The 57,671-nt window shown below is 38.0% G+C and carries 54 protein-coding genes and 1 pseudogene (2 of these 55 only partly in view); 29 read left to right on the plus strand and 26 right to left on the minus strand.

Going from position 1 to position 57,671, the window contains the following annotated elements; translation table 11 throughout:
- The 3 genes from FJR11_RS03350 to FJR11_RS03360 all read left to right on the plus strand — a co-directional run.
- On the plus strand, positions 1–1,042 hold the 3' portion of the coding sequence (locus FJR11_RS03350; protein WP_168502303.1) for an anhydro-N-acetylmuramic acid kinase. 110 nt of this gene lie to the left of the window's left edge; 1,042 of the gene's 1,152 nt are visible here — the last part of the coding sequence; its start codon lies off the left edge, out of view; the stop codon is at positions 1,040–1,042.
- A gap of 95 nt (positions 1,043–1,137) precedes the next feature.
- On the plus strand, positions 1,138–1,605 hold the full coding sequence (locus FJR11_RS03355) for a hypothetical protein (protein WP_168502304.1): 468 nt from the start codon (positions 1,138–1,140) through the stop codon (positions 1,603–1,605).
- Between the two features lie 318 nt (positions 1,606–1,923).
- Complete coding sequence (locus tag FJR11_RS03360; protein WP_168502305.1) at positions 1,924–3,552, plus strand: serine/threonine-protein kinase; 1,629 nt, start codon at positions 1,924–1,926, stop codon at positions 3,550–3,552.
- A 134-nt stretch (positions 3,553–3,686) separates the two neighbouring features.
- On the opposite strand, the gene FJR11_RS03365 is transcribed toward FJR11_RS03360, so the two are convergent.
- The 7 genes from FJR11_RS03365 to FJR11_RS03395 form a co-directional block, all read right to left on the minus strand.
- The gene (locus tag FJR11_RS03365; protein WP_168502306.1) at positions 3,687–3,884 is read right to left on the minus strand and encodes an NblA/ycf18 family protein; all 198 of its coding nucleotides are present in this window, start codon (positions 3,882–3,884) and stop codon (positions 3,687–3,689) included.
- 710 nt (positions 3,885–4,594) lie between these two features.
- Positions 4,595–5,323, minus strand: a complete 729-nt coding sequence (locus tag FJR11_RS03370; RefSeq protein ID WP_168502307.1) for a Stp1/IreP family PP2C-type Ser/Thr phosphatase — start codon at positions 5,321–5,323, stop codon at positions 4,595–4,597.
- Between the two features lie 297 nt (positions 5,324–5,620).
- The gene (locus FJR11_RS03375) at positions 5,621–7,306 is read right to left on the minus strand and encodes an AarF/ABC1/UbiB kinase family protein (RefSeq protein WP_168502378.1); all 1,686 of its coding nucleotides are present in this window, start codon (positions 7,304–7,306) and stop codon (positions 5,621–5,623) included.
- Between the two features lie 129 nt (positions 7,307–7,435).
- On the minus strand, positions 7,436–7,759 hold the full coding sequence (locus FJR11_RS03380) for a DUF6825 family protein (protein ID WP_168502308.1): 324 nt from the start codon (positions 7,757–7,759) through the stop codon (positions 7,436–7,438).
- A 129-nt stretch (positions 7,760–7,888) separates the two neighbouring features.
- Positions 7,889–9,613 carry an ABC transporter ATP-binding protein gene (locus tag FJR11_RS03385; RefSeq protein WP_168502309.1) on the minus strand — a complete coding sequence of 575 codons (1,725 nt, stop codon included), beginning with the start codon at positions 9,611–9,613 and terminating at the stop codon, positions 7,889–7,891.
- A 118-nt stretch (positions 9,614–9,731) separates the two neighbouring features.
- Positions 9,732–10,355: an exopolysaccharide biosynthesis protein gene (locus FJR11_RS03390; protein WP_168502310.1), complete on the minus strand. Its 624-nt coding sequence runs from the start codon at positions 10,353–10,355 to the stop codon at positions 9,732–9,734.
- Positions 10,356–10,447: 92 nt separating this feature from the next.
- Positions 10,448–11,050 carry a DedA family protein gene (locus tag FJR11_RS03395; RefSeq protein WP_168502311.1) on the minus strand — a complete coding sequence of 201 codons (603 nt, stop codon included), beginning with the start codon at positions 11,048–11,050 and terminating at the stop codon, positions 10,448–10,450.
- Between the two features lie 116 nt (positions 11,051–11,166).
- On the opposite strand from FJR11_RS03395, the gene FJR11_RS03400 reads away from it, so the two are divergent.
- Positions 11,167–11,949, plus strand: coding sequence for an ABC transporter permease (locus FJR11_RS03400; protein WP_168502312.1), 783 nt, complete (start codon positions 11,167–11,169; stop codon positions 11,947–11,949).
- Positions 11,950–12,119: 170 nt separating this feature from the next.
- Here the strand turns inward: FJR11_RS03400 and FJR11_RS03405 are convergent, their stop codons facing one another.
- Entirely contained in the window at positions 12,120–13,772 is a 1,653-nt protein-coding gene (locus FJR11_RS03405; protein WP_168502313.1) for a mechanosensitive ion channel family protein, read from the minus strand.
- A 434-nt stretch (positions 13,773–14,206) separates the two neighbouring features.
- Here FJR11_RS03405 and FJR11_RS03410 point away from each other — a divergent pair, with 434 nt between their 5' ends.
- From FJR11_RS03410 to FJR11_RS03425, 4 genes are all read left to right on the plus strand, one after another.
- On the plus strand, positions 14,207–14,923 hold the full coding sequence (locus tag FJR11_RS03410; RefSeq protein WP_168502314.1) for a pyridoxine 5'-phosphate synthase: 717 nt from the start codon (positions 14,207–14,209) through the stop codon (positions 14,921–14,923).
- Positions 14,924–15,051: 128 nt separating this feature from the next.
- Positions 15,052–15,771, plus strand: a complete 720-nt coding sequence (locus FJR11_RS03415) for an ester cyclase (protein WP_168502315.1) — start codon at positions 15,052–15,054, stop codon at positions 15,769–15,771.
- Between the two features lie 63 nt (positions 15,772–15,834).
- Positions 15,835–16,164 carry an MgPME-cyclase complex family protein gene (locus FJR11_RS03420; protein ID WP_168502316.1) on the plus strand — a complete coding sequence of 110 codons (330 nt, stop codon included), beginning with the start codon at positions 15,835–15,837 and terminating at the stop codon, positions 16,162–16,164.
- Between the two features lie 71 nt (positions 16,165–16,235).
- Positions 16,236–16,889: a hypothetical protein gene (locus FJR11_RS03425; RefSeq protein WP_168502317.1), complete on the plus strand. Its 654-nt coding sequence runs from the start codon at positions 16,236–16,238 to the stop codon at positions 16,887–16,889.
- A 39-nt stretch (positions 16,890–16,928) separates the two neighbouring features.
- Here FJR11_RS03425 and FJR11_RS03430 read toward each other — a convergent pair whose 3' ends face one another.
- The 3 genes from FJR11_RS03430 to folD all read right to left on the minus strand — a co-directional run bounded on the left by FJR11_RS03430 (position 16,929) and on the right by folD (position 19,418).
- Positions 16,929–17,384, minus strand: a complete 456-nt coding sequence (locus FJR11_RS03430; protein WP_168502318.1) for a divergent PAP2 family protein — start codon at positions 17,382–17,384, stop codon at positions 16,929–16,931.
- Positions 17,385–17,468: 84 nt separating this feature from the next.
- On the minus strand, positions 17,469–18,407 hold the full coding sequence (crtE, locus tag FJR11_RS03435; RefSeq protein ID WP_168502319.1) for a geranylgeranyl diphosphate synthase CrtE: 939 nt from the start codon (positions 18,405–18,407) through the stop codon (positions 17,469–17,471).
- Positions 18,408–18,539: 132 nt separating this feature from the next.
- Positions 18,540–19,418, minus strand: a complete 879-nt coding sequence (gene folD, locus FJR11_RS03440) for a bifunctional methylenetetrahydrofolate dehydrogenase/methenyltetrahydrofolate cyclohydrolase FolD (RefSeq protein WP_168502379.1) — start codon at positions 19,416–19,418, stop codon at positions 18,540–18,542.
- Between the two features lie 210 nt (positions 19,419–19,628).
- On the opposite strand from folD, the gene FJR11_RS03445 reads away from it, so the two are divergent.
- Positions 19,629–20,660, plus strand: a complete 1,032-nt coding sequence (locus FJR11_RS03445) for a hypothetical protein (protein ID WP_168502320.1) — start codon at positions 19,629–19,631, stop codon at positions 20,658–20,660.
- 64 nt (positions 20,661–20,724) lie between these two features.
- On the opposite strand, the gene FJR11_RS03450 is transcribed toward FJR11_RS03445, so the two are convergent.
- The 3 genes from FJR11_RS03450 to FJR11_RS03460 form a co-directional block, all read right to left on the minus strand.
- On the minus strand, positions 20,725–21,015 hold the full coding sequence (locus tag FJR11_RS03450; RefSeq protein WP_168502321.1) for a 4a-hydroxytetrahydrobiopterin dehydratase: 291 nt from the start codon (positions 21,013–21,015) through the stop codon (positions 20,725–20,727).
- 44 nt (positions 21,016–21,059) lie between these two features.
- Entirely contained in the window at positions 21,060–21,323 is a 264-nt protein-coding gene (locus FJR11_RS03455; protein ID WP_168502322.1) for a transporter suffix domain-containing protein, read from the minus strand.
- Between the two features lie 121 nt (positions 21,324–21,444).
- Positions 21,445–22,269 (minus strand): carbohydrate ABC transporter permease, encoded by an 825-nt coding sequence (locus tag FJR11_RS03460; RefSeq protein ID WP_168502323.1) that lies wholly within the window; start codon positions 22,267–22,269, stop codon positions 21,445–21,447.
- Positions 22,270–22,443: 174 nt separating this feature from the next.
- Here FJR11_RS03460 and FJR11_RS03465 point away from each other — a divergent pair, with 174 nt between their 5' ends.
- The 5 genes from FJR11_RS03465 to folE all read left to right on the plus strand — a co-directional run bounded on the left by FJR11_RS03465 (position 22,444) and on the right by folE (position 27,163).
- Positions 22,444–23,142, plus strand: coding sequence for an aldehyde oxygenase (deformylating) (locus tag FJR11_RS03465; RefSeq protein ID WP_168502324.1), 699 nt, complete (start codon positions 22,444–22,446; stop codon positions 23,140–23,142).
- A gap of 240 nt (positions 23,143–23,382) precedes the next feature.
- A complete protein-coding gene (locus FJR11_RS03470) occupies positions 23,383–24,402 on the plus strand; it encodes a long-chain acyl-[acyl-carrier-protein] reductase (RefSeq protein ID WP_015079154.1) in 1,020 nt (339 codons plus the stop codon).
- A 109-nt stretch (positions 24,403–24,511) separates the two neighbouring features.
- Positions 24,512–25,492: an acetyl-CoA carboxylase carboxyltransferase subunit alpha gene (locus tag FJR11_RS03475; RefSeq protein ID WP_015079153.1), complete on the plus strand. Its 981-nt coding sequence runs from the start codon at positions 24,512–24,514 to the stop codon at positions 25,490–25,492.
- 157 nt (positions 25,493–25,649) lie between these two features.
- A complete protein-coding gene (locus tag FJR11_RS03480) occupies positions 25,650–26,375 on the plus strand; it encodes an SDR family oxidoreductase (RefSeq protein WP_168502325.1) in 726 nt (241 codons plus the stop codon).
- 80 nt (positions 26,376–26,455) lie between these two features.
- Positions 26,456–27,163 carry a GTP cyclohydrolase I FolE gene (gene folE, locus FJR11_RS03485; RefSeq protein ID WP_168502326.1) on the plus strand — a complete coding sequence of 236 codons (708 nt, stop codon included), beginning with the start codon at positions 26,456–26,458 and terminating at the stop codon, positions 27,161–27,163.
- A gap of 89 nt (positions 27,164–27,252) precedes the next feature.
- Here folE and FJR11_RS03490 read toward each other — a convergent pair whose 3' ends face one another.
- On the minus strand, positions 27,253–27,882 hold the full coding sequence (locus FJR11_RS03490) for a phosphoribosylanthranilate isomerase (RefSeq protein ID WP_168502327.1): 630 nt from the start codon (positions 27,880–27,882) through the stop codon (positions 27,253–27,255).
- A 129-nt stretch (positions 27,883–28,011) separates the two neighbouring features.
- Here FJR11_RS03490 and FJR11_RS03495 point away from each other — a divergent pair, with 129 nt between their 5' ends.
- A complete protein-coding gene (locus FJR11_RS03495; RefSeq protein WP_168502328.1) occupies positions 28,012–28,260 on the plus strand; it encodes a photosystem I reaction center subunit PsaK in 249 nt (82 codons plus the stop codon).
- A 208-nt stretch (positions 28,261–28,468) separates the two neighbouring features.
- Positions 28,469–29,665 (plus strand): site-2 protease family protein, encoded by a 1,197-nt coding sequence (locus FJR11_RS03500; RefSeq protein WP_168502329.1) that lies wholly within the window; start codon positions 28,469–28,471, stop codon positions 29,663–29,665.
- Positions 29,666–29,934: 269 nt separating this feature from the next.
- Here the strand turns inward: FJR11_RS03500 and FJR11_RS03505 are convergent, their stop codons facing one another.
- From FJR11_RS03505 to FJR11_RS03515, 3 genes are all read right to left on the minus strand, one after another.
- The gene (locus tag FJR11_RS03505; RefSeq protein ID WP_168502330.1) at positions 29,935–30,207 is read right to left on the minus strand and encodes a GlsB/YeaQ/YmgE family stress response membrane protein; all 273 of its coding nucleotides are present in this window, start codon (positions 30,205–30,207) and stop codon (positions 29,935–29,937) included.
- A gap of 291 nt (positions 30,208–30,498) precedes the next feature.
- The gene (hemN, locus tag FJR11_RS03510) at positions 30,499–31,881 is read right to left on the minus strand and encodes an oxygen-independent coproporphyrinogen III oxidase (protein WP_168502331.1); all 1,383 of its coding nucleotides are present in this window, start codon (positions 31,879–31,881) and stop codon (positions 30,499–30,501) included.
- A 272-nt stretch (positions 31,882–32,153) separates the two neighbouring features.
- A complete protein-coding gene (locus FJR11_RS03515) occupies positions 32,154–32,828 on the minus strand; it encodes a heme oxygenase (biliverdin-producing) (RefSeq protein ID WP_168502332.1) in 675 nt (224 codons plus the stop codon).
- Between the two features lie 394 nt (positions 32,829–33,222).
- On the opposite strand from FJR11_RS03515, the gene acsF reads away from it, so the two are divergent.
- Complete coding sequence (acsF, locus tag FJR11_RS03520; protein ID WP_168502333.1) at positions 33,223–34,299, plus strand: magnesium-protoporphyrin IX monomethyl ester (oxidative) cyclase; 1,077 nt, start codon at positions 33,223–33,225, stop codon at positions 34,297–34,299.
- Positions 34,300–34,410: 111 nt separating this feature from the next.
- Here acsF and FJR11_RS03525 read toward each other — a convergent pair whose 3' ends face one another.
- A complete protein-coding gene (locus FJR11_RS03525; protein WP_254444677.1) occupies positions 34,411–35,328 on the minus strand; it encodes a metal ABC transporter substrate-binding protein in 918 nt (305 codons plus the stop codon).
- 246 nt (positions 35,329–35,574) lie between these two features.
- On the opposite strand from FJR11_RS03525, the gene FJR11_RS03530 reads away from it, so the two are divergent.
- From FJR11_RS03530 to FJR11_RS03540, 3 genes are all read left to right on the plus strand, one after another.
- Positions 35,575–36,402 carry a metal ABC transporter ATP-binding protein gene (locus tag FJR11_RS03530; protein WP_168502334.1) on the plus strand — a complete coding sequence of 276 codons (828 nt, stop codon included), beginning with the start codon at positions 35,575–35,577 and terminating at the stop codon, positions 36,400–36,402.
- Between the two features lie 61 nt (positions 36,403–36,463).
- The gene (locus FJR11_RS03535; protein WP_168502335.1) at positions 36,464–37,309 is read left to right on the plus strand and encodes a metal ABC transporter permease; all 846 of its coding nucleotides are present in this window, start codon (positions 36,464–36,466) and stop codon (positions 37,307–37,309) included.
- A gap of 157 nt (positions 37,310–37,466) precedes the next feature.
- Positions 37,467–38,252, plus strand: coding sequence for an HAD family hydrolase (locus FJR11_RS03540; protein ID WP_168502336.1), 786 nt, complete (start codon positions 37,467–37,469; stop codon positions 38,250–38,252).
- Between the two features lie 40 nt (positions 38,253–38,292).
- Here the strand turns inward: FJR11_RS03540 and FJR11_RS03545 are convergent, their stop codons facing one another.
- A complete protein-coding gene (locus FJR11_RS03545; protein WP_168502337.1) occupies positions 38,293–38,901 on the minus strand; it encodes a tetratricopeptide repeat protein in 609 nt (202 codons plus the stop codon).
- 202 nt (positions 38,902–39,103) lie between these two features.
- On the opposite strand from FJR11_RS03545, the gene FJR11_RS03550 reads away from it, so the two are divergent.
- The 3 genes from FJR11_RS03550 to FJR11_RS03560 all read left to right on the plus strand — a co-directional run bounded on the left by FJR11_RS03550 (position 39,104) and on the right by FJR11_RS03560 (position 42,978).
- The gene (locus FJR11_RS03550) at positions 39,104–40,279 is read left to right on the plus strand and encodes a DNA double-strand break repair nuclease NurA (protein ID WP_168502338.1); all 1,176 of its coding nucleotides are present in this window, start codon (positions 39,104–39,106) and stop codon (positions 40,277–40,279) included.
- Between the two features lie 111 nt (positions 40,280–40,390).
- Complete coding sequence (gene phnD / locus FJR11_RS03555) at positions 40,391–41,281, plus strand: phosphate/phosphite/phosphonate ABC transporter substrate-binding protein (protein ID WP_254444672.1); 891 nt, start codon at positions 40,391–40,393, stop codon at positions 41,279–41,281.
- Positions 41,278–42,978, plus strand: coding sequence for an ATP-binding protein (locus FJR11_RS03560; RefSeq protein ID WP_168502340.1), 1,701 nt, complete (start codon positions 41,278–41,280; stop codon positions 42,976–42,978). Before phnD ends, FJR11_RS03560 begins: the two co-directional genes overlap by 4 nt.
- 32 nt (positions 42,979–43,010) lie before the next feature.
- Here the strand turns inward: FJR11_RS03560 and dacB are convergent, their stop codons facing one another.
- The 6 genes and pseudogenes from dacB to FJR11_RS23470 form a co-directional block, all read right to left on the minus strand.
- Positions 43,011–44,474 (minus strand): D-alanyl-D-alanine carboxypeptidase/D-alanyl-D-alanine-endopeptidase, encoded by a 1,464-nt coding sequence (gene dacB, locus FJR11_RS03565; protein ID WP_371417446.1) that lies wholly within the window; start codon positions 44,472–44,474, stop codon positions 43,011–43,013.
- A 1-nt stretch (position 44,475) separates the two neighbouring features.
- Positions 44,476–47,322, minus strand: coding sequence for a replicative DNA helicase (gene dnaB, locus FJR11_RS03570; protein WP_168502342.1), 2,847 nt, complete (start codon positions 47,320–47,322; stop codon positions 44,476–44,478).
- Positions 47,323–47,594: 272 nt separating this feature from the next.
- Positions 47,595–48,053: a 50S ribosomal protein L9 gene (rplI, locus tag FJR11_RS03575; RefSeq protein ID WP_168502343.1), complete on the minus strand. Its 459-nt coding sequence runs from the start codon at positions 48,051–48,053 to the stop codon at positions 47,595–47,597.
- 217 nt (positions 48,054–48,270) lie between these two features.
- Positions 48,271–49,044: a hydroxyacylglutathione hydrolase gene (gene gloB, locus FJR11_RS03580; protein ID WP_168502344.1), complete on the minus strand. Its 774-nt coding sequence runs from the start codon at positions 49,042–49,044 to the stop codon at positions 48,271–48,273.
- A gap of 70 nt (positions 49,045–49,114) precedes the next feature.
- Complete coding sequence (locus FJR11_RS03585; protein WP_168502345.1) at positions 49,115–50,212, minus strand: glycosyltransferase family 2 protein; 1,098 nt, start codon at positions 50,210–50,212, stop codon at positions 49,115–49,117.
- A 379-nt stretch (positions 50,213–50,591) separates the two neighbouring features.
- Positions 50,592–50,870, minus strand: a pseudogene (locus FJR11_RS23470) (MBL fold metallo-hydrolase); the annotation flags it as partial.
- Positions 50,871–50,905: 35 nt separating this feature from the next.
- Here FJR11_RS23470 and FJR11_RS03595 point away from each other — a divergent pair.
- The 6 genes from FJR11_RS03595 to FJR11_RS03620 form a co-directional block, all read left to right on the plus strand.
- Positions 50,906–51,832, plus strand: a complete 927-nt coding sequence (locus tag FJR11_RS03595; RefSeq protein ID WP_168502347.1) for an alpha-1,2-fucosyltransferase — start codon at positions 50,906–50,908, stop codon at positions 51,830–51,832.
- Positions 51,833–51,866: 34 nt separating this feature from the next.
- On the plus strand, positions 51,867–52,706 hold the full coding sequence (locus FJR11_RS03600; protein ID WP_168502348.1) for a glycosyltransferase: 840 nt from the start codon (positions 51,867–51,869) through the stop codon (positions 52,704–52,706).
- Positions 52,707–52,726: 20 nt separating this feature from the next.
- Positions 52,727–53,914, plus strand: a complete 1,188-nt coding sequence (locus FJR11_RS03605; RefSeq protein WP_168502349.1) for a glycosyltransferase family 4 protein — start codon at positions 52,727–52,729, stop codon at positions 53,912–53,914.
- A 181-nt stretch (positions 53,915–54,095) separates the two neighbouring features.
- Positions 54,096–56,345, plus strand: a complete 2,250-nt coding sequence (locus tag FJR11_RS03610) for an ATP-binding cassette domain-containing protein (protein WP_168502350.1) — start codon at positions 54,096–54,098, stop codon at positions 56,343–56,345.
- 44 nt (positions 56,346–56,389) lie between these two features.
- Complete coding sequence (locus tag FJR11_RS03615) at positions 56,390–57,358, plus strand: glycosyltransferase family 10 domain-containing protein (protein ID WP_254444675.1); 969 nt, start codon at positions 56,390–56,392, stop codon at positions 57,356–57,358.
- 4 nt (positions 57,359–57,362) lie between these two features.
- A protein-coding gene (locus FJR11_RS03620) for an Npun_R2821/Npun_R2822 family protein (RefSeq protein WP_168502382.1) crosses the window boundary here: on the plus strand, positions 57,363–57,671 show its start. 699 nt of this gene lie beyond the right edge of the window; only the first 309 of its 1,008 coding nucleotides appear in the window; its start codon is at positions 57,363–57,365; the stop codon falls past the right edge of the window.

Raw genomic sequence — 57,671 nt, forward strand, 5'->3', positions numbered from 1 at the left:
CTCAGGGGAAACATACCCCTACACCCCTCAACTTAGAGAACAGATTCTCCAACTTGGGGCTGGTACTGCTGTATCAATGGCAGAGTTAGCAGCAGTAGATGATGCCATTGCCCGCGCTTTTGCCCAAGCTGCTCAAAATATTCAAGTTGGTCATCAAGCAGCTACTCTGATTGGTTCTCATGGTCAAACTGTTTATCATCGTCCACCCCAGGCAGTGGGGGAATTAGGTTATAGTTTCCAACTAGGCCGGGGGGCGTTGATTGCCTATCTAACTGGTATTACTACTGTCAGTAATTTCCGAACGGCGGATATTGCTGCTCATGGTCATGGTGCGCCCCTTGTTCCTAGGGTAGATGCTTATTTACTCAGTGATACCCAGGAAGAACGTTGTATTCAAAATATTGGTGGTATTGGTAATGTAACCTACCTCCCCGCCCGTAGTGATGATTGGTTGTCGCAAATTCGAGGTTGGGATACAGGTCCCGGCAATAGCCTACTGGATTTAGCCGTACAGCATTTTACCAATGGGGCTAAAAGCTATGATGAGAACGGCGACTGGGCAGCCAGTGGTACACCATGTTATCCGTTGGTAGCACAATGGCTCGGTCATGAATATTTCCATTTACCACCGCCTAAATCTACTGGACGTGAGTTATTTGGTGTTACTTATTTACACCAGTGTTTACAAGATAGCGCAGTCTACGAACTTAATCCCGCAGATTTTTTAGCAACCATAACAGAACTGACGGCAGCTTCTATTGTTCATAGTTATGACACTTTTCTACCAAGAATGCCACATAAGGTATTATTATGTGGTGGTGGTAGTCGTAATATTTACTTAAAAAATCGGCTAGAGTTATTGTTGGGGAAAGTGCCAGTTTCAACTACGGATGAATTTGGCTTGAGTGCCGCATTTAAAGAAGCGATCGCCTTTGCGGTTTTAGGATACTGGCGAAACTTATGTATTCCTGGTAACTTACCTACTGTCACAGGAGCGTCTCAAGAGGTGCTTTTAGGGGAAATTCATGGTAATTATGGCTAATTAAGGCAATATTCTCCTAATTTTCTCTTAAAAGACTATGGTAATACGTAATTCTAAAATTTTACTCTGCTGGCTTAAAACAAGGAATTTAGCAGGTGGGTCATACTTTTTTATTAGAACCAGGACGTTGGGTGATGCAAGGTAGTTGGTTGGAGCGTAATAGTCCACCAATTCCCTTGAAAGGTTTGACATTGGTAGTTTGGAATCGAGATAATTGGTTCTCTATGGCCACAAAATTAACATTTCCTAACAGTGATCGCGCAGAAATTTCTTTTCAGTACAAGGGACGACTACATGAAGGTGAACGCCAGTATACTTTTTTACTCCAGCATAATCTTTTAGGACAGGTAGAAGGAGAAGGGTGGATTTGTCCAGATACAATTGTGCAGCGTTATTGGGTATTAGGAGATAGCTCTGCTGACGTTCGGTTTCGTCAAAGACGTAGTGGTTTTGAAACCTTACATCGAATTAATGATGATCAATACTACTTAACAAGCGGTATCCTCTCTGGTCATTTTTTAGACAGTACAATGGAAGCTAATCTAGAACGTCAAATACATTAGTTACATTCATTAATAGATATATGAATCATCGTGATGATACTCCTATGGAATTTTTAATAGTTATGGGACTTAAGCTGTTGTGTCCTCGGTAATTAATTAGCAACCCATATTAGTAAAAGCGTACTAAATGCAAATTTACCAGTTTTACGTAAATATATGGGTAGAAATGATCAGTTTGCGTAAATCTACCCAAAATGCCAGATAATTATCCCATAAACCCTTGTTTAATCTGGTGTTTATGGCTGAATACGTCCGACTTGTATAAACAGAATCTACAATATTGCCCCTGAATTGTGAAACATTGGAGTCGAATTTTCTATGTCAGACCCCAACATTGGTCGCTTACTCGGAAACCGCTACCAACTACAAGAGCTAATTGGCTCTGGAGCAATGGGACGAGTTTATCGTGCTAAGGATACTTTGCTGGGAGGTGTCCCCGTTGCTGTCAAGTTTCTAGCTTTATCAGTCCAAAATGAAAAAATGCGCTTGCAAGACCGATTTGAGCGAGAAGCAAAAACTTGCGCTTTACTAGGTCAAAAAAGCATCCATATTGTCCGAGTGATGGACTATGGAGTAGATGAAGCATACTATGTGATGGAGTATCTACAAGGACAAAGCTTGAGTAATATCATTCGCAAGCAGCAGATGAATTTACCAAGATTTCTGAGTATGGCCAGGCAAATTGGTCTAGGTTTACAGTGCGCTCATGATGGTATTCCTGTGGATGGAGTAATTTGTCCCATCATCCATCGTGATATTAAACCAAGCAACATGATGGTGATTCAAGACCCCAGTTTTGGCGAATTAGTCAAAGTTCTGGACTTTGGTATTGCTAAGTTAATCATGTCTGATAGTGACCATACAAAGTTCTACTTAGGAACTTTAGCTTATTCTTCTCCTGAGCAAATTGAAGGTAAAGAACTAGATAGTCGTTCTGATATCTACAGTTTTGGCATCATGATGTTTGAAATGTTCACAGGGAAAATGCCTTTACAGCCACCAACCAACACTTTTGGAGCATGGTATAAAGCCCACACCTTTGAAAAACCTCGTTCATTGACGCAAACTTCTCCCAATTTGGCAGTACCAAAGCAGTTGGAAGATGTAATTATGAGTTGTTTAGCCAAAAAAGCTAGTGAACGTCCCCAAAGTATCAGGGAAATTGTTAATATTCTTGCTGCACTAGAACAGCGTCAGGATATACGCAACATCAACCAAGATACTCTTACCATTAGTAATACCGTTGCATATACAGATTCCGAAGAAACTATCAAAACTAATTTCCCTGTAGTTCCCGCAACGGAAGCGACAAGAAAACCGGGTGTGTGGACATCTCCAATTCCCTATAATAATACACAATCAGAACTACGGACATATTCAGTCAATGATGATGTAGCACAGCTTGTTTCCTGGCCACACAATAAACCAATTGCGGATATTGTTTTTATTCAACCCATTTATCACAAGAAAAATCTGTTACCAGCACTATGGGTGATGCTACCCCAAGAGGAAATTCAAAAACGTTTAGTTTGTACTCGCTACAATCAATTTTTATTTATTTCTTCTCCCCATCCAGTAGTGTTATGGATTACGGTTATTTATACTCGTCAAGATGGGGCTAAATGGTTGCCCTACTATTTGGATCTGAAGACAAGTTTTGGTCAAGAAATCACGCGGTTACTACAACATACTGGGCAATATCGCTTATTGTTCTTTGCCAAAGAAACTCCTAATCCCTGTACACATATATTACCGTCCAGTATTGCCACTGCTCAACGGGAACGACTACAAGAATGGCTGCAATCTAGTAATTTTTCCAGCTTATCAACGGACGCTCAGATTAGTAAAAAATTATTGAAAACAGAATATGAAAAGATTAAACCAAAAATATTAGCTAAGTTAGAAACAATTGACACTGATTCTCCATTTGATCTTTCTGGTTTATGAATTTATGTGATTAATTCATAAGGTGAAGCGCGACGGAAGAATCGAAGTTGACACCCCAGCATCCCCAGCTTTTTTCCTTTAGAGGAAACGAGCAAGAGAAGGAGGTCGTCCACTGCGACACAAGAATGGCTACTCTATGCCATTGTAGAGCCTGAGTCTAGACCCCACTGCTGTTTAAGCATTTCTTGATAAGTTGCTTCACGCACAACCATTTGTTCATAGAGCTTGACTAAAAAGTCTTGAGCTTGTTCGTGGCTCATGTGTTGAACTTGTGTCGCAAAGGAGCGAATGCTAAATTGCTGTTCCAAAGACAGTTCCATGGGTTGATTCATAATGAACTCCAAAACAAACAACGTGTAAAACCGAAATTGATCACGGGATTGAAGAGTTAGGAGTCAGATGTTAAAAGTAAAAGAGGCTTTTGCTTGTTACTTAGATTCTTAACTTCCTTTGTCTGCAATCTGCTTGATTACGTAAAAGTCCGAAGAACTAATTCTTGGGCTAGATTTTGCCTGAAATTTGTTTATCTATATTAAGAAAGATAACAAGTGTTTGACAATTTGCCCATCTTTTTGAATTTATTTTTTCTGATGTATATATTTGCACTGAGCTACTGATATAGCAATCCACTCCCCCAAAAGCAGGTTTATCCTGAATGGGGAGAGTTTAGTTTTGGTTAAGATTCTTTAAATATCAGTAGTTATGAATTTGCTTCTATTCAGAAGTTACAGGATCAGAAATCCAGAGGAAGACAAGTTTGATCCTGGGGTTTTTATCTAGATTATCTAGATTCTGTAAATTATTAACCTGCTATTTGCTGTTTATTTAAGACAGATTACACTTTGTCATCTGTCAGTTGTGGAAATTATAGAAATTTAAGCTCCTGTGGTAATTGATGGAGATTAAAAATATTTTTATCAATTTATTGATAGAAAAAATGCTCAAATTGAACAAATTGTTCAGTATATTTACTTTTTTTGTTTAGGCAAGAGGCAAGAGGTCAGAGGCAAGAGACAAGGGACTCCTGACTCGGTAACTCCTATTAAATTTCTACAGACACAAGGACAACTGTAATGTTATCGTGTCCTCCTTCCGTCTTAGCAGCTTCAATGAGGTCATGAGCAGCTTTTTCTAGAGAAGGTGTGTCCCTGATGTATCCAAGGATTTGCGGATCAATGAGTTCTTCTGTGAGTCCATCACTACATAAGAGAAGGTGATCGCCATTTTCTAGATCCAGAAGTTGAATATCAATCTGATTAAGGTCTTGTCTACCTAAACAACTGGATAAAACATGGCGATAAGGATGAACTCTGGCTTCATCACGAGTAATATCACCGATTTTCATGGCCTTGGCGATCCATGTATGATCTTGTGTAATTTGTTGTAGTTGTGATGCCCGCAGACGGTAGAGACGGGAATCGCCAACATGACCACATACAGGGGATTCAGATGGACGAATAACTACGACTACGGCTGTTGTTCCCATATCAGAACGTTCAGGATTATTTTGCTGATCCTGGATAATGGCTTTATTGGCAGTGGATAAAGCTTGTTCCAATAGTTTTGATGCGGGTTGGGGGGATTCCCAATTTTGCTCTAGATATGAACGAATTTCTTCAGTAGCGATGCGACTGGCTTCTTCTCCTCCAGCATGACCACCCATACCATCGGCGACTATAAAGAATCGCCCTGTGGGATCAATATAGTAGGAATCTTGATTATAAGCACGAATAAGTCCCGGATCTGTACAACCGGTAGAGTCAAGTTTCATAGATTTTTCGTGAACAATTCATTAATAGTTGCTAATTATACGGACAAATACCCAGACTAATTAGTTTAGAAGTTTTAGGGCGGAAATACCCAGACTCTATCTCATTTGCATAAGCATTTGGGATGGTTTTTTTGCACACCTTCCTAATTTGATTACCTCACTAATTTAGCACCTGCTGTTGAGATTAGGGGTCAATCTACAGGTAGATAGGCTTTTAGCTTTTTCTTGAATGAGGTCATTGGTTCTGGGAATTTGTCTATAATTTACCACAAATGGTTAGAGAATCAGCGAAGTTTTTTAATACATCCGATCATAACGGTCGAGACGTAAAAGTAACCGGATCAGAATGAATGAAACTGAGGCAGCAATTAAACCCATAAAAGCCGCTAACCATACGTAATGGCTAACTAGGAGAATTGTGGCGGCAATTGTAAAACCACTGATGATCAGAGCATAGCTCGTTCCCAGTTGAATATTACTCTGTCGCCGAAGTAGGCGTTCAGTTTCTACTGAGCGAACTCGCAGACGGATATCCCCACGTTCTATTTTATCTAGGGTATCTTCTAATCTCCGTGGTAATCCTAAAGCAGTGCTACTGACTTGGACTGCTTGACGACTTAATTCATTCAAGAAGCTATTCCCCTCTGAACTACTGTTATCTGTCATAAGCTGCATTGCATAAGGCTGGGCAACTTCCATAAAGTTAAATTCTGGATCTAGACCTTTACCAACTCCTTCGAGGGTGGAAAAGGCACGCATGACAAAGGTAAAAGTTGCTGGAAATCTAAATGGTTGATCATAAGCGAGTTCATATAGATCCTCACTGATGGCTGCCACCGATTGGTTTTCAAAAGGCTTATCCATGAAGTTGTCCAGCATAAACTGGACAGAACGACGGACAGGTCCCATGTCATCAACTGGGGCGATCGCGCCTAAATCAACTAAGGATTTTACCACGCGATTGCCATCTTTTTGAGCGATGCCAAACAAGGTTTCCATTAATCCTTCCCGGACATTGGATTTAATTGTTCCCATCATCCCGAAGTCGTAGAAAATCAAAGCCCCGTCGGGACTAACTGCCAGATTACCAGGGTGGGGATCAGCGTGGAAGAAGCCATTATTGAGAAGCTGATGTAAGTAAGCTTGAGCGCCATAACGAGCGATCGCTTTTCTATCTACACCCGCAGCATCTAAAGCATCATACTGACTAACTTTAATTCCAGGAACATATTCTAAAGTAATTACCCTAGAAGTCGCATAACGCCAATAAACTCTCGGTACTTTTACCCAGTCATAAGGGCGGAAATTGCGGCGGAAAGTGTCGGCATTGCGTCCTTCATTTAGATAATCAATTTCTTCCCAGAGAATGCGACAACATTCTTCATATATACCCATCCAATCTCTGCCTCGTCCCCATCTGGGATGGTTTTGAAAGTAGCGGGCAATACCTTTGAGAATGCCTAAATCAATCTCAAACAGCTTTTTGAGTCCAGGGCGTTGCACTTTCACAACTACTGATTCACCAGTATACAAAATAGCCTTGTGGACTTGACCCAAACTAGCAGCAGCCAGGGGAACAGGTTCAAAATCTTGGAACAGAACGGAAATTTCCTTACCTAATTCCTGCTCAATAATTCCTTCTACTTGTTCATAACTAAATGCTGGGACTCTATCTTGTAACTTAGATAACTCCTCTACATATTCAGCGGAGAAAATATCCGCACGAGTAGAGAACAATTGCCCCACTTTGATAAAAGTCGGACCCAAATCTAAGAACGTAGTTCTAATCCAGATTGCTTGGGCTTTGCGTCTAGCTGCTTGCTTGGCTTCTGTTACACCACCGGGGTAACTCCAAGCCTTGTTATAGCGCCAAATTTTGAACATCAAGGTCAAGACAAAAGACCAAATATCCACAAAGCGGCGTTTGCTAGAGTATTCTTCCCGATTCCAACGGTATGCTTTGTCTGAGTAACCTTGTTCCATATTTTTCTTATACCGTCGGCTTGTTACGGAGTCATCTGATTTGAGGTAGGTGACGGGGTGTAGGGGGCAGGGGAAGAGGGAATTACCCATTACCTCTTCCCCAATCACCCATTACCCATGACCTATTAACTATTTTGCAGTATTGCGATATTTCTGCAATTCACTTCTTAATAGGGCAATTTCTGCCCTTAATTCGTCAATTTCGGTTTGTATGTCTACCGAACCCCCACTAGATGAACTATTACCTGTGGTTGTTCCAGTTGCAGAAGATTCCGCAGCCCGATTAGCTCGTGCAATCACTTCTTCTGTAAACTGGCGTAGCTGCTCTTTAGCTTCAGCATCAAATTTGCCTAATTCACTTAAAGCATCAGTCAAGGCGACTTCTACGCGCTCATTAATCACTTCAGCTACTGCTCTACCTACGAAAAAGGCTTGCACAAGGGGATTACTCATAAATTTTTGTAAAGTTGCTCCGCAAAAGAATTATAACCTGCATTCAGGCTATGGTGTTCACTATGAGTTAGGAGTTTATCGGTACTTGGTAGACTGGGAAATTAGGGAAATCATTTTCGGTACTTTAAGTTAGGAAAACTGTTGAGCATAGTATCGTGCATACCGTCCGGCAATTCCTAATAATTCCTCATGATTTCCCGATTCGACAATTTGCCCTTTTTCCAAAACTAAAATCCGATCACACTTCCGTACTGTTGACAATCTATGGGCAATAATTAACACTGTGCGATTTGCCATCAATCTTTCCAAAGCCTCTTGTACTAAAGCTTCTGATTCTGAATCTAAGGCGGATGTAGCTTCATCGAGTATCAATATTTGCGGGTTGAGAAGCACTGCACGAGCGATCGCTATTCGTTGTCTTTGTCCTCCTGATAAATTTACACCTCGCTCTCCTACCCAAGTATGATAACCTTCCGGTAGTTGCTGAATAAATTGATGAGCGTTGGCAATTTTTGCCGCTGATTCTACTGCATTAATATCAAAATCATTTTGTCCAAAAGCGATATTTTGGGCAATAGTTCCCGAAAACATAATTGTTTCTTGGGGAACAATCCCAATTTGTTTTCTTAAACTATTTAAAGTCACATCTCGAATATTTACACCATCAATAAAGATGTCCCCAAATTCAGGATCATAGAATCGAGGTAACAGATTCACAAAAGTAGTTTTACCAGCACCAGAAGCACCAACAAGGGCAATGGCTTGACCTGGCATGACCAATAAACTAATATTATTTAATACAGGTTCTCCTGACTTATAGGCAAAAGTAATATGACAATATTCAACTTTGCCATTGACAGCAGGAAGAGTAATAGCATTAACTTTTTCTAACACCGTCGGTTGAATTGCTAATAACTCAAAAACCCGATCAACTGATGCCTCACCTTGTTTAAATTCATTATAGTTATTCGTAGTATGACCAATAGGATCAATTAACAAAGCTGCTGCTGTTAAATAACTAAAAAATTCACCTACAGTTAAATTGCGTTGAGATATTTGCCAAGTTCCTACCATTAACAAAGATAAAGCACTCACAGCTTCTAAAAATCCCACAATGGGAATTTGAATAGCTTTTAATCTTTCGACTGAATATTTAGCTTTAAAACTGCGTTCTGCTTCATGGCTAAATCGGTCTATTTCGTATTTTTCGGCTGCGAAGGCTTGAATTAACCGAATCCCGCTAAAAACTTCGGTTAAAATAGCCGATAAATCAGAAATACGACTTTGACTTTTGAGAGAATATTTTCGTAATCTTTCCCCAAACCAACCAATTAAAATTCCCATAATTGGGGCAACAATTACCGTCGCTAAGGTAAGTTGCCAATTCAAATAAATCATGTAAATGGGAATGGCAATTAACTGTAAAGCACAGGGAGTAAAATCATGAAAAAGTTTATTAATAACTTCTCCAACCCTGTCAACATCTTCCGTGAGACGGTAAGATAAATCTCCAGCTTTAGCAGTTTCAAAATAGCTGAGATTGAGTTTTTGTAAATGTGTATAAACCTGTTGCCGGAGATAAAAAGCCACCCTTAAAGCTGCCCTGGCCATGTATAAATCTTGCACAGACTGAAAAAAGCCCCGCACAAGAAATATTGCCGCACTGATTCCGGCTAATTGAGCGATCGCTAATACATTACCATTTCCGAAAGGAACTGCCAACTTCCCCGCGACATTAATCAGGGTTAAAGTTGCCAGTACATATCCCAAAATGCCCACAAAACCCTTAGCGATAATTTGCCACTGGGTGCGGACATAGGGTAAAAGTTGCCAATAATTAGAACGTGTTTTCAAGTCGTAACATCCACAAAAAATATTTTCCTTTGTTTGACGCTACCAGTTTTTGGTTTAATTTGGTAATTGGTAATGGGGTTATTAACTAACCTACCTATCTGTAACCTGTCACCTTATCCTACCTTCCTAACCAACCTTTGATCACATCAAGCAGACTAGAACCACCCCACATCAAAGCAAATAGAATTGAGGTAGTTAAAATCGCTCCCATCACACACATCACTAAACCGCCTAAACTGATAGCACCGTCATCCTCTGATAAACCAAAAGCTGTGACAAAAACACCCATTGCTGGTAACGTGTTAGTTCCAGGGATGGGAATCATCATGGAAATAGCCATCAGAGCGATCGCACTGCCAATGGTGATTCTACCTGGTAAGGTGGTACAAATATAAGATAGACGCGGCCGAGCGATAGCTTCAATTCTTCGCAACCAAGGCAGTCCCGCTTTTAAGAATCCCTGAACTGTAGATAGTTGAAGAGGATAATTAAGCATTTTGTCGGGTAGCCAAGGGGTTTTTTTACCCGCAATTAACTGTATCGCTAACAAAAAAATCAGCACACCAAAAGGAGTTGAGTACCCAGGTGCAGGAACTGGTAAAGCTGAAGGTAGAGACAAAATCACCAGCAAAAACCCAAAAATTCTTTCTTGAGCTAATAGCAAAATATCTGCTAAAGCCACTTTTTCAGGTCTTTCTTCTTCAAAAAAATAGCGTTGCAATTCATTAGACAGTTTAGCCATATATGATCAGAAATTATTACAATTTAGTTATGGTTATACATCAAAAAAACAGCTTACCCTAAAGCATAAACTTTAATTAGCCGATTTCATAATTATTTATTAGCTCTGTTTTCTAGAATTACATGAATAATTGACGGTAATAAAGAAACAACAATAATTAAACCAATTATTGGTAATAGATACTTATCTAATTGTTCTGCTGGTAGAGTTTTTCCCAAGAAAAATCCTAACAAAGTAATTCCAAATGTCCAAACAAAGCCACCCACCAAATTGTAAGACATAAAAGAGCGATAGTGCATAGCGCCAATTCCTGCGACAATCGGGGCAAAAGTTCTGACAATTGGCACAAATCTAGCTAAAACAATCGTCTTTTTACCATGCTTTTCATAAAAATCTTGAGTTTTCACAATATGTTTTTTACGAAATAACCAAGAATCATCTTGAGAGAATAATTTTCTCCCGAATTTATGCCCTGTAAAATATCCGACATTATCACCTAATACAGCACAAACAAATGCACCGAAAATCAAAACCCAAATATTCAACAAGTTTTGAGAAGCAACAAATCCTGCCGTAAATAGTAAACTATCACCAGGCAGAAAAAACCCAATCAATAAACCAGATTCAGCAAAGATAATTCCCCATACTCCAAAGTAACCCAGCGATTTAATTAATTCTGGTAAATTAAAGTGCATAAAATCCGATTTGCTTAAGAAGTTGCATTCAACATTTTAACGTTCATAAATTTATAAAAATACCAAATAATATTAAGTTTAGATAAAATTATTTTATATTGGGGTAAAGACCAAAAATGCAAAGATATCTAAAAGTGCTGAGATTATTTTGGAGTGCTGCCCTTGCAGCGGAAATGGAATACCGTATTAATTTTATCATTGCTGCTTTCAGTAGCTTAGGTAATTTAATAGGTAGTATCTTTAGCTTATTCCTATTTTACCGCACAGGCTACACTTTTACGGACTGGTCATGGGAAGCAGCTTTAGTAGTCTTAGGAATTTTTACCTTATTACAGGGCTTTTCTGCTACCTTCCTCGCTCCCAACTTAAATCGGATTGTTCGCCATGTTCAGGAAGGGACTTTAGACTTTGTATTATTAAAACCTATTCGCAGTCAGTTTTGGTTATCTATTCATACCCTTTCCCCCTGGGGAATACCAGATTTAATCTTCGGTGTACTCATCATTGGCTACGCTGGTACAAAACTTAACGTAAGTATTGATCAATATTTATTGACTATTTTTCCCTTGGGTTGCGGTTTAGTTATTCTTTATAGTCTGTGGTTTATACTAGGGGCAACCAGTATTTGGTTTGTGAAAATATACAACGTTACAGAAGTATTAAGAGGGTTGTTAGAAGCCGGAAGATACCCCATTAAGGCCTATCCGGCTGCTTATCGCTTGTTTTTTACCTTTGTAGTACCAGTAGCTTTTTTAACTACAGTTCCCGCTCAGTTTATGCTAGGACAAATTCAATTTACTTGGTTGATAGGTGGGGGACTTTTAGCTCTAATCTTATTTTTTATTTCTACTCAGTTTTGGCGATTTGCTCTCCGTTTTTACACTAGTGCTTCCAGTTAGTAACTAAATTTTTTTGTTAATCAATACCTTGTCTAAATTGAAAAAAAACCTTGATTTGTAGGTTGGATTGTTCGCGGAGCGTAGCGTATAAATTCGTTGGGTTGCGCTGTCACTTAACCCAACCTACAAAAAATGGCGAAGGTATTGTTTACCACTAAAATTTTGATTTCTTAACCAGTGTAAATATGAGCCAGTCTCAAGCGGCGAATCATCTCTCGACGCACTTCATTTTTAACTCGTTCACCACGTCTCCAATGTTCTAATTGAATATTATCAATGTAGAACCTTACAGAAAATTGCATACAAGAACCTTGAATATCTGTGATTTGAATTTGTGGTTCTTTCCAAGCAGTAGATGACTCTTTAAAGTTGGTTTCTATCCAATCTAAAAATTTGACTGCGTAGTCATCTAATCTAGTTTCATTAACACCGGGATTGGAAATTGTTTGAAACAATTTACTAAGTTTAATTTTTAAGAGTTCAATCTTTTGTTCCCATTCTTCAGGTAAGATGTTTTGATCTTCCAAAACTAAATCCGGATCTTCTAACCAAGCTTCATACCAAACTCTGACTAAGCTAATCAGATTTTGTTTGCCAGTGGATTCTTCTTCTAACCAGGAGCGTTGTCTTTTACCCTTACGTTCTGTAATCACAACCATTCCCATGAGGTCTAATATCTCTGTATAGTCCTTCATAAGACCTTTCAGTTCTTGTGCATCTAACCCACCCTTTTCTACAATTAAAATGTCTTCAATTAATTTCTCAAATGCAGTATTGATTTTTTTTAACTGAAGATTGATTTCTTTTTCAACTAATATCCGCTTCCGTCCAGCTTCTTTTTTAGAAAGCCCATCTTCTTGAGCTTCTTTTAACCCATAAAAACTGTCTAATGATTTAAGTTTGTCATCAAAATCAGCTAAGGTGTCTGGGTGTCCAGCGACAATTTCTTGTAGGATATTTGTTGCCATCGTTGCATCAGCATCAATCCTCACTGCCACAGGAATTGTATAAGCATAGTGAGTAGTGGGACGACTAAGGTTGGTGATACTATCATTTCCCAAGGTAGCATTGGGAATATACACCTCACAATGCTGTTCTATTAAGTACAACTTTGTGACTCGAATACCAATTTGTTTGATAATTGCTAGTGAACCATCAGAAGTAGAAATAACATCTCCGAACTTAAATGGTGTATCAACTAATAGAACCAACCCGCTGAAAAAGTTGCTTAAAATATCTTTGACTGCTAACCCTAAGACAACCGTGATACTACCTAGAGCTAATCCTATTCCCGATAAATCTACACCAAGGGAACTAAAAAATAGGGAAATACCAATAATATAAGTGATTACTGGTATAAAATTTTGCAAAAGAGGTATTAAAACATCATCCCAAACAGCCTCTGTTTGCCGAGCGTAGGCTTTCAAATAGGTAACGGCCGCTTCAGTAAACAACTGGGTAATCCAGTAAGTTAGCACTCCTATGAGGAGCGCCGTCATTCCTTTCTGAACCCATTTAATTATTTCTCCTGAACTACTTAAATTGAATAGGGCAATTTTAAGACTGAGCAGGATGAAAATTATAGTTAGAGGAGTTTGCGAAACACCGAGAATGAGAATTAATGTATCCTTTTCCCATTTGCGAACTAGCGGTCGGAGGACATAAAAAAGTCCTACATAAACTGCAAGAAAGATACCTACACATAAGCCCAAAGTCAATAAAAACGCACTAAATTGTGCCGCAGTTGGCATAACTATTAGTGATGTAGCTATAGGATTAGTCGTTGGAGGTGGTGATTCTGCTTGAGCAAGAATATAAATCATTGATGCCTATCTCAACTATTACAATTTTTAACGAATTCCCAAGAGGAATTATCTCCAGAATGTCAGGAAATAGAAATATGGATAGAGTCATAAATACATGATATTTTCTAGCAGTTTCTACTTTGTCTACCACTAGGTTTGACCATATTTGCTACCTAACTATCCAATCTCAAAATCAACCTCTTGATGTGATTGATATTTGATGTATCTCCTATTTATGTAGGTACAATTTCCAGATAATACTCTATTTTTACTCAACCTCACAAACTAAATTATGGTGGGTTTACTTAAAAAGCTTTTGTAGTTACAATACCTTGTTATCTATAATATTTATGCAAAAAAAAGTAAATTTATATTGCAATAATGACTGACTATATGCTTTTAATTTTCGCTAAAATCAACATCTGACAATTTTTAAACAGGAGAAATCAGGCGTGCCTACACTCGGTGTTAATATTGACCATATCGCTACCATTCGGCAAGCACGGCGGACAGTAGAACCAGATCCCATAGCAGCAGCAATACTAGCAGAACTAGCGGGTGCAGACGGAATTACTGCCCATTTACGCGAAGATAGAAGACATATTCAAGATCGAGACGTGCGGTTATTGCGGCAAACTGTGAGAACCCACTTAAACTTAGAAATGGCAGCAACCACAGAAATGTTAGCCATAGCCCTCGATATCAAACCCGATTATGTTACCTTAGTACCGGAAAAGCGGGAAGAAGTAACTACAGAAGGTGGTTTAAATATTTTCGGACAAATTGCTAGAATAGGAGAGATAGTTGATAAGTTGCAAAATGCTGGCATTCCCGTAAGTTTGTTTATTGATGCCGAACCACCACAAATTGAGGCATCTGTCAAGGTAAAAGCTAAATTTATTGAACTGCATACAGGGCAATATGCAGAAGCCAAAGACGAAACAACTCGGCAAAAAGAACTAGCTTTATTAGCCCAAGGTTGTGAACAAGCCATTAAAGCTGGGTTACGGGTGAATGCCGGTCATGGACTCACCTACTGGAATGTTTACCCCATTGCTGCGCTTCCAGGCATGGAAGAACTAAACATTGGTCACACTATCATTAGTCGGGCTGCTTTAGTAGGGATAGAAAGAGCCGTCCGAGAAATGAAAGAAGCCATGCGGGGGTGATTGGTAATTGGTAATTGGTAATTATAAAAACTATTCCCCAGTTCCCAGTCCCCAGTCCCCAGTCCCCAGTCCTAGAGGGGTGTTAGCTGCGAAATCCTCAAAAGTCACATTTGAAACTTCAAACTTCTATGACTTCTCAACAGTCTAACAACCTGCCCCTATGGGTACAAGATAGAGCTAAGGTAATTGCAGCCAGCACTGATGCTCAATGGCGTTATCAAAAAGCCCCTGACTATAGCCGTTCTCAGGAAAACCTAGCGAAAGAGAGTATCCACCACCATCTTGAAGGTACACTGGAAGCTATTGTCGAAAATCTGGTGAGAACCTTTGAAATGGAAGTGTCATGGAAAACTAACCCCCAACAGTGGTTATCTATCGTTAATGACAAATTCCGGGTTAGTAGCAATGGTGGTCAAGAATACACCGCTGCTGAATTAGGTAAATCAGGTACTTATAATTTATTTATGGCTGATTCTGAACATTACAAAGCTTCAGAAGAAAGTTTTGAATCATCCCATGATATCTTTCATAGTACCTTTCCTAAAGGATTTCCCTGGGAAGTATTAGCAGTTTATTCAGGTCCGCCTAATGTTACATTTAAATGGCGACACTGGGGACATTTTCAAGGTAAGTATAAAGGTTATGCACCTACAGGGAAAACAGTAGAAATTATCGGTATGAGTATTGCTCAAGTTACCGACGATTTAAAAATTGTTTCCTTAGAACACTATTTTGATAATGCCCTATTCTTGGAAAGCCTGACAGCAGGTGGCAAACTAGAAAATAGTGAAAATAAGAGCGGTGGTTGTCCTTTTAGTTCTTGGTTTCAGGGATTGAAGAAAAGTTAACTTCTTAGGGTACAGATTCGACACTGTACCCTAAAATTATAGATTAGTCAGCAAACAAAGAAAATGCAAACATACTATTACATTTTGGCCAGTCAACACTTCCTTATGGAAGAAGAACCGATAGACGAAGTTCTCAAAGAACGGACTCGTAACTATCATGAACAAGAAAAAGAAATTGATTTTTGGTTAGTTAAGCAACCCGCTTTTTTAGAAACACCGAAAATGGCTGATATTAAAAAGAAATGCCCCCAACCTGCGGCAGCCATTATTTCCACCAATGCCCAATTTATTACCTGGTTAAAATTGCGGTTAGAGTATGTAATTACTGGACAATTCTCCGCCCCTACCGATACCATACCGAATCCATTAGCATCCCTTACCACAGCTTCTTAATAGGGAAGAGGGGACTGGGGACTGGGGACTGGGGACTGGGGAAGAGTTTTACCAATTACCAATTACCATTTATGCAAATATTAAAAACGTTGCCAAGTATTTTGTTATTAACAGTTGCCCCTTTGGTTAGCAGTATTAATCCTGTTATTGCCCAACAAACTATGGCTAATTGTCAAGCACCAAAGGCAGGAGAATACCTATTATTAGTAATTAGTCCCACAACCGAAAATCAAAAGCAGTTGCGTAGTGCATTACCGACTGAATTAAAAACAGTTATTTGCAAATATAATAATCAAACAGTAACCCGAATTGGTGGTTTCAAAAAGATTGATGATGCCAATCGCTGGGCTAGGTATATTCAGAATATAGTGGGTTTATCTGCCGTTATCACCACTCGTGCCACAGAACAAGCACCGCAACAATTGCCACAAACAACAGCAAAAGTACCAACTTCAAAAATCAGCTATAACCCCAAAATATTAGGAGAAGGTTATGCAATTCTGGTAGATTATTTTAACCGTCCAGAAATGGTTAGTAGTCTGCAAAAAGCTGTAGGAGGTGATGTGGGTTTTGTGTCCTACGGACAACGCCCTTATTTACTGGCAGTTTATACTACCAATCAAAAAGAAGCATATAGTACACTACAAAAACTTAGCGAAAGCGGATTTGTAGCCATCTTAGCTGATGGTCGGAAAGTAGTTTTACTCCGCTCAACAGTCCGTTAAAAGTTAGTTAACAACTGACAACTGACAACGAACAACTGACTAATATGCAGCCCTAGCTAACCAAGAAATAGCTACACCTAAAACTGAACCAGCGATAACTTGAACTGGTGTATGTCCTAATAATTCCTTGAGACGGTCTTGGAAAAAGTCCGGTTTCTCATGAAATAATTCATCAATCATTTGATTGAGTATTTTTGCTTGCTTACCAGCAGCTTGACGGACTCCAGCGGCATCGTACATAACGATAATAGCAAAAACCGTAGCTAGAGCAAATTCTGGAGATGCCCAACCTAAAGTTTGGCCAACACCGTCTGCTAGGGCTGTTACTAGGGCTGAATGGGCGCTGGGCATACCTCCAGTAGTCACTAAAACACGCACGTTTAATTTGCGATGTTTGACTAACTCAACGATAAGCTTTAATCCTTGAGCCACAAAACAAGCTACAAGCGCAACCAGCAGCACCCGGTTGTTGATAATTTCGCCTATGTCCTGCATGGTATTTTGGTGAGGTTAGTAAGTGTGAGTAGTGGTTGTGTGGAGGAAAAACGTGAGTACAAGCCTTGCAATCCCAAATGGAGCTTAGTAATTGCGGCTGGTGATAAAGTGAGCGAGGGCTTGGAGAGGTACGGCTTTTTCTCCATAGGATTCTAATTCAGCACAAGCCTCAGCAACGAGTTGTTGGGCTTTAGCGCGAGATTCTTCAATTCCCCACAGACTAGGATAGGTGACTTTCTTGGCTGTGAGATCCTTCCCAGCGGTTTTACCTAACTGCTCTTGGGTAGCAGTGATATCTAGAATATCATCAATGATTTGGAAAGCCAGACCGATATTTTGAGAATAACGAGTTAATTTTTGCACATCTTCAGCAGATGCACCAGCAATAATTCCCCCACAAACTACACAAGCTTCTAATAAAGCTGCGGTTTTATGATTATGAATAAAATTCAGGGTTTCTAAGGAAATATCTGATTTACCTTCCGATTCCAAATCTACCACTTGGCCACCGACTAAGCCAGCCGCGCCCAAGGCTTTACCAAGGCGAATGATGACTTGTAAAACTCTGTCCCTAGGTACATTGTCAGGAGTTTGGGCGGCTACGTGTTCAAAGGCTAAAGCCAATAAACCATCTCCTGCCAAAATAGCAACATCTTCACCATAAACTTTATGATTTGTGAGTTTACCGCGACGATAATCATCATTATCCATGGCGGGTAAATCATCATGAATCAATGACATAGTGTGGATCATTTCTACCGCACAAGCTGTAGGCATGGCCATTTCTATTGTGCCACCAATCATGTCAGCAGTGGCAAGGCAGAGAATAGGACGGACGCGTTTACCTCCAGCTAGTAAAGAGTAGCGCATGGCTTCATAAATTTTTTCTGGATAAACGACGGTAATAGAATTATCCAAAGCTTGTTCGCAAAGCTGTTGTCGTTCTTTGAGATAGGTAGCGAGGTTAAAACTAGCCGACTCTGATTTTTTGGGGGTTTCCAATCTTTTATCCGTTGCTACCATGCTTTGTATTCCTCTTGACTATTCAAAATATTGGGCTGTTGTTGGTGATCTGTGTACCAATTTTAAGGGGGTTTGGGGCGGAAACACTCACAGTTTTGGTGAGTAATCATGAATATTCATAAAAATTATTTCTCAGTTGCCTGTGGTTTGTAAATAGCTAGAAACAGTATTTTGCAATAACATAGCTACTGTCATTGGACCGATACCACCAGGAACAGGGGTAATATATTCTGCCACATTAGCGATCGCTTCAAATTGAATATCACCAACTAGCCGACTTTTGCCATTGCTATCTGTAACCCGGTTTATTCCCACATCTACCACAACTGCGCCCGGTTTTACCATCTGGGCATTAATCATTCCCGGAATCCCGGTGGCAGCAATGAGAATATCCGCATCTTTGGTAATATCTTGTAAATCCTGGGATTTGGAATGGGCAATTGTGACTGTTGCATTAGCTTCTAGTAGCATCAAAGCCATGGGTTTCCCTACTAAAATACTCCGTCCTACGACTACGGCTTTTTTCCCCTGTAAAGGAATTTTATATTCTGCTAACAACCGCATCACACCGGCAGGAGTACAACTGCGTAAACCTGTTTCACCCCGCACCAGTCGCCCTAGGTTCACAGGATGCAGTCCATCCGCGTCTTTATCCGGTGCAATTTGATGTAATAGACTCACAGCATCTAAATGATGGGGGAGGGGTAACTGGACTAAAATCCCATCTACTCTTTCATCTTCGTTGAGTTGGGCAATTACTGCTTCTAATTCAGTTTGGCTGGTTTGGGTGGGAAAATGTTTACCAAAAGAGGTAATTCCGACTTTGGCACAGGATTTTTCTTTGTTGCGAACATAAGCGGCTGAGGCTGGGTTATCACCAACCATTAATACTGCTAACCCAGGCGATCGCCCAATTTTACCTTGTAATTTGGTAATTGTCTCACTAAGTTCTTGCTGAATTTTCTCAGCTAATGCTTTACCATCGAGGATTTTGGCAGTTTGTATATTCATAAACAAGGGAACGGGGAACAGGGAACGGGGAACAGGGAAGAGTTTTTTATTTTCATCTTTCATCTGCATCCCGGTCTTTTGTTTCTCCATTTTCTCATTTTCCCAGTCCCCTAAAATTTAATTTTTAAAGTACAATACTTACTCACCAATTTTCATGATACAAATTGTGTGAACATAAGCTAAATCGCATACCCCAACCAGCTATCCATCGTGCAAGATACCGACTCCATGAATGACATTGCTGCTGCACTCCAACAGCCAGCAGATTTAGACTTTGCATTACCTGATCCAGAAGACGAACAAATTCCTGAGTCTGATTTTTTACAACAGCTTGATGTAGCATGGCAGGTATGCGATCGCTTTGACTTGCAAACGGAAATTTGGCGAGGACGGATTTTACGCTCTATCCGTGACCGAGAGAAAAAAGGCGGAGATGGACGCGGTACTGGTTTTCTTAAATGGCTCAAAGAACGCGAAATCAGTAAAACCCAAGCTTATAGTTGGATTCAATTAGCCAATAGTGCTGATACCCTGATTTCCGATGGCAAACTGAACCCAAATACAGTTAATAACTTTAGTAAACGGGCATTTGTAGAAACCGCTAAAGCTTCACCAGAAGTGCAACAGATGGTGAGTGAAGCCGCAGAAAAAGGCGATCGCATTACCCGCAGAGAAGTCCGTCAACTCAGCGACGAATGGACAGCTATGTCCTCAGATTTATTACCAGAAGAAGTCAGGGAAAAAGCCGCAGATAACAGCCTGCCACCGCGCTACATTGCCCCTTTGGTCAAGGAAATGGAAAAACTGCCGGAATTGCACCAAAAGGCATTACAAAGGGATATAGCCGCCAATCCTGACGTTGATACTGTCAAACAAGCCACCTCAGAAGCTCGGCAATTAGGCAAATATCTCAAATCTGCTGCCCAAGTGCAAGCCTTAATAGCGGAAGATGTAGATATTGAAACCGCATTAGAAGAAGCCCAGAGAGTCGGTTGTTTAAGTATTGCGGCTGACTTGGTAAATCAAGCCTCCCAAATTGAACAAACCATTGCCAAGTTGTATATGACTTGGAAAAAAATTAGTAGTTTGGCGGATAGGTTATATGTAGATACTGGTGCAAGTACACCCAATTTGCGATCGCTCCTCACCTGCATAGAACCACTAGGAGGGGAAATCATGGAACTGCAATTAAGCGGTGCAACAGAACACACAATTAGATTACAGATTCAAGAAACGAGTTAGACCTTGTAGGGGTAGCGCCCCCGTGCCTACCCCTGTATTTCGGGCAACCACGGGGGGTTTGCCCCTACCTATAAATTTCCTCCATTTTCTTCGCTAATTCCAAATCTAAATTGCTGATAGCATTACCTGTATCGTGAGTAATAAGGTTGACCTTAACAGTATTGTAAACATTAAACCATTCCGGGTGATGTCCCATTTTCTCTGCATGAACACCCACACTAACCATCCAACCTAACGCAGTTGCAAAAGAATTAAATTTGTATTCTTTGTATAATTTGCCTTCTTGGATTTGCCATCCTGGTAAACTATTGAGGGCTAATGTTAGTTCTGCTTCGCTCAATTTTTGTGCTGCCATTTTCCTTACCTACACAGATATTTATAAGTATGTACTTTATCTAATTACCATCTTTTTCGGTTTTTCCGCTTCCATCTTTTGACGAGTATATTGAGATAACGGAAATTCAAATAACGGCGATACTTTTGCACTACTTCTTTTCCTACCAGTAGCGCACCCAACCAAAACAGAACTTCAGCCAAAACTAATAAAGCTGGTACTAATAAAGCTTTTTGGGCGAGAGAGATTGGTAAAAATGGTAATATTACAGCAATGATCAGCCACGGTAAAAATGAGATAATAATTAACCCTAAACCCAGCTTTTGCATAATTCCTGTTGGTGAAGAAATCTGAGTTTAGTGTTTTTATCTGTTTGGCTGGAGTGGTTTAACTTACATCTTGTACAAGATCAATAATTTTTCCCTGGAATCACTCACAACTAAACAATCACTAATTCTTAATACCCGTTGTGGCAATACCCTGAATAAATTGGCGTTGACCAATTAAAAATAACACCATTACGGGTAAAGTAGCAATTGTCACTGCTGCCATCATCAACGGCCAATTATTGGTAAACTGCTCTTGAAATTCTGCCAAAGCTAATTGCACCGTTCTTAATTCCGGTCTAGTTGTAAATACCAAAGGCTTAAATAAATCATTCCATTCACCAATAAAGGTAAACAAAAACAAAGTTACTAAAGCTGGACGTGCTAAAGGTAACATGATGCGCCATAAAATTTGTAATCGGTTTGCACCATCAATAGCGGCTGCTTCCTCCAATTCTACGGGAATTGTCTGGAAATATTGACGTAACAGAAAAATTCCAAAGCCGTTGACAGCGGTGGGTAAAATCAAAGCCCAGTAGGTATTAATCATATGTCCCCACTTCAGCACCAAAAAGATGGGAATCACTAATAACTGAAAGGGAATTACCAAAGTTGCCAATACCACTAAAAGCAACGCTTGTCTACCCCGAAATTTTAGCCGTGCGAGGGCATAACCCGCTAAAGCCGAAGTGAAAATTTGAAAAGCCGTAACTGCGATCGCTACTAAGGTAGAATTAGCAAATGCCAGTAAAAATTTCCCTCGTTCCCATGCTTCCCGGTAATTGGCTAAAGTCCAATTATTTTGAGAAACCCCTGTTGTTGTTCCCGCACCCCCAAAAGAGGTGAGGAAAACCACAATTAGCGGTAGTAAAACGATAAATGCACCTGTCAGTGCTACTAACAGGCTCAACAAATTGGCATTTTTTAGATTCCAGTTTAGCTTGGACATTGGCTATGACTCCATACATTTGTTTTTCTGGTAGTAGAACCATCAGTAAAAACTAATTTAATAACTATAGTTTCTTGTTAAGTTAAATTAAATCACAGTGATAATTACCCGAAATTTATCGGGTAAGTTAAATTTTTTGATCAAATGAGCAGGGTTAACGGAGTAATACAGACTATGCAGCAGATTGTAGACCAAGTTGAAACAATTGATTTCCAAAGTGAAATATATAAAGATGCTTATAGCCGCATCAATGCCATTGTAATTGAAGGTGAACAAGAAGCCCACGAAAATTACATTACATTAGCTCAACTACTGCCAGCACAGGAAAAGGAACTAATTGCCCTCTCGAAAATGGAAAGTCGCCACAAAAAAGGTTTTGAAGCCTGTGGACGGAATTTAAAAGTGACTCCAGATTTAGTATTCGCTAAAAAGTTTTTCTTGGGACTGCATGACAATTTCCAAACCGCAGCCAAAGAAGGTAAAGTCGTTACTTGCCTTTTGATTCAATCATTAATTATCGAATGTTTTGCGATCGCTGCCTATAACATCTACATTCCCGTAGCTGATGATTTTGCCCGTAAAATCACAGAAGGAGTTGTAAAAGAAGAATACAGCCATCTCAACTTTGGTGAAGTGTGGTTGCAAGAAAACTTTACAGAATCCAAAGCTGAATTAGAAGCAGCAAACCGCCAAAACTTGCCCCTTGTTTGGAAAATGCTCAACCAAGTAGCAGATGATGCCAAAGTCTTAGCAATGGAAAAAGACGCTTTAGTAGAAGACTTTATGATTCAATACGGTGAAGCCCTAAGTAACATTGGCTTTACCACCCGTGACATCATGCGTCTTTCTGCCTACGGACTTGTAGCCGCTTAAGAATGACCTTGGGGTGACGACTTTGTTACCCCAGGGAAATCGGTGACAGAGTGTAATTACTAATTACGAATTATCTGGACACCTTATGTAGTATTTTTAATAGTTAGGTATTATCTTTAATCCCACCTTGGCATAGTATAGTTTGCGATTTCTCCAAAATCCAAAACCTCAAATCCAAAGTTGGTATTGCTCACTAATTCCACAGTTTTGCACGACAGCACACGCCTAATATATCACTCCATGTTTGGTTTAATTGGACATCTGACTAGTTTAGAACACGCTCAATCCGTAGCTCAAGAATTGGGATATCCAGAATATGCCGATCAAGGGCTAGACTTTTGGTGTAGCGCCCCGCCGCAGATAGTTGATCATATCACTGTCACCAGTATCACTGGACAAAAAATAGAAGGAAAGTATGTAGAGTCTTGCTTTTTGCCAGAAATGTTGGCCAATCGTCGTATTAAAGCCGCCACGCGCAAAATCCTCAACGCTATGGCTCATGCTCAAAAGCATGGCATTGATATTACAGCTTTGGGAGGATTTTCCTCAATTATTTTTGAGAACTTTAATTTAGAGCAGTTCAAACAAGTCCGCAATATTAACCTAGATTTTGAACGCTTCACCACAGGCAATACTCATACAGCCTACATTATTTGTCGGCAAGTAGAAGAAGCCTCTAAACAACTAGGGATTGAATTGTCCAAAGCAACTGTAGCTGTGTGCGGTGCAACGGGAGATATTGGTAGCGCAGTCACCCGCTGGCTAGATAAAAAAACAGATGTCCAAGAATTACTATTAATTGCTAGAAATCAAGAACGTCTCCAAGAACTGCAAGCAGAACTAGGACGGGGGAAAATTATGGGATTACAGGAAGCATTACCCCAAGCGGATATTGTCGTTTGGGTGGCGAGTATGCCCAAAGGCGTAGAAATTGACCCGACAACATTAAAACAACCCTGTCTATTGATTGATGGTGGCTATCCTAAAAACTTAGGCACAAAAATTCAGCACCCAGGGGTGTATGTGTTAAATGGTGGCATTGTGGAGCATTCCCTAGATATTGACTGGAAAATTATGAAAATTGTCAATATGGATGTGCCAGGGCGGCAATTATTTGCTTGTTTTGCAGAATCAATGCTGCTGGAGTTTGAGAAGTTATATACAAACTTTTCTTGGGGGCGTAATCAGATTACCGTAGACAAAATGGAGCAAATTGGTCGTGTGTCCATTAAACACGGTTTTAGACCATTGCTAGTTTAGTCATTAGTCAGTGGTCAGTGGTCAGTGGCAAAGAAAAGACAACTAACAACTGACAACGGACGACTGACAACTGACAACCAACAACTGACAACTGACAACTAACATAACTATGGCAACCACTGAGCGCAAACCGCTACTGTTAGATTTTGAAAAGCCTTTAGCAGAACTGGCCACTCGCATTGACCAAATTCGCCAACTGGCTGAAGAAAATGGTGTTGATGTTTCTGGGCAAATTCGCCAATTAGAGACACGGGCGACGCAATTGCGCGAGGAGATTTTTAGTAGTCTGACACCATCTCAACGATTGCAGGTAGCCCGTCATCCTCGTCGCCCTAGCACTTTAGATTATATCCAGTCCATTAGCGATGAATGGATGGAGTTGCATGGCGATCGCTGTGGCGGAGATGATCCGGCTTTAGTGGGTGGTGTCGGCCGCATAGCTGGACAACCTGTGATGATGTTGGGACATCAGAAAGGCCGGGATACTAAAGATAACGTTGCTCGGAACTTTGGCATGGCTGCTCCTGGTGGCTACCGTAAGGCTCTACGCCTCATGGAACACGCCAATAAGTTTAGTATGCCAATTTTGACATTTATTGATACTCCTGGGGCTTGGGCGGGCATAGAAGCCGAACACCAAGGACAAGGAGAAGCGATCGCCTATAACCTGCGGGAAATGTTCAGCTTTGACGTACCCATCATTTGCACAGTTATTGGTGAAGGTGGTTCTGGTGGGGCTTTGGGTATTGGTGTAGGCGATCGCCTCTTGATGTTTGAACACTCAGTTTATACCGTTGCTACCCCCGAAGCTTGTGCCGCAATTTTGTGGAAAGATGCCAGTAAATCTCACCTGGCCGCCGTAGCCTTAAAAATTATCTCCCACGACCTCAAAAACTTGGGCATTATTGACCAAATTCTCCCTGAACCCTTGGGTGGCGCACACTCAGATCCCTTAACAGCGGCTACCAATTTAAAACAAGCCTTGTTAGAAAACTTAGACGAACTGAACCGTCTGACACCTGCCGAACGCCGCCAACTCCGTTATGATAAATTCCGTAATATCGGCGTTTTCACAGAACTTGCTCACTAAAAATACTCAAGAAAATGGCATAGAATCACAGCAATGCTATAATTGCCTATGGCTGCTTAAAGATTTTTAACAATCTTCTCAGCTATAGGCATTTGTATTTACTTGATTTTATCAGTAGCTGTTGGCTGACTGCATTGCCAAAAAGTTGGAAAATATTATGAGTGTTGAGCAAAAAAGACGTGCCTTAATTACTGGTGCTAGTAGCGGAATTGGCAAAGCAACAGCTTTGGCATTTGCAAAGGCTGGGATAGATGTGGCCTTAGTTAGTCGTTCTCAGGATAAATTAGAGTCCGTAGCCAAAGCTGCAAAAGATTTGGGAGTAGAAGCCAAAGCCTTTAGTGTAGATTTAGCTGACGTTTCTCAAGTTAAAGCTAAAATTCAGGCAATAGCTAATGAATTTGGCAACATAGATATTCTCATCAATAACGCTGGTATTGCATATACAGGCAACCTGAGTGAAACACCTTTAGAAGACTGGCAACAAGTAATTAACTTGAACCTTACCAGTGTCTTTCAGTGCATGATGGGAATTTTGCCAGGAATGCGCCAACAAGGCCAAGGCACAATTATTAATATTGCTTCTATAGCTGGCAAACAAGCTTTTCCGGGTTGGGGCGCTTACTGCGTCAGCAAAGCAGGACTTCTTTTCCTATCCCAAACCCTCGCACAAGAAGAACGTGCTAACGGCATTCGCGTCACTGCCATCTGTCCTGGTTCTGTCAATACGGAAATTTGGGATACACCCACAGTCCAGGCTAACTTTGACCGTTCCCAAATGTTAACTCCAGAAATTGTGGCGGCAACAATTCTGCACACTGTCTTATTACCACAACAAGCAGTAATTCCAGAATTGACCATCATGTCCAATGCTGGTGTTCTCTAATTGGTAATTTTTTCATTTATCTTTTTAAATGATTAATTACCACTGACAACTGACTACTGATCAACTACTAAAATTCAATCATGACTATCGCTGGTTCAAACGGTTCTAATCGCGCTCAATCACCCCTAATTCCCGACTTAGCAGAAGCTATCAATGTCCGCCCAGACCGCAATACTCATGATGGCAAAGAACCAGAAATACATCCACCATCTGAGGAAACAATGGACGAGATGATGGCAGCGGTGCGAACAATGCTAGTGGGAGTAGGAGAAGATCCAGAACGAGAAGGACTCCTGAAAACACCCAAACGCGTAGCCAAGGCGATGAAGTTCCTCACCAGTGGCTACAATCAATCTTTAGAAGACCTCATCAATGGTGCTATTTTTGATGAAGGACATGATGAAATGGTGTTAGTTAGAGATATTAACTTCTTTAGCTTATGTGAACATCATATGTTGCCATTTATGGGTAGAGCGCACGTGGCTTATATTCCCAATCAAAAGGTTGTGGGATTAAGTAAACTAGCACGGATTGTGGAAATGTATTCTCGCCGTTTGCAAGTCCAAGAAAGACTAACTCGACAAATTGCTGAAGCACTGCAAACCGTTCTCGAACCTAAAGGTGTTGCGGTAGTCATGGAAGCTAGTCATATGTGCATGGTGATGCGTGGAGTACAAAAACCTGGTTCTTGGACTGTCACCAGTTCAATGGTAGGCGTATTTCAAGAAGAACACAAAACCCGTGAAGAATTCTTCAACTTGATTCGTCATCAACCGTCATTCTTTTAATGAGGGAACAGGGAAGAGGCAGGGGGCAGGGAGTAGGGAGTAGGGGGCAGGGAGTAGGGGGCAGATTTTTTCAACTGACAACTGACCAATTACCTATTCCCTAGCTGTTGAAATAATAGGGCTACTTTGTCTAAATTTTTGTTACCTGGTGAGTGTTCAACACCACTGGATAAATCAATCCCATTGGGGTTAATTTGACTTAAAGCAGTCAAAATATTATCTGGGGTGAGTCCTCCGGCTAAGAACCAAGGAAGAGAGGGGCTAAATCTTTGTAACATTTGCCAATCTAAGGTTTGCCCTGTTCCTCCTAGCTGTTGGGGATGGTAAGCATCAAGTAGTAGGGTATCTACATAATCAGTGTAATGTGTGGTGGTTTGTAGATGCTCTAAACTGCGGACTCGCAAGGCTTTGATAATTTCTACTTGGGGTAGGGATTGACGTAATTGGTGGCAAAATTCTGGTGTTTCCTCTCCATGTAACTGCACACCAGTTAAACCAGACTCTTTAACTATTTGAATAATTTCCGAAATAGTAGTGTTTGCAAAAACGCCAATTTTGTCAATATTTGGGGAAAGTGGGGCGATAGCCGCCTGAATTTGAGCTATGGTAACGTAGCGAGGGGAACTGGGAACACAGATAAATCCTAATGCTGTTGCACCCAGGGAGGCTATAGCTAGAGACTGCTGTGGTTGAGTAATACCGCAAATTTTAACCCGCATTTCTATCTGAAAAGTTACAAATAATCACAAAAGTATCTTAATTCAAGTTAAAAACTTTTGCTTTGTCCTCGGTAATTTTATAATTCAGTAGGATTATATTCATTTTTTCATTCAGGAGAACACACCTTCATGTCATCAATCTTATTAGCCGCAGCATCTATTCCCGTTACACCGGTGTGGAGTCCTACAGTAGGTATGATTATCAGTGCCAGCAGCGCAGTTGTACTTTTATTCACTTTTGCCCTGAAATCTGCTAAAGTCGGACCCGCAATGCCTATATTACCTGTAAGCGTACCAGGATTCATTGGGGCAATGGCTTTTGGTCATGTGATTGGTATTGGTATTGTTTTAGGACTGACTAACATTGGTCGTTTGTAAGTTGGATTAATATTTTTTGCCAACAGCGATAGGTGATTAATTTGCCTATCGCTTTTTTTTGGCAAATTTCAACAAAACAAAATCCCATATTTCTTGAAGAAGTGCGGGATTTGCGGCTTTCTCTTTCGTGATCAAATTTGGGAAATTGTCTATCCTAGAGTTATACGTACATTTCTGACTATAAAAGAATTTCTGGAAATATCTAATAATGCAAACAAATTGGCAAATAGGTTCTTTATTTGGCATTCCTTTATTTTTAGACCCCTTATGGTTTGTCATTTTGGGGTTAACTACTCTAAATTTTGGGTTAGCTTACCAACAATGGGGGACTGTCGCAGGTTGGAGTGCTGGTTTGATTATGGCACTGTTGTTATTTGCTTCGGTGCTGCTGCATGAGTTGGGACATAGTTTGGTAGCACAATCCCAGGGAATTAAGGTGAATTCTATTACTTTGTTTTTATTTGGGGGAGTTGCGGCAATCGAGGAGGAATCAAAAACCCCTGGTAAGGCTTTTCAGGTAGCGATCGCTGGTCCTGCGGTAAGTGTTATTCTATTTTTTTTACTGCGTCTAGTAGCGAGTGTGATTCCTGATAGTAACCCCTTGAGTGAGATGACAGGAGATTTATCGAGAATTAATTTAGTTGTGGCTTTATTTAATTTAATTCCTGGTTTGCCGTTGGATGGGGGACAGGTGTTAAAAGCTGCGTTATGGAAAATTACAGGCGATCGCTTTAAAGCTGTACACTGGGCAGCAAGAGCCGGACAAATTTTAGGTTATACTGCGATCGCTTTGGGATTTGCGATTGATTTCTTGACTAGAGAATTTATCACGGGTTTATGGATTGTATTGATCGGTTGGTTTGCAGTTCGTAATGCTAACAGTTATGACCGTGTCACCACATTACAAGAAACTTTACTCAAGCTAGTAGCATCTGATGGTATGACTCGTAATTTTCGGGTAGTTGATGCTAATCAAACATTACGAGAATTCGCTGATGCTTATCTTTTGGAAACCACTGCAACACAAGTTTATTTTGCCGCTGCTGATGGTCGTTATCGGGGTTTAGTTAATATTAATGATTTGCGAACAACCGAAAGAAGTGAATGGGAAACTCAAACTTTACAAACTATTGTTCATTCCCTAAATACAATTCCTACTGTTGTTGAATCTACTTCTTTAGCAGAGGTAATTAAAAAATTAGAAACTGAACAATTACCTCAAATTACTGTTCTTTCTCCTGCGGATGCTGTTGCTGGTGTCATTGATAGAGGGGATATTGTCCAAGCATTAGCACAAAGGTTAAATTTGCCAATTACTGCTGCGGAAATTAAACGCATCAAGGAAGAAGGGAGTTTTCCTCCAGGTTTACAATTAGGGGTAATAGCGAAGTCTGTAGAAAAATGAAAATGTCTGAATCAGGATACTCAGGATTAATAAATAGAATAATGTCTGAATCAGGATATTCAGGATTAATGAATAGAATAATGTCTGAATCAGGATATTCAGGATTAATGAATAGAACATCCTGTTAATCTTTAAATCCTCTAAATCCTGATTCTGACAATTAAATTTATAATCACAATAATGTTGGGTTTCCTTGCGTCAACCCAACCTACGTAACTTAATGAAGATGACTTTAATTAATGCTATATCAATAGCTAACTATTAGTAAGTTATGCCCTGCTGCCTCTTTGGAATAATCCCCACAAATAAATGGCAAGAATTGCCCCAAAAACTGCCACTATTACCCCAGGAATACTTAAAGATGCCGATGTCAGTTGTAAAGTCCCTGTGCGGAGAAGAGTAAATAAAGTACCACCGATAAAAGCACCAACAATACCTAAGATCATGGTGGATATCATCCCCCCACCTTGATAACCAGGATAGATTGATTTGGCAATGACACCAGCTAATAGTCCTAAAATTATCCAAGTAATAATATTCATTGATTGCCTCAAAAATTGACTTAAGTTAAGTCAAATTTATCAAAGCTTAATATTATTTATTTCTACCTAATGACATAAACTGTATAAATCAAAAGGTATGTAGTTTTGTTCTCTTGATCAATCATCACTACATACCAATTCAATGCAGATCGGTTAATAAAATGTAGGTTGGGTTGAGCGACAGCAAAACCCAACAAAATCCTTGATAATGTTGGGTTTCCTTGCGTCAACCCAACCTACTATATAACGATTTTTTAGTCTTAACCGAGTAGTATTGCATAGCAATTCTCATTAAATAGAACGAGAGAATTTTGTCTCTCTAGTTCTTGTATGAGTATCGAAAACAACCGCAATATTTCTGACTAGCAATCTACCAATATCAGTAATGTGGATTTCGTCTGCTAATACATTTACTAATCCATCCGCTTGTAGTGGTGCTAATTCTTGGAGTTCATAGCCAAAATATTTATCAAAATTGATATGATATTTCTGCTCAATCTCTGACTTATTCAATTGAAAGTGAGACATTATTGACATAATTACATCCCGTCTAATCATGTCATCTTGAGTGAGTTTAATGCCTTTGCTGGTAGGAATCACACCTGCTGCAACTGCTTTGTAATAATCCTTTAATTCTTTGTGATTTTGAGCATAGGCATCTTCTAACATACTAATAGATGTGGCACCGAAACCAAACAATTCCGTTTCCGCGTGGGTAGTATAACCTTGGAAATTACGTTTTAGTGTACCATGACGTTGGGCGATCGCTAATTCATTGTTATTTTTAGCAAAATGATCCATCCCAATAAACAAATACTCATTATTTGTTAATTCCTCAATTGTCATTTTGAGAATATCTAATTTTTCTTCTGCTCCCGGTAATGCGGCTTGGGGAATCATTTTTTGTACAGGTTTAATCCAGGGTACATAGGCAAAATTAAACACAACAATTCTATCAGCATCTAACGCCATTGTCTTGTGTAATGTTTCTCTAAAAGTATCAAGAGTTTGATAGGGTAAACCATAAATTAAGTCTACATTCACACTATCAAATTCAGCCTCCTTAATCCAACCCATGACATCAAAAAGTAGTGCTTCTGGTTGAATGCGATTCACTGCTTTTTGTACTTCTGGGTTAAAATCTTGAATCCCAAAACTAATCCGATTAAAGCCAATATCCCGCAAAAATAAGATATAGTCTCTATTTACATAGCGGGGATTGATTTCAATAGATACTTCGGCATCTGAAGCAATTTGGAAATTACGGTTGATATTTTTCCATAGAAATTCTACTTGATCAAGTTCTAAATAATTTGGTGTACCTCCACCCCAATGAATCTGAAGAACTTTTCTATCTTTGTCAATTAAAGCTGAGGTATTTTTGATTTCCTGTTCCAAATGTTCCAGATAGGGAATAGCCATTTTCTTATTATTGGTAATCACGGTATTGCAACCGCAGAAATAACAAGCACTTTGGCAAAAAGGAATATGGAAATACAAAGATAGAGGAGTTTTTCGTTGATTAGAAGCGGTAATTGCTGCTTGGAAATCTGTTGCAGTAAAAGTTTCAGTTAATTCTGTTGCTGGAGGATAACTCGTGTATCTAGGAGCGCGAGTATCATACTTTTGAATTAGATCAAAATCAAACTTAACATTAGGTAATAGAAAAACCATTACAGCCTCCAATAAATGTGAGTATATTTCTGTGTAGTTGGGAAACTATTAATTTTCCCAATTTAATGTTGTAATTTAGGATTTAGCAAATAGAATAAATATATTCTATTTGTTTGTAGTTGGCATTATTGTTTTAACGAACCACTTCAGACGCAGAGAGCGCAGAGGAAGAGAATGAATAGGTGTTTACGTCTTGTTTGGGATTTTTATATAATTCATCATTGCCAAGGTTAATTGGGTGATGAATTATATTTTGTAAGTTATGCAGAGACTTAAGTTAAATCATTGTAAGTAGCTCTCCCAAGAGCTTCGATTAAAATACTTTCTAACTCTTGAAGTATCTGCATATTTAGCTTGAAAGCATGGTTAGCTTCTGCCACAATTTTGTCAGTGGTTTTATCGTCAATAGAGATTTTATCTAATGCTTGACGATACTTTTCTTTGAAAGCCTGTTTGTCTGGAATTTGCTGAAAGTTGTAAAAGGATGTTCCTTCATATCCAGACAATTTTAAGGCTGACTGAGCAATTTTTTGTAGCATTTGCCCACCAGAAAGATCACCCAAATAACGAGTATAGGAATGAGCTAACAATAGTGCAGGTTCATGAGCGGAAATTTGTTGGATACGCGCAATATAAGCCTGAGCAGCGGGTGAAGGGGTGATGCGTTTGTGCCACTGACTCCCATAATAAAATAACATATCTTGTTCTAGGGAAGATTGGCGATTTAGTTCAGGAAAATAAATCAAATTAATGACAGGATGCTGTTTATGTTTTTCAATTGCTGCTTCTAGTTCACTGTAAACAAAATAGAAATTTCTCAACAACTGAATAAAACAATCTCTATCTACAACTCCTTTGACAAAACATTTCATGAAGCCGAGATTTTCTGAATCTGTATGGGCTTGTTGAGTTCCTACACGCAGTTTCATTGCCAAATCATTACTCATTCTTCGTTCCTTCTTGTTTACGTGTCAGGGTTTCCAAATTTCAACGACTTGTTTATCAGTTCACCGTCGTTATCATCACAGAAAAATTGTTATTTTAGGTGCATAGGGTTTCTGCATAATTTTTCCAGCACAAATTACTACCGATGCAGATTCCGGCTATTTTTACTGCTCCCAAAATTATTTAACTATTATTCTTGGTATAACTATAAGAGTATTCATATTTATTTATGGTTTCATAGATACATTTAGTTATTAAATAGGTATTTAAACTATGCGAGAATTAAAGATAATTCAGTATTTTTGTAAGAATTAGTTTCAATAATTTAACTGATGACTAATAACAAATATTTATGCTTATATAATTTTAAGGCAGATAATGGTAAAGGGACTACTTATGGTTAAATCGTTCGATAAACCCCCACTTGATTTATCGAAATCAGGTGTAAAAGCACCAGTTCAAGAAACATTATTAACACCCCGTTTTTATACCACTGATTTTGATACAGTGGCAAAAATGGATATTTCTGGGTATGAACCGGAATTAAGGGCAATAATTGACGAACTCAAGGCTGATTATAACCGTCATCACTTTGTGAGAGACGATGAATTTAAGCAAGGTTGGGATCACATTGTTGGTGAAAAACGACTGGCCTTTATTGACTTTTTAGAACGTTCTTGTACTTCGGAATTTTCCGGGTTTTTACTATTTAAAGAATTATCTCGTCGTCTTAAAGATAGCAATCCTCTACTATCCGAAGCATTTGGTTATTTAGCACGAGATGAAGCCCGTCATGCGGGATTTCTGAATAAGTCAATGGCAGATTTTAACCTTTCCCTTGACTTAAGTTATCTAACTAAAAATCGCACCTATACATTCTTCCCAATCGAGTGGGTTATTTACACAGTTTACCTATCAGAAAAAATCGGGTATTGGCGTTATATTTTAGTATTTCGTCACATGGAAAAAAATCCAGAATACCAGTTTTATCCCCTATTTCGGAAGTTTGAAAGCTGGTGTCAGGATGAGAATAGACACGGTGATTTTTTCAAAGCCTTGTTACGTTCCCAACCCCAATTATGGAATAATTGGAGATCTCGATTATGGGTGCGGTTTTTCTTGATTACTGTGTTTGCAACTCATACTATGACAGTCTTTGAAAGAGGAAATTTCTATGAGATATTAGGGATTCATCCTCGTCAATACAATACTCAAGTAGTTGAAGAAACTAACAAAACCGCAGCCAAAGCATTTCCAATTATTTTAAATACCAATCATCCCTATTTTTTCTGGTATTTGGAACAATGTGCTGTCTATAATCAGAAAATAATTGATCTCAATCAAATTAGTGATTGGGCAATTGCAAAATTTATCCAAAAAATTCCCTTAACTCTAATGATTTTTTGGTATATGTTCAAGCTGTTTCTGATTAAACCCATAGACACGGAAGCAACTCGTAAACAAGTTTGTTAATTAGGTGACAGGTGACAGGTGACAGGTGACAGTTAAGAGAGAATAGGTAATAGGGAATAATTATTTACCAATTACCAATCACCAATCACCAATCACCAATCACCAATCACCTTATTTTTTACTCTTTAATTGAAATGGCGTATATTTTCCCCCCAATGCTTCAACAATAGCGCGGGTATTTGCTGCCATCATTTTTATATAAGTATCGCCATTACTACCCTTTGCCCCAATAGAATCAGAAAAAAGTGGAGTTGGTGCTAATTTTACTCCTGCTTCTTCCGCGACTGTTTTAATTAAAGCTGGGTTAATTGTCGTTTCCGCAAATATGGAGGGAACACCTATTCTTTTAACTGACTCAACTAACTTTTTCACAGTTTGGGCGCTTGGTTGTTCCTCCGTACTAATCCCGATTAAAGTTCCAGCAATTGCTATTTTATAAGCGTTTCCGTAATATTGAAAAGCATCATGGGTAGTGATAAGTTTCCGTTTATCTGGGGGAATAGTTTGAATTTCTTGAATAATCCAAAGATGTAATTGCTGTAATTCATCAATTAGCTTTTCGGCATTTTGAGTAAATTTATTTTTATCCTCTGGTGACAACTCAATTAAACTATCTCGAATTGCTTTTACCATAGATATAACATTTTCTGCACTGCCCCAAACGTGAGGATCTGGGACAATTTGCCCTTTACCTTTATCTAATTTTAAAGATTTAACAACTTCCCCTACAGCGATTTTTTTCGCTTTCCCTCCAGTCGCATTCATTAACTTAATAATTCCCGGTTCTAAATTGTAACCGTTATACAAAATCAAGTTAGCTTTTTCCAAAACCCGACTATCTGCGGGTACAGGTTCATACGTATGAGGGTCCGCACCTGGTTTGAGGATTCCCGTAATTTGTACTTCTTCTCCACTAATTTCTTCAGCCAAATCAGCAATAATGGTACTTGTTGCTACAACCTGTGGCTTAGTATTTCCCTGGGGTTGGGAGTTGGGAGTACAACCCATTAAAGCCAAAGATAAGAACATTCCTAGACAAAGGGGATTAAGTAAAGAAAACCTAACCCCCAACCCCTTCCCTGCGAGGGAAGGGGAGTAAGAATAAAAGCCTCTCTCCTCACAGGGGAGAGGTTTGGAGAGGGGTTTCAGTAATAAGTCATACATTGTATTAAGCATTAGTTTCATTTATCTCAGTGATTACTTCTAATTATAGATATTCTCATATTTCTCTCATTTTTATGATAAGCTCAAAAAATAAGTATTTTAACTAGGGTTATGCAAAACGTTTCTTTTTACCAAAAATTTAGTTTATCTCCCAGAAATCAAGTAGATATACCTACACAAGTTATCAAAACCATTGACATGAATTCCTCAACAGCAATTAACATCACTCATATAGGCGTACACTACCGCACACAAGAAGCACTTCGGGATGTTAACTGCATAATTAAACCAGGAAAAATCACAGGCATTTTTGGACCGAATGGGGCAGGTAAAAGTACATTGATGAAAGCCATTTTGGGATTAGTTCCCATGAGTAGCGGTCAAGTTTTATATAAAAATCAGCCCTTAATGCAGCAACTAGAAAAAGTTGCCTATGTACCACAACGTAGTCAAATTGACTGGAATTACCCCGCAACCGTGTGGGATGTCGTCATGATGGGGCGTGTAAAAAAAACAGGATGGTTACGTAGTTTCTCCACAGTTAGCCGCCAAATCGCTAAACAAGCATTAGAACGAGTAGGAATAGGAGAATTAAAAAATCGTCCCATTGGTGAACTTTCAGGAGGACAACAACAACGGGTATTTTTAGCTAGGGCTTTAACTCAAGAAGCAGAAATTTTCTGTTTTGATGAACCCTTTGTAGGAATAGATCAAAAAACCCAAGCTATCATATTTGAAGTCTTTCAAGAACTAGCAAAAAATAATAAAATCGTCTTAGTAGTTAATCATGATTTAGGGGAATCAATCACCCATTTTGATGATTTAATCTTACTTAATTGTGAACTTATTGCCACAGGTTCACGCCAACAAGTTTTAACAGAAGAAAACTTATATCGGGCTTATAGCGGCAAAGTCATGTACTTTTCTGACGCAGCATAATAACATCTTCTCTTCCTCTCTCCCTTCGCGTACTTCGCTCCTTCGTGGTTGATTTTCATCTATGCTTCAAGCACTAATAGAACCGTTGCAATATGGCTTCATGCAGCGTTCCTTAATCATTGCCATATTAGTAGGATTATTGTGTGCCATTGTTGGTAGTTATTTAATGGTACAACGGCTTGCATTACTGGGTGATGCTATTAGCCATTCAGTCTTACCAGGACTGGCGATCGCCTTTATGATCGGTGCTAATATCTTTGTAGGGGCGTTTATTGCTGGTGTTTTAAGTACAATGGCCATAGCTGTCATTAAAACCCGATCTCCCATCAAAGAAGATGCCGCTATGGGCATAGTTTTTTCCGCTTTTTTTGCCCTTGGTGTCACCTTAATTACAGTCATTCAAAAAGATAATAAAATTGATTTGAATCATTTTCTTTTTGGCAACATTTTGGGCGTAACTGCGGACGAAGTTAGAGATACAGCTATTATTGCAGCTATTGTTTTAATAGTAGTTTTCCTATTATATAAAGAACTGTTATTTTACACTTTTGATCCTTTAGGCGCACAAGCTGCGGGTTTACCAGTTAATCGCTTAAACTTTGGTTTAATGTTGTTAATTGCTTTAACAATTGTTGCCAGTATGAAAGCTGTGGGCGTAATCTTAGTATTATCACTTTTAATTACACCCGGTGCAACTGCTTATTTGTTAGTGAAACGGTTACATGAAGTCATGATTTTAGGGGCGGTAATTGGGGTGATTTCTAGTATTAGCGGAATGTATCTCAGCTACTTTTATAATTTACCTTCTGGTCCGGCGATTGTGTTAGTAGTTTCAGGTTTATTTACCTTGGCTTTGTTGTTTAGTCCTCGACATGGGATTTTGATTCCTAGTGGGAATAGGAAATAAGCATTTTGCAGTATCTGTGTGAACAGTCAGAATCAGGATAACCAGGATTAAAGGATTTACAGGATAAAGAATATTTCGGTTTTCTGTTTTAGTGCTGATACAGAAAAATAATTTATAGTGCGGTAAGCTAACAAAAGCAGTTTTTAACCTCAGAACAATGACAGCAAATAGTCCCACGATTTTGGCTTTAGACTTTGATGGAGTGGTTTGCGATGGACTAATTGAGTATTTTGAGGTAGCGTGGCGTACCTACTGTCAAATTTGGTCGCCGGCTAAGGACACACCACCAGATGATTTAGCTTTGAGATTTTATCGCTTACGTCCTGTAATTGAAACTGGTTGGGAAATGCCTGTTTTAATTAAAGCCTTAATTGAAGGTTTTTCTGATGATCAAATTCTGCAATCATGGACAAGTATTACTCCCCAAATTTTGGCAGTAGATAACCTAGAAGCAAAAGCAGTTTCGACAAAATTGGATCATCTGCGAGATGAATGGATTCAGACAGATTTAAATGGTTGGTTAAGTCTACATAAATTCTATCCGGGTGTGATAGAAAGACTCAAAATAACTCTTGAAAGTGAAGTTCAGTTATATATTGTTACTACCAAAGAAGGGCGATTTGTCAAGCAATTGTTACAGCAAGAAGGAGTTAATTTACCACCAGAAAATATTTTTGGGAAGGAAGTAAAACGCCCAAAATATGAAACTTTGCATGAATTAATTGAGAAAGCAAATACCCAAACTGTGAGTTTGTGGTTTGTGGAAGATAGACTAAAAACATTACAATTAGTCCAACAGCAATCAGACTTAAATCATGTCAAACTTTTCTTAGCTGATTGGGGTTATAATACTCAACCAGAAAGGGAAGCAGGAAAAAATGATCCACGCATTCAGCTAATATCACTTTCTCATTTTGCTCACGATTTTTCCACTTGGTTATAATCTAGAAAAATATAAATCGTAGGTGAGAATTAAATTGAAATTACCTACGATTTATTTTCTCAATCAGATCAATTACTTCTTGGTAATTAGAGATTCTTTTTTGTTCTTGAAATAAGTTAGCTGCTGTTGTCAAATCATTAATTGCTCCCTGTTTATCACCTAAGGTATTGCGAGTAATACCTCGATTCTGGTAAGCTTCAGGAAATTTAGGATTAAGACTTAATGCTTTGTTAAAATCTGCAATAGCACCTTTTAAATCTCCCAAATCATGGCGAGTAAATCCTCGATGATTGTAGATACCAGGATAGTTAGAATTAAGACTGATTGCTTGGTTATAATCTGAAATTGCTCCTTTCAAGTCTCCCAATTTATGGCGAGATATCCCTCTTTTATAGTAAACTTCAGGAAAATTAGGATGTAACTGCAAGGCTTGATTATATTCTTCAATTGCTCCTTTTGTATCTCCCGATGTATGGCGGTTAATTCCTCGATGGAAATATACTATAGCCTCTTTCAGATCAGATTGTGCTAACAGTGCTGATTTTGTTCTCAAATCGGAAATATTTGCCAAATTGTTAGCACCCACTGACGGACTATATAATATAGTTCCTAATATGAGAGTTGTAATTGTTAATTTCCATTTTTTCATGACGCTATTTTTCCAATTATTAGCATACAGTTATTAATTATATAGGAATCATAAATGATATTGGAAAAATTTTAAGTAGTGTAGGGTGGGCAATGCCCAGCGTAGGGGGGTTTTGGTGGGCATTGCCCACCCTAGGTATATTTCAAGAATCAAATATTAGTCCTATATAGTATTTACATCTATTTGCACAACTACAAACACTATGCTTGATTTAACAAAAATATCAGGACAAATGCAAGGTTTCAGTCAACATTTAACTTCAGAAGTGGCTGCAAGTCATCAGCGGTTAGAGTTAGCACAACAATATTTAAAAAAGGCGTTTGAGTGTCAACAGGAGTTAGTTAAACGTCAAGAAGAATGGCGAAATCGCATTATTTTTGCTAATGCTACTCCCATTGAACCTCTGGAAACCTGCATGACTATTCCTGTTCCCCCCAAAGTTCATACTGTCATTTCTACAGATGGTTCACAAATCTCCCCCAATCATCACGAAATTGCGTATTGTTACTTACTAAATATCGGCAGAGTTGTTTTACACTATGGTCAAAATCTTCACCCTATTCTCGATAGTTTACCGGAGGTATTTTATCGCCCTGAAGATTTATATATCTCTCGTCAATGGGGCATTAGAACGGAAGAATGGATGGGTTATCGGCGTACAGCTTCCGAGGCTACAGTATTAGCCGAACTGGCTTGTAGTACCAAGACAGAAGCCCCAACTTTAGCGATGACAGATGGTTCGTTAATATACTGGTTTTTAGATCAATTACCGATGGATGCACGGGATCTCATTTTACCTCCCGTTTTAGAAGCTTGGCAAAAACTCCAGCAAGCCCAAATCCCCCTCATGGGTTATCTTAGTGCCTCTCGTAGCACCGAAGCCACTAACTTTTTACGCTTTTTAGCTTGTCCTCACCCTGTCCCCGATTGTATCACCCATTGTCCTAACCAATTAGAATACGTACCTTGTAAAAAATTTGATACTTTGCGAGATACAACCCTATGGACAAGCCAACTTCAACCTGGACAACGCGGACCACTATGGCGGAGTAATGCCCGAATTTTAGAATTATATGACGAGCAAATTATTTATTTTTGTTACGTTCATGTCGGTACAGAAATTGCCCGCATTGAAGTTCCCGCTTGGGTTGCTGAAAATTCCACTATGTTTGATCAAGCACTAGGATTAATGCTGGCACAGGTACAAAAAGGATATGGTTATCCTGTGGCTATTGCGGAAGCTCATAATCAGGCTGTAGTCAGAGGTGCGGATAGAAGCCGTTTTTTTGCCCTTTTAGAACGACAAATGATTAAAGCCGGGATCAAAAATGTGGGAATTTCCAACAAAGAAGCCAGAAAAAGAGGAAGCATTGCTTAATTATCCTAGGAATTTTTAACCAATTATTCGGCTATCTTCACCATGAAAAAATTTGTTTATTTGTCTCATAATCAGTTTATTAAAAATCACTTATTTAGCCAAAGCATAATTATGTTTTTAGCTGTAGTGATGATGCTACTAAATACAGGCTGTAGTCAAAAAGTATTTCATCCTTCTCCACCTGCTGTAAATAAAATCCGAAAAAACTTACCTTCTTTGAAAATTGGCATATTACCATTACAAAATTTTCAAAATCAACAACGCATGATTAAGCAATTTGATAGCTACCTAGAGAAATTCTTAGGACGAACCGTTGATATTCAACTGGCTAAAAATTACGACGAAGCTGTTAACTGGTTAGTAGAAGAAAAGGTTGATATCGCTTATTTGGGACCATTAACTTATTTAGAAGCTTTGGACAGAGGTGCAAAAATTGAACCTCTAGTTGCTTCCATAGATAAAAATACAGGACAACCTTGGTATCGAGCTTGTATTATCATCAAATCAGATAGCTCTATCCACAGCTTAAGCGACCTCAAAGGTAGGCGGGTTGCCTTTATAGATAAATTATCAACTGCTGGCTATTTGATGCCATTAGCAGCTTTCAAGAAACTCAATATTGATCCCAATCAGGATTTTAAAAAATTTATTTATACTGGCAGTCATACTAAGAGTATGGAAGCACTAGAAAATGGTATTGTAGATGCCATAGCTACTCATATTCCCTTTTATACTAAGCAGAAAAGAATGGGTAAATTCCCACAAAATTCACGTATTTTATGGGAATCTGACCCTATGCCCCAATTTCCTGTGGTAGTGTTAAAAAAATTGCCTCCTGAGTTGATCAAACAGTTAAAACAAGCTTTTATTAATACCCCTGATGGTATTGAGGATATTAACGGCACTGAGTCTGCTGGCTATACTTTAGTCAGTGCTTCAGATTACGAATCAATTCAGCAAATCCGTAAGGATCTTAACTTAATTTCCAGTCCATCAAAATGAATATATCTAAAAAGTTTCTCGCTAGTGCGGCTTTATTATTAGGAATTGTCACAGCTATTCAGATTGGTAATGCTGTGGTTGTCCAGCAAATTAAAAATACTGCTCAACAAAGAAGTGATATCGCCATAGACACCATTAAAGCTGCTTTAGAAGCAGAAAATACTTTAAGGTCGGAAATAATTTTATTGAAGGATATAGTTTTATTTGAGCGCAACCAATCAGAAATAGAAAAATTCCAAAATAAGTTTCTTGATTCTCTAAATAGATTAGCAGTTTTTATGCCCGATGATCCGGACATTGCTCTGATTCGTCGCCGCCATCTTTTTCTTAAAAACATAGCAAATCAGCTAATTAAAAAGAGAAGAAATGAATTTAGTATAGTTGAATCTCAGCAATATTTTCTCGCTATTAATTCCTTTAATAGAGATATTGATTTCATGTTAACAAATGTCATTGAACGTGCCTACAAACAAAAACAATTAATGAAATCAGAATTAGACAACTTATATAAATTCCAGGCAATTATCACTATTGAAGTTATAGGAGCAATCATTATTTTATTTACAATTACATTTATATTAGTCTGGCAACCAATTATTAAATCTTTAGAAGAATTACAGATAGGAACTGCGGAAATAGCTGCTGGTAATCTTGATTACCGTTTAAATATTCTGACAGGTGATGAAGTAGAAAAATTAGCTGAAGCATTTAATTATATGGCTATCAAGCTGACTGATTCCCGACACACGTTGTTAAAAAACGATGAATTAACAAAAATTAACCAGCGCTCTCAGTTAGAGATTAACGAACGCAAACAAGCAGAAACGGCACTAAAGGAAGCTTTACAGCAACTTAAAAGTACCCAAGCCCAATTGATTCAAACTGAAAAAATGTCTAGCTTAGGTCAGCTTGTTGCCGGCATAGCACACGAAATTAATAATCCTGTAAATTTCATCTCTGGAAATATTAGCTATACCAGTGAATATGCTCATGAATTACTAGAATTAATTGGCTTATATATTGAAGAATTACCCAATCCGAGTCATAAAATTCAGGATAAAATTGAGGAAATTGATCTAAAATTTATTTTAGAGGATTTCCCAAAAGTTATTAATTCTATGCAAATAGGATCTAATCGAATTAGAGAAATAGTCTTATCTTTACGTACTTTTTCCCGATTAGATGAAGCAGAAATGAAATCAGTTGATATTCACGAAGGTATTGATAGTACACTATTAATTTTACAAAATCGCCTGAAAGCAAAAACAGAACATCCAGAAATTCAAATCATCAAAAATTATGGTAATTTACCCCTAGTTCAATGCTATCCAGGACAACTAAATCAGGTATTTATGAATATTATTAATAATGCTATTGATGCTATCGAAAGTGATAATAATCAGCAACTTTTAGAGGAAATTCAAAATCATTCCAGTCAAATTACAATTCAAACCCAACTATCGGATACTAATCAATTACAGATCAGAATTGCTGATAATGGACAAGGGATTTCAGAAAACATAAAAAGTAAGTTATTTGATCCATTTTTTACGACTAAACCAATTGGAAAGGGAACAGGTTTAGGATTATCTATTAGCTATGATATTATTGTTAATAAACATTCTGGACTTCTCAAATGTGAATCAGAAATAGGGAAAGGAACTGAGTTTTTAATTGAAATTCCTTTATATCAATAATTTTCTTTATTCAAAGGCTGATAAAAAATAATTTAACATCGCTTTAACTGTGCTAGTAAAACTACAATTTCATCTATTGCTGTTCTCATAACTCTACCCGGTTGCTCAGATTGATTGACAATAATACTAAAAACTAATGGCTGATAATTAGGTGCATTTACATACCCAGATAGAGCAGAAATTCCTGTCATTGAACCTGTTTTTCCTTGCACAATTCCCGCAGCAGCCGTATTAATAAACCGATTTTTTAGAGTCCCATTTACACCTGCAATAGACAAGGAAGCCCGAAAAACTTCGGCTTGAGATGATTTATTAATTCCTTGTAAAAGTTCCACCAAAGCTGCTGGAGTTGTTAAATTTTTCCGAGATAACCCAGAACCATCTACAATTACATAACCGTCTGGTTCAACTCCTAATTGAGTTAAAGTTTCTCTTGCTACTTCTAACCCAATATCAGCCGTATTTTGATTTGTTTCTGCTGGTTTTTTAATAGCTAAACTCCTGAGTAAAGCCTCAGCATACAAATTATTACTATTCACATTTGTCTCGATCAATAATTCCGACAAAGGTGGAGATTCTACAGCGGCTATTTCTTTGTTATTTTTACTCAGATTACTACTCACAGTTTCTTTAACAGTAATTCCCTCCCTAGCTAAATTCTGGCGAAATTGTCTGATAAAATTAGCAATTGGATCAAATACAGCCAAACCAGTAATATCTGGTTGAGAATTTACGGCTAATTGTCCATTTATTCTGATAATCTGTCCTTTTAAGTCACGATTTACTTGTACAAAACCAGGGTTATCTGCTTGAGTTGTGACAGAATTATTTTCAACTTTCCATTGATATGCTTCTGTAGGGTCATTCCATTTTATCTTTAATGGTTGTCCAATAGTTTGGGGTGAAGAAGTTAAAATAGAAGCATTTTCATTGACAATTAAACTATTAACAGGTGCGCCATAATAAGCTTGTATATCTTCCCATTCCCAACTAGAATTAACTACTTCACCTTGAAAATAACTATCATCAGCAATTAACTGATTAATTTGCCTAATTCCCTGTTGATATAGTTGTTTTGATAATATTGTTAATTGGGCATTTTTAAAACTCGGATCTCCCCTTCCCACTACACGCAAAACACCATTACCATCATCATAAATGGAGGTACGAATCCGAAAATCTGCACCTAATTTTTGTAATGCTGCTGCGGTAGTAAATAGCTTCATGTTAGAAGCAGGAATAAAATATTTTTGGCTATCTTGACTATAAAGAATCTTTTCTGATGATAATGGTTTAACTAAAATCCCCCAACGGACGCGACTAAATTGGGGACGATTAATAATAGTATTAATTTCCGATGATAATTGAGCCGGACAAATTGATTTGGTAGTAGTAACTTGAGGAACAGGTGTTTGGGCTTGGGCTATTTTTTGAATACTACCAATATTAATAGAGATAAATAGTAAGATAAAGCTGAAATAATTTTTTTTCAAGATATTACCAATTATTATTTGGTTTAGCGAGATTTTTAAACTTTGTAAATTGTGGATCAAATAATAGCTTAACTGTTCCTGTTGGTCCATTCCGATGTTTAGCTATGATTACTTCTGTAACTCCCCTCTCTGGGGTATCTGGTGAATAATACTCATCACGATATAACATCATTACTATATCAGCATCTTGTTCAATTGAACCTGATTCTCTCAAATCAGATAACATTGGGCGTTTATTGGTTCTTGCTTCTACTCCGCGACTTAACTGTGATAAGGCAATTATGGGTACAGATAATTCTCTTGCTAAACCTTTTAAAGAACGGGTAATTCTTGATAATTCTTGGACACGATTATCACTACTACCTTCCATTAATTGCAAGTAATCAATTACTATTAATCCCAATTCTTTACTTTGTTCGGCTTGCAATCTTCGCGCTTGACTTCGCATTTGTGTGACTGTAATATTTGATGTATCATCAATAAAAATTGGAGTGTCTGAGAGTTTAGCAATGGCACGGCTTAAAGGTTCCCATTGCGTTTGACTAATGCGGCCACTTCTTAAATAACTGCTTTCAATTCCAGCTTCACTAGCTAATAGTCTTTGTACTAGCTGTTCTTTAGACATTTCTAAACTAAAAACTGCAACTGGTAATTGATAACCAGCAGCAATATTATGAGCAAGGTTTAAGCAAAAGGCCGTATTGTGAACACAAATATCATTAGCAACAAAATTGTGTGTTTCGGGAATTGTTAAATCATAAACTTGTTGATTACCTACTGATTCAATGGAAATAATTTCATCCCAATATACATCACTATTTGCTAATTGCTGAAGTGATAAATTGTCTAAAGCAGTGGCTAAAATCCATAATCTTTCCCGTTTTAATGCCCGTTTACCGACATGAATATTTGTATAGCTTTTAATTTCAGCCCGTTGAGCTAAACTACTCCAAGTTTCGCTACCTTTAGCGGCTGCTATCTGTTCCCAAATTTCTATAGGTATTAAGTCACGATTGGTTTGATATCTCTTTTGAGATATAGCTAATGTGACTTTTGCTAATGCTGCTTCTTTGCCAAAAATGCCAATTTCTGCAATAAAGTTTTTGATAGATAAAGCATCAGTAATATCTAATTGCCATGCTGGTCTGCGGGTATTATTATATTTCATAGACCGCTTTTTCAAAGCAGCAATAATACCAAATCTTAATAACAGATGTTGAATTTGTCTTGCTAGTTTTTCGCTAACTGTACAATAACCTAATTGTGATTGACCACTATTAAGTACAGTAGCCCAGCCGTCAGTGGCAAAGAGACGATTGATAAATAAGGACAATTGTGATTTTTCTAATTTAAAGACAATTGGGGGAATTGTTTTAGTATGGGCATCTTTACCCCATAAACCTAATTTTTCTAACCAAATTGTCAACTCGTTTTTACTAGATTTTCTGATACTAGCAAATCCATAAGGTGCAAGTTCTTCTAACTCAATTTCTAGAGTCTTACATAATAACTCAAAAATGTCATGATTGGGTACACACTTTCCTTTTTGCCACATACAAACTAAAGATGGAGTTACTCCTAGTTCATCGCTTAATTTTTTAGCAGATAATGAACGAGAACTAATAGCAATTTTGAGACTTTCCGCAAAAAGCTGTCTTTGATTAGCAATAAATTCTAAATCTCCGCGAACACATAATGAAGGTGTCCGTTGTTCTTGGGAATCTTCCCATCTTACTGACAAACCACCAAATTCAGTTACTGCTTGGGAAAAATCTGTTTGCAGTAATGGGTTACTGTTTGTAAATCTAGGAGTGCTATTAGTTAAACCACCATCACCAATTAAATATCCTAATAATTTGACTTCACACTCGCGGATAGTTTCTGTACCAAACACATCTATTTTACGAGGGATAGCAATCTTATTTCCAACTTGCAAATTTTCTAATCTTTGCCAACCTTTAATAGTTAAAAATGGGTGAGTAATTGTGGTTTCAATTGCTCGACCTAAGCGAGTTGTTATGCGGAAAACTGGTTTAATTCCATCATCTACAAATGCAGATGGTTGGGTAAAGGTAAATTTCCAATCGTCATTTAAGGTTAATAATGAACCTTGACGTTGCCGATATAATTCTTCAATTGTGGCAATTTGTCCATCTGCTAAGACGATTTCTGAATCATAACTGAGACATTTTCCCATTGACGGCCTCCCTGCGATGATAATTAAATCAGAACGCTGAAAACCGCTGGTCATTGCATCTAAATCATAAAAACCACAAGGTATTCCTGGTAAAGCAATGCCTTGATGACGAGTTTCAATATCTTGAAAAGTATGAACTAAGGTGTCACTAATACGAATTAATCCTGATTGAGTTTTTTGTTGGGTGACGTTAAAAACTTTTTGTTCGGCATTGTCCAGAACTATTGGTAATTCTGTTTCTGTTTCAAAACCAAGATGGACAATTTCATTACCTGCTTTAATTAATTGCCGTCGCAGGTATTTTTCCATCACTAACACTGCTAAGGCATCAATATTAACCGCTGAAACTGTGCGATCTACTAATGTTGCTAGTTTATTTCTGCCACCAATTCGCGTCAACTGATCATTATCTGTTAACCAATTGGTGATGGAAAGTAAGTCTGTGGGTTTTTGCTGCGTATGTAGACGTAAGGCAGCTTGATAGATGGTTGTATGGGCGCTAATATAAAAAGCTTCGGGAACTAGGCGATCGCTGACTCGACCAATTGCCTCTGGATCTAGTAGAATACCTCCTAAAATCGCTTCCTCTGCTTCGATGTTTTGAGGTGGTAGACGATTACTACCATCACCTTGAAAACTTAGTTCTTCAGCCATAATATTTTAAATGTTGGCGATTTTGGATTTTTACCTAATCATCCAAAACCAATATAAAAACATTGATAACCACAGATGATATATCTGTGGTGATTAAGTCACCGAATTTGAGATTTTAAATTTTGGATTAAAGATTGAAAATTCAAAAATGTCCGCAGCCGCCAAATTTATTCGAGGATAAATATAAAATCTCAAATTAATTGACAAGCTCTTAGCTTAGTTGCTGGAGTCAATCTAAAATCTAAAATCTAAAATCCAAAATTGCATCACCGTTAGTTAGAGACGACTTCAATGTTAATTTCTGCTGTTACGTCAGAATGGAGCTTGATTTCAGCTTTATAAGTACCCAATTGGCTAATATCGGGAATGCTAATACCACGACGATCTATTTCTAGATTAGCCGCTGCTTTAATCGCATCTGCCACATCTTGGGTAGTCACAGTTCCAAAAATAGCTTCATTTTCACCAACTTGCTTGGCAATTTTTAAACCAGCAATATTTTCTAAAGCTGTTTTTTGCTCAGTTGCTTGTTGTTTGAGTTCTAATTGTCTTTGATATTCTTTCTCACGTCGGCGTTCTACTTGTTTGAGAAGACCAGGTGTAGCACGAGCAGCTAAACTCTGGGGAATCAGGTAGTTACGAGCATAACCGGGGGCTACTTCTACTAAATCGCCGAGTTTTCCCAGCTTGCTTACATCTTTTGTTAAAACTAATTGCACACGTTTCGCCATTGTTTTTCGCTTTTCTTGGTAAAATCTTACTTATTTGGGTGTCAGCAGGATAGCTTATAAAAGTGTAGCTTGATCCTCAGCGACTTTAAACATACCCACAGCCTTAAGATTTTAGCGAAGTTTGGGGGGCGATCGCAATACTAAATGCCAGAAATATTAAAATAGCAGCATGGTAGGGGTTTAGCATTGCTAAACCCCTACAACTACTGACCAATAATTAAAAATTATCCTTCATTCCTCGAATCCGTGCAAAGGTTTGGACTTCATCGTTACTCTTCGCTGTTACTTGTAGAGATGGTTCATTCCAACGTAAAAAAGGATTTGTAAGTTTTTCTATTCCTAAAATTGATGGAACCGTGGGTTTATCAGCATCGCGTTGAGCTTTAACTTCTTGGTAACGTTTTTGTAAATCCACATTGTCAGCATCTACAGTCACCGCAAAACGCAAATTGCTCAATGTGTATTCATGGGCGCACCAAACGCGAGTATTATCCGGTAAAGCCCGGAGTTTACTTAAAGAATCTACCATTTGCCCTGGCGTACCTTCAAATAAACGACCGCACCCCCCCGCAAACAATGTATCACCACAGAACAATTCTCCAGGCTCTCCTGGGCTTACTGGGGGGAAATAGTAGGCAATGTGAGCGCGGGTATGTCCAGGAACGAAAAACACATCAGCAGTGCGATTTGCAAATTCTACGTGATCACCCTCGTGTAAAAATACCTGCTGTCCCGGAATCCTCCCTCGATCTTCCGCACCTCCATAAACTTTCACTTGGGGAAATGCTTTCATTAACTGTGTATTCCCACCCACATGATCACCGTGATGGTGCGTGTTAAAAATTGCTACCAACTCAGCCTTGAGTTTCGTCAGTTCCGCTAAAACTGGCTGCGCTTCTGCTGGATCAACAACAGCCGCAATATTCTGCTGTGGATCATGCAGTAAAAATATATAGTTGTCTGAAAGTACCGGCAGCCGAATTACTTGCATTGCTTTTTCTCCCACAAAGATATAATTGGTATTTGTAAAGTATCTTAAATTACACTATACTTATCAAGCTTCATATTGGTCTTCCTGAACGCCAGCGTCTCATCATCATCACTAGCCGAGAAAAGAAGAGTTTCAAAAGGGCAATTCGGTTGTGCCAACCGCTATATTTACATAGTAAGTGCCACAATGCTGATGGACTCAGCCATAAACCCTGACAGTTTTCTAAATGTCTAACGAACTCAACTCCATCCAGAGGATCTGCCAAAGCCTTGATCAATTCTAAACTAGGAGGTAATTTGTTTGGACAGGCAGATACATCGCTATGAGCATTTCCCCAAGTTGGTTCTCCACCTGAATTATATGTTTTAGCCTGGGGATGTCCAAAGCCGATATTATGTACCAAAGATACCATTGGTGTTATATGTATGTATCCCTGATTCAGTGCCGCTAAAGTGAGGGTAATCACCCAATCTTTTTGGTTTTCTTTTTCGAGAAAAAATTGATTGACAATTGTATATTTTGTCTGCATCGTTGCTGGAATATTATAGAAATGACCAAAAGGATTATAAGCTTGGGGATAATTACTAAGATCTAAATTTTGCCAACGATCTGCCCAAATTCCTAAACCGTAAGCAAATACTCGTCTAGATATCATAAAATCCGCTGTGATCATTTCTCGTATTTCATTAGGAAAGTTCGCATAGGCTGTAATTGAACATACGTGAGGACAGTGACGATAAGCTTCTAACAGCCGACACATCCTATCGTAAAAATAAGGATTGGGAATAGTATCATCTTCCAAATAAATGACAGCAGGATAATGGGACAAAGCCTCTGTGAGTGCATAAATAGCGTGTGCATCACAACCTAAGTTATGTTGCTGGTTAATAATTTTAACGGGAATAATTTGAGAAAATTCGGTTAATAATCTCATGCAATCGTCAATCAGATGCTGATCTTGAGCATTACGAGATCCATCAATAAAAGCCAGAATTTGCCTTGGTAGCAGAGTTTGTTTCGCTATAGCTGGGAGAAGTTCTTGGAGAAGATCGGGACGGGTAAAAGCCAGAAGAACAATTGGTGGTAATTCTGGGGGAAGGGAGATATCATCTAGCAAAACAGGCAAATTTAAATTTTTTTCAATGCTATTAACTTCATTAATGTTCATAGATTTGATGGTTATTTTTTCAGTTTATTTACTAAAGAGTCCAGTTTAAAAAAAATCTCATCAGGCACATTGAATCTTTGCAGAAAACCAGGTTTTAAAATGGGAGAAGAGTTTTTATCTATAGGTGTATACTGAGAACGATAGGCAGCGATCGCCTGTTACATCTGTATGAGTAAGAGAAAAATAATAAGCAATATGAGCGCGGGTATAGCCAGAAACACAATTTCAGCAGTAAGATTCCCAAATTTTAGGCGATCACCCTCTTGCAAAAAGTATCCGCTCAATAAGAAGGGGTAGACTACCATATTGATAACAATTTTGCTCCTGCTGCATTTGAGGGTTGTCATTGTGCTATTTACGCCAGATTATTGAGCAATTACTGCAAAAATACCTGATGTCCGGGAATCCTTTCCCAATCTTCTGCACCTCCATAAACTACTAAATTTGGGAACCTTGCCATTAACTTCTCATTCCTACCTACATGATCATAATAATGGTGGGTGTTAAAAATTGCTACTAACTTTGCTCCCATTTCCGGAATTTGCTGTAATATGGGTTAAGACTCCGCTGGATCAACTATAGCTACAATATTTTCTTTGCTATCATGTAGCAAAAATATATAGTTGTCTGATAGGGCTGCAAGATGGGCTACTTCTATCACATCTACCTCCTTAAACTAGATTGATTGTACTTATGTTGGTAATATCCGCAAAATCGGGACAATTAGGCAATAGATTATTATTGTTTGCTAATTTTATAGCTTTTGCTATCAAAAATAACTATAAAGTAGTAAATCCTGCCTTTGAGGAGTATGCAGAATTTTTTCATTCTACTGAGCGAAACTTTCTTTGTTGTTATCCTCCTTTAGCATTTCCTTTGCCTAGTAATAAACGACTAAGAAGTTACTACTATCAATTTAATTGTTATTTAAGCAATAGTGGTTTATTTAAAAAAATTAATATCCCAAGAGATAAACCTTTCAATTGGAGTAATAGTTATAATATATGCCAACAAATAAATCCCCATGCAATTAACTTTTTTCAAGGTTGGCTATTTCGAGATGGATGGTTTATAGAAGATATCGCCAATCTTCGTCAATATGCAGATACTATTCGTACTTATTTTCGACCTTTGCCAAAGTATCAATCAAATATAGCAAATCTTATCTCCAAGATTCGCCACCACTCTGATGTTATCATTGGAGTACATATTCGCCAAGGAGATTATCAATCTCATCAGGATGGCAGATATTTCTATACAGTTAAGCAATATGTAAAAGTAATGGAGACTGTTAAAAAACTTTTTGCTAACAAAAAAGTTACTTTTTTAATTTGTTCAAATGAAAATCAAACTCCAGATAACTTCCAAAATCTCTCTTATGTTTATGGTAATAATCATATAATTGAGGATATGTATTCTTTAGCTGAATGTGATTATATAATTGGACCTCCTAGTACTTATACAATGTGGGCATCTTTTTATGGAGAAAAGCCTTTATATATGATTAGAGATGTTAATAAATCTTTAACAATACAAGATTTCGTTCAATTCGACCAATGGCAAGGAATTTTCTATGCCAATGAAGACTGGAGTAAGAATTCCTGGGAATGGATACATTAAATACATTTAAGTAAAAATCAGCACAAAACTTATTATGAAATCAAATAGAGGATTTATCACAATTCTGACAGGTCTTTACTCTTTCCAAGATTGCATTCATTTTTTAGCAGCAGTAAGAAAGTTTCATCAAGAGCCGATTATTATTTTAATTGACCGTATTCCAAAGGTTCTCTATCCTTTATTGACAGCTTTTAAAAATATTAAGCTAAAGCCTGCACCTGCACATGAAAATACAGTTTTATCATCACGATATGCCAAAGTATCTTTATATGAATACTCAGAATTTGATCAAACAATTTACTTGGACTCAGATATTTGTTTACTCTCTGATATCAAGAATGTTTTTGATTATTTAGATGAATATGATTTTTTATTAACAGAAGATGTTCAACCTTCCATTGTTAAAGCTACTAACTTATTACGAGGAAATCAACAAGAGCTTTTACCCCATGTATTAACAATTTTGCAGTCAGTCGGTCTACCACTAGAAGCAGATAATGTCCAGTACAATAGTGGTGTTATGGCTTTTAAAAAAAACGATATTAACGAGCTATTGTTTGATGAATATAGACGTTATTTTGAAATTATTACAAATAACCAAGATAAATTGTTACTCAGAGATCAAGGGGCTTTTGCCTCTGCAATAGCTTCTGTAAAACCAAACATAAAAGTCCTACCACCTACTTATAATTATTTAAGTCAATGGGACAAAGCTTATCATATTAACGAACCTATAAAAGTTCTACATTGTACATATCCTTATCGCCCCCAATATGCTAAAGATATTACTCGCTCTGTTTATACAAGAGTATTTGATAAAATTGCTCCCCTATTTTTACCCAATCAAATTACAAATCCTTGGCGGAAAAAATAACATAATTAAAAGTAGGAATTATGGTCAAAATACACAATAAATTAAAAGGTAGATTAAAAATTTCCTTACTAGTATGGAACTTATCTACAAATGATGGTTTTATTCGTGCATCACTATTACAAAAAGCCTTAGAACAACTAGGACATACAACCGAAATATTAGGCTTTTTATTCAATGAAAATTTATATTCAGCTATTCCCCAGGAAACAGCATTATTTTCGGTAAATGGAGCAAACTATCCCAAATTTTTGGTCAATGCCGCTAAATTATTACATCATATTGATGGCGATATTATTTATGCAATTAAACCCCAACCAGCAAGTTTTGGCATAGCCATCTGCAAGAAATTATATAGTCGTAAACCCATAATTTTGGATATAGACGATTGGGAAATGAGTTGGTATGGTGGTGATGAGTGGGTTTATCAACCAACATTAAAACAACTAGCTAGAGATATAATTAAACAAAATGGTGCATTAAGAGTTCCCCATCATCCATTGTATATTAAATGGATGGAAAAATTAATAAATCAAGCTGATGCTGTCACAGTACACAATGAATTTTTACAGCAACGTTTTGGTGGTGTCTATGTTCCTAATGGTAAAGATATCAACTTATTTAATCCTGCTAATTACAATGTAGAAGAAAGTAGAAAAAGATATGGTTTATCTAATTATCGGATCTTAATGTTTCCCGGCGCACCTAGACCCTATAAAGGTTTAGAAGATGTATTAATAGCACTAGATAAAATTAATCAGCCAGACTTAAAACTTGTCATAGTTGGAGGCAGTCCTTATGATAATTATGATGCAGAATTACAACAAAAATGGGGAAAATGGATCATACAATTACCTCAATATCCTATTGATGTCATGCCTAATGTAGTAGCTGCTGCCCATATTATTGTTATTCCTCAAAAAAACACCCCTACTACCTTAGCCCAATTCCCTTTAAAATTAACTGATGGTATGGCCATGGGTAAACCAATTTTAGCCACCAAAGTAGGCGATATTCCCAGTATTTTAGCAGAAACAGGATATTTAGTTGATCCTAGTAGTCCTGAACAAATTGCGGATCAAATTCAACTGATATTTGCTGATTTAGAACAAGCGGAGGAAAGAGGAAAAAAAGCAAGAGTAAGATGTGTTGAAAAATATAGTTTAGAAACTATGGCTTCTACACTTAATGAAGTCATTTCCCGCTTGTAAGTATTCAGAAACCGTGAATTTTAGGATCAATTCAGGAGTAATATACCGATAGGTCTGATTCTAGCTGGAGAGACTCAGAAATTTGGAGATGATTGACTTACACTGATTTAATCATCTCTGGCAACCAGAAATTATTTTATAACCAATGTTAAAAATTAGTAAATTCTAATCAAACTACCCAATGTCTAACAGCAAAGTATTAATAATAAAATTTGCTAAACCTTATCCATTCAGGATATTTTTTACAATCTTACTTGGATTTTCAGGCGCTCTATTCAATGGTGTAGGTACGGCACTAATTGTCCCAATTGTTCTAAAAATTGTGGGTCAGTCTGTGGATTTAAAAGGCGCTCCGCCGATTATTCAAGCAGTTATAACTCCCTTTGATAATATTCCAGATAACTACCGTCTATGGATGATGGCTGGAGCAATTATCTTCACAATAGGTCTAAAAAATTTAGCTAACTATTTGAGTAGTTTGGTATCTAGTTCCCTCAGTCGAACTTTGACATCAGACATGAGAGAAGCTGGTTTGAAATTATTACTGGAAATTGACATAGATTATTACACCAAAATGAAAGTTGGTGATTTAATAAACAGTCTGGGTGGAGAAATTGGTCGGGCTGCTAGTGCTATAAGCATGATCATAAAATTGATCATTATTATAATTACAATTTTGGTTTTTGCAGCTTTATTACTGTCAATTTCCTGGCAATTGACCATTGCTTCGACAATTTTACTGTCTTTTGTTACCCTAGTAAATCAGTACATAATTTACCGTTCTAGAGGTTTTGGTAAACAGCTTTCAGAACTGTCTAAATCTTATTCCATTGCGTTAATGGAAATACTCAATGGCATTCGGTTAGTCAAGTCAACTGGGAACGAAGAAAAAGAATATCAACGAATTTCTCAGCTAATTCGTAAGCGAGAACAAGCAGATTTTCAATCTCAGATAAATTCTGAGGCAATTGCGCCAATCAGTGAGGTGACAGGTATTATGTCCTTAATGCTGATTGTAGTCATAGGGCGCACCTTATTTGCCGACCAAATTGCTTCATTATCAGCAGTTTTAATCACATATTTATTATTATTGCTGCGACTACTACCATTTATTTCTCAGTTAAATTCAATTCGTAGTAGCTTTGCTAATACTTCTTCTAGTGTGGATATTGTTGCTGATTTTTTAAGATATGATAATAAACCGTTGATGCAAAACGGCAAAATTCCTTATGATAAATTACAAAAGGGAATACATTTTAATCATCTTTGTTTTTCCTATCCTAATCATAAGAATTTAGTCCTTCAGGACGTAGATTTATATTTACCACGAGGCACTACTTTAGCTTTAGTAGGTGGTTCAGGTGCAGGTAAATCAACAATGGCATACCTATTACCCAGATTTTATGACCCCACATCTGGTTCTATTACCCTAGATGGCAGAGATTTACAGGAGTTTGATTTGAAATCAGTCCGTAAATCAATGGGAATTGTCAGTCAAGATACGTTTCTTTTTAATGACTCTGTGCGAAGTAATATTGCCTATGCTAAGATAGATGCTAGTGATGAGGAGATTATTACAGCCTCAAAACGTGCTAATGCCTATGAATTTATTAGTAAATTACCCCAAGGATTCGATACAATGATCGGCGATCGCGGTGTAATGTTATCAGGGGGACAAAGACAAAGATTAGCGATCGCTCGCGCACTTTTACAAAATCCAGAAATTCTGATTTTAGATGAAGCTACCAGTGCTTTAGATACAGTTTCTGAACGTTTAGTACAAGCTGCACTTGATGAACTCAGTCGAGATCGTACCACCTTAGTTATTGCTCACCGACTCTCTACGGTCCGTAAAGCTGATCAAATTGCTGTTTTAGATCAAGGTTGTGTAGTCGAGATAGGAACTCACGATGAACTTTTACAAAAAGGTGGTTACTACGCTAACCTCTACTCAATGCAGTTTGCGAATAAGCCAGAAAAAACTGGAAAACGTAATCAAAGTTTACTCCGGATATCCTATGAAATTCGTACACAATTAAACTCCATGATTGGCTTAATTCAACTATTAATTGATGATCTAGTAGACGATTCTCAAGAGCGTGAAGAATTAATAGAAGAATCCTACAAATCAGTATGGAGAATTCTCAACACCATTGATGTGTTTGATGATGTGATCAACAAACAAATGAAAGAAGGATTAGTGACATTTGCAGAGCAGAATCGCAGTAGCATCACATCTCCTTATCACAACTTCAATAGCATATTTGAAGAATTTCGTACTTGCCTAAATCCGGTATTTACTAACTTACGCATCATGGAAAACAATATGATAGAAAATCCCGAATCACAGAATCAGGTTTTTATAGAAGCTAATGATTCTGCCATATATCTGCTCAAAAATTTAGAAAAACTTGAAGCAAGTATTAATTAAAAAATAGCAACATAGAATTACATAATCCATCTCATTCATAAAGTATGACTCAAAAAAATATTAAAACTGTTAGCATGATTAGTAGCTATAGCAATCTTAATAAAAGAGGAGATTGGCTATGGCAACAAACCCCAAATCAATTTGGGATTTGGGAAAATATCCAAATGCAAGCATTAGCAGAAGAACCAGATTTTCTATTGATGTACCAGTTTGATTTTCCCCAACCATCACCACAACCATCTTTATTAGATCGTCTACGGAAGCGGCAACGAAAACCAGAAATTAACGTTAATTCTCTTCTGCGTGGAGTGAGCCAAGAGAGAATAATTTATTTAATGAGAGAACCACCTCTAGATGAAGTGCTAGCAGCACATAAAAGAGTTTATAAAGAAGCTGAAAAATATTGTGGTTATGTTTCCGGTCCCGATGACTTTGCTCCTATTCCTGAATATATGCCTGCAATTTGGTATCATGCAAATTCATTCCGGGAATTAAATGAAATGCCCCCTCCCGAAAAAGTATCCCCATGTAGTTGGATCACTTCTGGCATTAGTCGCACTGTCAACCATCGCCAGCGTTTAAACTTTTTACAATTATTACAAAATAGCAATATTCCCATTGATTTTTACGGACGAAATTTACCATCATGGTCGAGAGACTCTGGTGAACTAGGCAACAAATGGCACGGAATGTCACCCTACTATTACAACCTAGCTATAGAAAACTATGCCGATAATGATTGGTATGTCAGCGAGAAACTTTGGGATAGTTTATTAGCTTGGTGTTTGCCAATTTATTATGGTGGTTCAGCAGCAGATAAATTATTACCCTCTGGTAGTTTTTTAAGATTACCTAGTTTGGATGAAAAAGGAATTGCTTACATTAAAGAAGTTACAGCTAATCCCGATGCTTGGCACGATGCTAAAGAGGCGATCGCTGAAGCTAGACAAATCATTTTACACAAATTAAATCTCCTTAATTGGTTATCTGAATTTACCAAAAAATATGAATAAAACAATGAAAAATGGAATCTATACACTGGCTAATGATTATGTTTACAACCAACTGGTTGCCCTACTCAATAGCATAGAAATCAATGCTGGTGAAAATGTCCCAGTATGCGTAATTGCCTACAACGATCAGATAGATAAAGTACAAGCAGAAATAGCAAAAAGGCCAAATGTCACCTTATTAAATGATCCAGAAATCTTTGCTCGTTGGGAAGAATTTTCTCTCAAAGTATGGGAATCTCATCCCACAGCTATTCAAAATTGGCAAAAAAAAGGTATTAAGAAATTTTACCGTGTGGGAGAAAATAGACGATAT

It is taken from the genome of Anabaena sp. UHCC 0187, from assembly GCF_009712035.1.
GTDB lineage: Bacteria > Cyanobacteriota > Cyanobacteriia > Cyanobacteriales > Nostocaceae > Dolichospermum.

What these genes read in the sequence shown, in the direction of transcription:
- FJR11_RS03360 (WP_168502305.1), top strand. Translation starts at nt 1,924, where the DNA reads ATGTCAGACCCCAACATTGGTCGCTTACTCGGAAACCGCTACCAACTA.
- FJR11_RS03365 (WP_168502306.1), bottom strand. Translation starts at nt 3,884, where the DNA reads ATGAATCAACCCATGGAACTGTCTTTGGAACAGCAATTTAGCATTCGC.
- FJR11_RS03370 (WP_168502307.1), bottom strand. Translation starts at nt 5,323, where the DNA reads ATGAAACTTGACTCTACCGGTTGTACAGATCCGGGACTTATTCGTGCT.
- FJR11_RS03375 (WP_168502378.1), bottom strand. Translation starts at nt 7,306, where the DNA reads ATGGAACAAGGTTACTCAGACAAAGCATACCGTTGGAATCGGGAAGAA.
- FJR11_RS03380 (WP_168502308.1), bottom strand. Translation starts at nt 7,759, where the DNA reads ATGAGTAATCCCCTTGTGCAAGCCTTTTTCGTAGGTAGAGCAGTAGCT.
- FJR11_RS03390 (WP_168502310.1), bottom strand. Translation starts at nt 10,355, where the DNA reads ATGGCTAAACTGTCTAATGAATTGCAACGCTATTTTTTTGAAGAAGAA.
- FJR11_RS03395 (WP_168502311.1), bottom strand. Translation starts at nt 11,050, where the DNA reads ATGCACTTTAATTTACCAGAATTAATTAAATCGCTGGGTTACTTTGGA.
- FJR11_RS03400 (WP_168502312.1), top strand. Translation starts at nt 11,167, where the DNA reads ATGCAAAGATATCTAAAAGTGCTGAGATTATTTTGGAGTGCTGCCCTT.
- FJR11_RS03405 (WP_168502313.1), bottom strand. Translation starts at nt 13,772, where the DNA reads ATGATTTATATTCTTGCTCAAGCAGAATCACCACCTCCAACGACTAAT.
- FJR11_RS03415 (WP_168502315.1), top strand. Translation starts at nt 15,052, where the DNA reads ATGACTTCTCAACAGTCTAACAACCTGCCCCTATGGGTACAAGATAGA.
- FJR11_RS03420 (WP_168502316.1), top strand. Translation starts at nt 15,835, where the DNA reads ATGCAAACATACTATTACATTTTGGCCAGTCAACACTTCCTTATGGAA.
- FJR11_RS03425 (WP_168502317.1), top strand. Translation starts at nt 16,236, where the DNA reads ATGCAAATATTAAAAACGTTGCCAAGTATTTTGTTATTAACAGTTGCC.
- FJR11_RS03430 (WP_168502318.1), bottom strand. Translation starts at nt 17,384, where the DNA reads ATGCAGGACATAGGCGAAATTATCAACAACCGGGTGCTGCTGGTTGCG.
- crtE (WP_168502319.1), bottom strand. Translation starts at nt 18,407, where the DNA reads ATGGTAGCAACGGATAAAAGATTGGAAACCCCCAAAAAATCAGAGTCG.
- folD (WP_168502379.1), bottom strand. Translation starts at nt 19,418, where the DNA reads ATGAATATACAAACTGCCAAAATCCTCGATGGTAAAGCATTAGCTGAG.
- FJR11_RS03450 (WP_168502321.1), bottom strand. Translation starts at nt 21,015, where the DNA reads ATGGCAGCACAAAAATTGAGCGAAGCAGAACTAACATTAGCCCTCAAT.
- FJR11_RS03455 (WP_168502322.1), bottom strand. Translation starts at nt 21,323, where the DNA reads ATGCAAAAGCTGGGTTTAGGGTTAATTATTATCTCATTTTTACCGTGG.
- FJR11_RS03460 (WP_168502323.1), bottom strand. Translation starts at nt 22,269, where the DNA reads ATGTCCAAGCTAAACTGGAATCTAAAAAATGCCAATTTGTTGAGCCTG.
- FJR11_RS03465 (WP_168502324.1), top strand. Translation starts at nt 22,444, where the DNA reads ATGCAGCAGATTGTAGACCAAGTTGAAACAATTGATTTCCAAAGTGAA.
- FJR11_RS03470 (WP_015079154.1), top strand. Translation starts at nt 23,383, where the DNA reads ATGTTTGGTTTAATTGGACATCTGACTAGTTTAGAACACGCTCAATCC.
- FJR11_RS03475 (WP_015079153.1), top strand. Translation starts at nt 24,512, where the DNA reads ATGGCAACCACTGAGCGCAAACCGCTACTGTTAGATTTTGAAAAGCCT.
- FJR11_RS03480 (WP_168502325.1), top strand. Translation starts at nt 25,650, where the DNA reads ATGAGTGTTGAGCAAAAAAGACGTGCCTTAATTACTGGTGCTAGTAGC.
- folE (WP_168502326.1), top strand. Translation starts at nt 26,456, where the DNA reads ATGACTATCGCTGGTTCAAACGGTTCTAATCGCGCTCAATCACCCCTA.
- FJR11_RS03490 (WP_168502327.1), bottom strand. Translation starts at nt 27,882, where the DNA reads ATGCGGGTTAAAATTTGCGGTATTACTCAACCACAGCAGTCTCTAGCT.
- FJR11_RS03495 (WP_168502328.1), top strand. Translation starts at nt 28,012, where the DNA reads ATGTCATCAATCTTATTAGCCGCAGCATCTATTCCCGTTACACCGGTG.
- FJR11_RS03500 (WP_168502329.1), top strand. Translation starts at nt 28,469, where the DNA reads ATGCAAACAAATTGGCAAATAGGTTCTTTATTTGGCATTCCTTTATTT.
- FJR11_RS03505 (WP_168502330.1), bottom strand. Translation starts at nt 30,207, where the DNA reads ATGAATATTATTACTTGGATAATTTTAGGACTATTAGCTGGTGTCATT.
- hemN (WP_168502331.1), bottom strand. Translation starts at nt 31,881, where the DNA reads ATGGTTTTTCTATTACCTAATGTTAAGTTTGATTTTGATCTAATTCAA.
- FJR11_RS03515 (WP_168502332.1), bottom strand. Translation starts at nt 32,828, where the DNA reads ATGAGTAATGATTTGGCAATGAAACTGCGTGTAGGAACTCAACAAGCC.
- acsF (WP_168502333.1), top strand. Translation starts at nt 33,223, where the DNA reads ATGGTTAAATCGTTCGATAAACCCCCACTTGATTTATCGAAATCAGGT.
- FJR11_RS03525 (WP_254444677.1), bottom strand. Translation starts at nt 35,328, where the DNA reads ATGTTCTTATCTTTGGCTTTAATGGGTTGTACTCCCAACTCCCAACCC.
- FJR11_RS03530 (WP_168502334.1), top strand. Translation starts at nt 35,575, where the DNA reads ATGCAAAACGTTTCTTTTTACCAAAAATTTAGTTTATCTCCCAGAAAT.
- FJR11_RS03535 (WP_168502335.1), top strand. Translation starts at nt 36,464, where the DNA reads ATGCTTCAAGCACTAATAGAACCGTTGCAATATGGCTTCATGCAGCGT.
- FJR11_RS03540 (WP_168502336.1), top strand. Translation starts at nt 37,467, where the DNA reads ATGACAGCAAATAGTCCCACGATTTTGGCTTTAGACTTTGATGGAGTG.
- FJR11_RS03545 (WP_168502337.1), bottom strand. Translation starts at nt 38,901, where the DNA reads ATGAAAAAATGGAAATTAACAATTACAACTCTCATATTAGGAACTATA.
- FJR11_RS03550 (WP_168502338.1), top strand. Translation starts at nt 39,104, where the DNA reads ATGCTTGATTTAACAAAAATATCAGGACAAATGCAAGGTTTCAGTCAA.
- phnD (WP_254444672.1), top strand. Translation starts at nt 40,391, where the DNA reads ATGTTTTTAGCTGTAGTGATGATGCTACTAAATACAGGCTGTAGTCAA.
- FJR11_RS03560 (WP_168502340.1), top strand. Translation starts at nt 41,278, where the DNA reads ATGAATATATCTAAAAAGTTTCTCGCTAGTGCGGCTTTATTATTAGGA.
- dnaB (WP_168502342.1), bottom strand. Translation starts at nt 47,322, where the DNA reads ATGGCTGAAGAACTAAGTTTTCAAGGTGATGGTAGTAATCGTCTACCA.
- rplI (WP_168502343.1), bottom strand. Translation starts at nt 48,053, where the DNA reads ATGGCGAAACGTGTGCAATTAGTTTTAACAAAAGATGTAAGCAAGCTG.
- gloB (WP_168502344.1), bottom strand. Translation starts at nt 49,044, where the DNA reads ATGCAAGTAATTCGGCTGCCGGTACTTTCAGACAACTATATATTTTTA.
- FJR11_RS03585 (WP_168502345.1), bottom strand. Translation starts at nt 50,212, where the DNA reads ATGAACATTAATGAAGTTAATAGCATTGAAAAAAATTTAAATTTGCCT.
- FJR11_RS03595 (WP_168502347.1), top strand. Translation starts at nt 50,906, where the DNA reads ATGTTGGTAATATCCGCAAAATCGGGACAATTAGGCAATAGATTATTA.
- FJR11_RS03600 (WP_168502348.1), top strand. Translation starts at nt 51,867, where the DNA reads ATGAAATCAAATAGAGGATTTATCACAATTCTGACAGGTCTTTACTCT.
- FJR11_RS03605 (WP_168502349.1), top strand. Translation starts at nt 52,727, where the DNA reads ATGGTCAAAATACACAATAAATTAAAAGGTAGATTAAAAATTTCCTTA.
- FJR11_RS03610 (WP_168502350.1), top strand. Translation starts at nt 54,096, where the DNA reads ATGTCTAACAGCAAAGTATTAATAATAAAATTTGCTAAACCTTATCCA.
- FJR11_RS03615 (WP_254444675.1), top strand. Translation starts at nt 56,390, where the DNA reads ATGACTCAAAAAAATATTAAAACTGTTAGCATGATTAGTAGCTATAGC.